General features: G+C 71.1%; 33 protein-coding genes, 1 tRNA gene and 1 pseudogene (1 of these 35 running past the window's edge). 20 read left to right on the top strand and 15 right to left on the bottom strand.

The features are described 5' to 3' along the window. Together EAO73_RS12530 and EAO73_RS12525 are read right to left on the bottom strand one after the other, a co-directional pair. Positions 1 to 480: the 5' end (the start) of a macrolide family glycosyltransferase gene (locus tag EAO73_RS12530; protein WP_224756259.1), read on the bottom strand. 696 nt of this gene lie to the left of the window's left edge; 480 of the gene's 1,176 nt are visible here — the first part of the coding sequence; its start codon is at positions 478 to 480; its stop codon lies beyond the left edge, outside the window. 241 nt (positions 481 to 721) lie between these two features. After that, positions 722 to 2,116, bottom strand: coding sequence for a lipase family protein (locus EAO73_RS12525; protein WP_147971607.1), 1,395 nt, complete (start codon positions 2,114 to 2,116; stop codon positions 722 to 724). A 190-nt stretch (positions 2,117 to 2,306) separates the two neighbouring features. On the opposite strand from EAO73_RS12525, the gene EAO73_RS12520 reads away from it, so the two are divergent. From EAO73_RS12520 to EAO73_RS12470, 11 genes are all read left to right on the top strand, one after another. Further along, positions 2,307 to 3,122 carry an SAM-dependent methyltransferase gene (locus EAO73_RS12520; RefSeq protein WP_147971606.1) on the top strand — a complete coding sequence of 272 codons (816 nt, stop codon included), beginning with the start codon at positions 2,307 to 2,309 and terminating at the stop codon, positions 3,120 to 3,122. A 133-nt stretch (positions 3,123 to 3,255) separates the two neighbouring features. After that, positions 3,256 to 4,302, top strand: coding sequence for a hypothetical protein (locus tag EAO73_RS12515; protein ID WP_147971605.1), 1,047 nt, complete (start codon positions 3,256 to 3,258; stop codon positions 4,300 to 4,302). Between the two features lie 58 nt (positions 4,303 to 4,360). Next, entirely contained in the window at positions 4,361 to 4,810 is a 450-nt protein-coding gene (locus EAO73_RS12510) for a helix-turn-helix transcriptional regulator (RefSeq protein WP_147971604.1), read from the top strand. Positions 4,811 to 4,908: 98 nt separating this feature from the next. After that, positions 4,909 to 7,284 (top strand): ATP-binding cassette domain-containing protein, encoded by a 2,376-nt coding sequence (locus EAO73_RS12505; RefSeq protein WP_147971603.1) that lies wholly within the window; start codon positions 4,909 to 4,911, stop codon positions 7,282 to 7,284. Between the two features lie 74 nt (positions 7,285 to 7,358). After that, positions 7,359 to 8,819 carry a hypothetical protein gene (locus tag EAO73_RS12500; RefSeq protein ID WP_224756258.1) on the top strand — a complete coding sequence of 487 codons (1,461 nt, stop codon included), beginning with the start codon at positions 7,359 to 7,361 and terminating at the stop codon, positions 8,817 to 8,819. Positions 8,820 to 9,371: 552 nt separating this feature from the next. Further along, positions 9,372 to 11,735, top strand: a complete 2,364-nt coding sequence (locus EAO73_RS12495) for a nitrate- and nitrite sensing domain-containing protein (protein WP_147971602.1) — start codon at positions 9,372 to 9,374, stop codon at positions 11,733 to 11,735. Continuing rightward, positions 11,732 to 12,136, top strand: coding sequence for a roadblock/LC7 domain-containing protein (locus tag EAO73_RS12490; RefSeq protein WP_147971601.1), 405 nt, complete (start codon positions 11,732 to 11,734; stop codon positions 12,134 to 12,136). The genes EAO73_RS12495 and EAO73_RS12490 overlap by 4 nt, the downstream gene beginning before the upstream one ends. Positions 12,137 to 12,232: 96 nt before the next feature. Beyond that, positions 12,233 to 13,441 carry an ABC transporter substrate-binding protein gene (locus EAO73_RS12485; RefSeq protein WP_147971669.1) on the top strand — a complete coding sequence of 403 codons (1,209 nt, stop codon included), beginning with the start codon at positions 12,233 to 12,235 and terminating at the stop codon, positions 13,439 to 13,441. A 1-nt stretch (position 13,442) separates the two neighbouring features. Beyond that, positions 13,443 to 15,428 carry an ABC transporter permease subunit gene (locus EAO73_RS12480; RefSeq protein WP_147971600.1) on the top strand — a complete coding sequence of 662 codons (1,986 nt, stop codon included), beginning with the start codon at positions 13,443 to 13,445 and terminating at the stop codon, positions 15,426 to 15,428. After that, positions 15,425 to 16,231, top strand: coding sequence for an ABC transporter ATP-binding protein (locus tag EAO73_RS12475; RefSeq protein ID WP_147971599.1), 807 nt, complete (start codon positions 15,425 to 15,427; stop codon positions 16,229 to 16,231). Before EAO73_RS12480 ends, EAO73_RS12475 begins: the two co-directional genes overlap by 4 nt. Positions 16,232 to 16,241: 10 nt before the next feature. Continuing rightward, on the top strand, positions 16,242 to 16,970 hold the full coding sequence (locus tag EAO73_RS12470; protein WP_147971598.1) for an ABC transporter ATP-binding protein: 729 nt from the start codon (positions 16,242 to 16,244) through the stop codon (positions 16,968 to 16,970). Positions 16,971 to 17,008: 38 nt separating this feature from the next. On the opposite strand, the gene EAO73_RS12465 is transcribed toward EAO73_RS12470, so the two are convergent. Further along, positions 17,009 to 18,226, bottom strand: a complete 1,218-nt coding sequence (locus tag EAO73_RS12465) for an FAD-dependent monooxygenase (protein WP_147971597.1) — start codon at positions 18,224 to 18,226, stop codon at positions 17,009 to 17,011. A gap of 566 nt (positions 18,227 to 18,792) precedes the next feature. On the opposite strand from EAO73_RS12465, the gene EAO73_RS12460 reads away from it, so the two are divergent. The 7 genes and pseudogenes from EAO73_RS12460 to EAO73_RS37295 form a co-directional block, all read left to right on the top strand. Next, complete coding sequence (locus EAO73_RS12460) at positions 18,793 to 20,271, top strand: ATP-binding protein (protein ID WP_147971596.1); 1,479 nt, start codon at positions 18,793 to 18,795, stop codon at positions 20,269 to 20,271. 2 nt (positions 20,272 to 20,273) lie between these two features. Further along, the gene (locus EAO73_RS12455) at positions 20,274 to 20,702 is read left to right on the top strand and encodes a roadblock/LC7 domain-containing protein (RefSeq protein ID WP_147971595.1); all 429 of its coding nucleotides are present in this window, start codon (positions 20,274 to 20,276) and stop codon (positions 20,700 to 20,702) included. Between the two features lie 23 nt (positions 20,703 to 20,725). After that, positions 20,726 to 21,052: a DUF742 domain-containing protein gene (locus tag EAO73_RS12450; protein WP_191134040.1), complete on the top strand. Its 327-nt coding sequence runs from the start codon at positions 20,726 to 20,728 to the stop codon at positions 21,050 to 21,052. Beyond that, positions 21,030 to 21,656, top strand: coding sequence for a GTP-binding protein (locus EAO73_RS12445; RefSeq protein WP_191134037.1), 627 nt, complete (start codon positions 21,030 to 21,032; stop codon positions 21,654 to 21,656). Before EAO73_RS12450 ends, EAO73_RS12445 begins: the two co-directional genes overlap by 23 nt. Continuing rightward, positions 21,653 to 22,864, top strand: coding sequence for a cytochrome P450 (locus EAO73_RS12440; RefSeq protein WP_147971593.1), 1,212 nt, complete (start codon positions 21,653 to 21,655; stop codon positions 22,862 to 22,864). The genes EAO73_RS12445 and EAO73_RS12440 overlap by 4 nt, the downstream gene beginning before the upstream one ends. Positions 22,865 to 22,874: 10 nt before the next feature. After that, positions 22,875 to 24,107: a cytochrome P450 family protein gene (locus EAO73_RS12435; protein WP_147971592.1), complete on the top strand. Its 1,233-nt coding sequence runs from the start codon at positions 22,875 to 22,877 to the stop codon at positions 24,105 to 24,107. Positions 24,108 to 24,291: 184 nt separating this feature from the next. Next, positions 24,292 to 24,747: pseudogene (locus EAO73_RS37295) on the top strand (N-acetyltransferase family protein); the annotation flags it as partial. A 103-nt stretch (positions 24,748 to 24,850) separates the two neighbouring features. Here the strand turns inward: EAO73_RS37295 and EAO73_RS12425 are convergent. Next, positions 24,851 to 24,924: transfer RNA gene (locus tag EAO73_RS12425), tRNA-Ile, on the bottom strand. A 373-nt stretch (positions 24,925 to 25,297) separates the two neighbouring features. Between EAO73_RS12425 and ileS the strand changes: the two genes are divergently transcribed. Next, the gene (ileS, locus tag EAO73_RS12415) at positions 25,298 to 28,471 is read left to right on the top strand and encodes an isoleucine--tRNA ligase (RefSeq protein WP_147971590.1); all 3,174 of its coding nucleotides are present in this window, start codon (positions 25,298 to 25,300) and stop codon (positions 28,469 to 28,471) included. A gap of 55 nt (positions 28,472 to 28,526) precedes the next feature. Here ileS and EAO73_RS12410 read toward each other — a convergent pair whose 3' ends face one another. From EAO73_RS12410 to EAO73_RS12370, 9 genes are read right to left on the bottom strand one after another with little or no spacing between them, the layout of a single operon-like run. Next, the gene (locus EAO73_RS12410; RefSeq protein ID WP_191134036.1) at positions 28,527 to 29,198 is read right to left on the bottom strand and encodes a 4'-phosphopantetheinyl transferase family protein; all 672 of its coding nucleotides are present in this window, start codon (positions 29,196 to 29,198) and stop codon (positions 28,527 to 28,529) included. 31 nt (positions 29,199 to 29,229) lie between these two features. Then, entirely contained in the window at positions 29,230 to 30,237 is a 1,008-nt protein-coding gene (locus EAO73_RS12405) for a sulfotransferase family protein (protein ID WP_147971588.1), read from the bottom strand. After that, positions 30,234 to 31,058, bottom strand: coding sequence for a JmjC domain-containing protein (locus EAO73_RS12400; protein ID WP_147971587.1), 825 nt, complete (start codon positions 31,056 to 31,058; stop codon positions 30,234 to 30,236). Before EAO73_RS12400 ends, EAO73_RS12405 begins: the two co-directional genes overlap by 4 nt. Next, positions 31,055 to 31,849, bottom strand: coding sequence for a CmcI family methyltransferase (locus EAO73_RS12395; RefSeq protein ID WP_147971586.1), 795 nt, complete (start codon positions 31,847 to 31,849; stop codon positions 31,055 to 31,057). The genes EAO73_RS12400 and EAO73_RS12395 overlap by 4 nt, the downstream gene beginning before the upstream one ends. Further along, on the bottom strand, positions 31,846 to 32,892 hold the full coding sequence (locus tag EAO73_RS12390; protein WP_147971585.1) for a DUF2817 domain-containing protein: 1,047 nt from the start codon (positions 32,890 to 32,892) through the stop codon (positions 31,846 to 31,848). The genes EAO73_RS12395 and EAO73_RS12390 overlap by 4 nt, the downstream gene beginning before the upstream one ends. Next, positions 32,889 to 44,594 carry a non-ribosomal peptide synthetase gene (locus EAO73_RS12385; protein WP_191134035.1) on the bottom strand — a complete coding sequence of 3,902 codons (11,706 nt, stop codon included), beginning with the start codon at positions 44,592 to 44,594 and terminating at the stop codon, positions 32,889 to 32,891. The genes EAO73_RS12390 and EAO73_RS12385 overlap by 4 nt, the downstream gene beginning before the upstream one ends. Continuing rightward, the gene (locus EAO73_RS12380) at positions 44,587 to 53,553 is read right to left on the bottom strand and encodes a non-ribosomal peptide synthetase (RefSeq protein ID WP_191134034.1); all 8,967 of its coding nucleotides are present in this window, start codon (positions 53,551 to 53,553) and stop codon (positions 44,587 to 44,589) included. The genes EAO73_RS12385 and EAO73_RS12380 overlap by 8 nt, the downstream gene beginning before the upstream one ends. Next, positions 53,550 to 54,290: a thioesterase II family protein gene (locus EAO73_RS12375; protein WP_147971582.1), complete on the bottom strand. Its 741-nt coding sequence runs from the start codon at positions 54,288 to 54,290 to the stop codon at positions 53,550 to 53,552. The genes EAO73_RS12380 and EAO73_RS12375 overlap by 4 nt, the downstream gene beginning before the upstream one ends. Continuing rightward, positions 54,287 to 55,852 carry a methylaspartate mutase subunit E gene (locus EAO73_RS12370; RefSeq protein WP_191134033.1) on the bottom strand — a complete coding sequence of 522 codons (1,566 nt, stop codon included), beginning with the start codon at positions 55,850 to 55,852 and terminating at the stop codon, positions 54,287 to 54,289. Before EAO73_RS12370 ends, EAO73_RS12375 begins: the two co-directional genes overlap by 4 nt. Positions 55,853 to 55,858: 6 nt before the next feature. On the opposite strand from EAO73_RS12370, the gene EAO73_RS35890 reads away from it, so the two are divergent. Further along, positions 55,859 to 56,296, top strand: coding sequence for a hypothetical protein (locus tag EAO73_RS35890; protein ID WP_191134032.1), 438 nt, complete (start codon positions 55,859 to 55,861; stop codon positions 56,294 to 56,296). 331 nt (positions 56,297 to 56,627) lie between these two features. Here EAO73_RS35890 and EAO73_RS12365 read toward each other — a convergent pair whose 3' ends face one another. Further along, a complete protein-coding gene (locus EAO73_RS12365; RefSeq protein ID WP_147971580.1) occupies positions 56,628 to 56,846 on the bottom strand; it encodes a CDGSH iron-sulfur domain-containing protein in 219 nt (72 codons plus the stop codon). After that, entirely contained in the window at positions 56,830 to 57,516 is a 687-nt protein-coding gene (locus tag EAO73_RS12360) for a HemK2/MTQ2 family protein methyltransferase (RefSeq protein ID WP_147971579.1), read from the bottom strand. The genes EAO73_RS12365 and EAO73_RS12360 overlap by 17 nt, the downstream gene beginning before the upstream one ends. Positions 57,517 to 57,671: the final 155 nt, after the last annotated feature.

Here is a 57,671-nt window from a genome sequence, read left to right as displayed (position 1 = left end):
CCACTCGGTGAACCTCGCGCGGTACGCGTCGGCCCCCGGCAGCGCCCAGAGTTGGGCCGCCACGTCCTTCCCGTAGCTCCGCCAGCCGACGAAGGTCGGCGAGAACTGCATCAGGCGGCGGCCCTGCGACTCGGCCAGCACCCGTGCCGGGTACGCGCCGATGTCGTACAGGTACAGGTCCGCCGGGTCCTCGTCGTAGACGGCGCGCAGCTGGGGCAGGGCCTGGACGGCGTCGTCCAGAAAGAGGCCCATGGCGGCGATGGGGTCGTCCGGCCAGTTGTTGTCCCCGACCGGGAGCACGGAGGTGTACGGCACGAAGGTGGCGCCGGTGGCCTCGATGCGCTCGGCCATCACGGGGTCGTTGGCGTAGGTGACGCGGTGGCCTCGGGCGACGAGTTCGCGGATGACCTCGATGCTCGGCAGGACATGGCTGACAGCGGGGATGCCGACCATGGCGATATGGGCACGGCGACGTGTCATGGGACTTCACTCGTTTCAGTTCTACGGCGGAAGGAGACACGGCAGACCGGCGCGTCGCCACCCCGGCGAGGGCCGGTCGGTGGGCGCGTGGACACGGTGTGCCGGACGGGTCGGGGGCGTGCCCCGGCCGCGTCAGCCGTAGAGCTGGACGATGTTCATGCGGCGACCCTAGCCGCCGGCCGGTCCGCGCGCACAGGGTTTTCCGTGGGCGCGGACCGGCCGACGGGCGCGGACGACGGGGTCAGGGCTGGATCGGCATCGACCAGCAGTTGGAGGTGGCGCGCTTGCCGGCGAGGCGGTCGGTCATCCAGGAGATGGCGTCGCCCTGGTCGGTGATGAGCGGCACCATGTGGTTGGTGAGGATCTTGTCGCCGAGGTTGGGCAGGATGACGGCGTCGTAGGTGACGTCGCCGCCCTTGCGGCACCAGTCGACGGCGAGCTGACGCGCCTGGGCGTGCGGCACGATGTCGTCCTGGATGCCGGTCGCCACCCGTACCGGGCCGGTCGGCTTGAGGGTGCCTATGCGCTGCTTGTCGAGCGCGGCCTGCGCCTTGGGCTCGGCGGCGATGATCTCGCCGAGCGACTTGCCGGTGGTGGTCCACTTGGAGCTCTTGGCGAAGCCGTAGCCGAGGATCGCGTCGCCGACGCACATGGTCGACGCGTTCTTCAGCGCGGTGCGCCCGGCGTCGTTGATGTTGGCCTCCACGACGTCGCGGAGGTCCGCGTCGGCCTGGGCGAAGCCGTTGATCGACCAGGCGAGGGCGCCGGCCAGGGCGCTGCCGTCGATGCCCTTCATCGTCGCGGTCAGGTCGGCGGGCGGCGCCCCGGCGTAGGTGCCGGCGAGCTGGATCTCGGGGGCGTACGAGGGCTGGAGCTCGGCGGCCGAGGCGCTGGCCCCGCCACCCTGGCTGTAGCCGTACAGGCCGGTGCGGGACGCGGCCGTGAGCGAGGTGGCGGGCAGCCGGTGCGCGGCGCGGACCGCGTCCAGCAGCGCGTGGCCCTCGTCGACCCGGTTGACGTAGGTGTGCAGCCGGTCGGTGGTGCCGAGGCCCACGTAGTCGGTGACGACGACCGCGACACCGGCGGACAGGAGCCGGTAGACGGAAAGGGTCTCGTAGCCGATCGACACGGACTCGGGGGTGAGGGCCAGCGGGTGCTGGAGGGCCAGCGAGGGCGCGCACTGGTCGCCCTGGCCCATGGTGCCGGAGGCCAGCGCCACCAGCGGGCGGGCGCCGCCGCCCTTCCAGGCGGCCGAGGGTTCGATGTAGGCGCCGGTCACCGCGGCCGGCTGCCCGTTGGAGTCGGTCGTGCGGTACATGAGGCGGGTCGCGGTGCCCGGCATCGGGCGGCCGTCCAGGCCGGGCAGGCTCAGACCGAGCGGCAGGGGCTCGGTCCGTATCAGCTCCCCGTTGGTGGCGGGCAGTTGGGCGGGCGGGTTGTAGAACGCGGGGATGGTCACGCCCCGGGAGACGACGGGTTCGGTGCCGTCCGTGGCCGACGCGGGCGCCGCCGCGTACGCGGCCACACACGCGGCGGCGGTCACGGCGACGGCGGTGGCGCGCAGGGTGCGGGCGACCGGGCGGCGGGTGGGGGGTGTGAAGAAGGTGGAACGCGAACGGCTGTCCTTGCGGCTCACAGCTCACTCCTCGCTCTGCTTCGAATGGCGGGTGAGCGCAAGCTAACAGCGGGGATTACCGGTGGTAACCCGTCAGTAAGTTACGCATTGGTAACTATCATCGGCGACCGAACTCGTGCTCCCGGCGGCCAAGTTGCTTAGGGTGGGCGCGAGCTGATCATCCGCAGCCTCCCGCACCCTGGAGTTGGCCATGTCCCGACCGGAGAACGACACCACCGCCCCGCTCATCGACACCAGCAAGCCGCATCCCGCGCGGATGTACGACTGGTTCCTGGGCGGCAAGGACAACTACCCGGTGGACGAGGCCATGGGCCGCCAGATGCTGGCCGTCGAGCCGAACGTCCCGGTGATGGCCAAGATCAACCGGGCCTTCATGCACCGCGCCACCCGCTGGCTCTCCGCCCAGGGCGTCCGCCAGTTCCTCGACATCGGCACCGGCATACCCACCGAACCCAACCTGCACCAGGTGGCCCAGGAGGCCGAGCCCAGCACCCGAGTCGTCTACTGCGACAACGACCCCATCGTGCTGGCCCACGCCGAGGCCCTGCTCAAGGGGACGCCCGAGGGCGTCATCGACTACGTGCAGGCCGATGCGCGCAATGTCGACACCATCCTCGAACACGCGGGCAGGACGCTGGACTTCGGCAAGCCGGTGGCCCTGTCGATGATCGCGCTGCTGCACTTCGTGAGCGACGAGGACGGCGCGTACGAGCTGGTGAGCCGGCTGACCGACGTCCTCGCGCCCGGCAGCTACATGGTCATCTCGCAGATCACCGCCGACTTCCACCCGGAGGAGGCGCGCCAGGTGGACGAGATGTACAAGGCCAACACCCTGACGCTGGCGCCGCGCACCCGCGCCCAGTTCGCCTCGTTCTTCGACGGGCTGGAGATCGTGGAGCCCGGCATCGTCGCCGCCGAGGCCTGGCACCCCGAGCTCGGCGAGCCGGTCCCCGGCACCGGCGAGGTCGTCACCCCGGGATACGTGGCGGTCGGCCGCAAGCCGTAACGCGCACACCCCATCAGCACCGGCCCGGTGGGCACTTGGCGCGCGAACCGTTCGCGCCGGGTGTCACCGGGCTGTGTGATGATGCACGGAAAATCGGACCGGCCGGGGGTGCCGGGGGGAGCGGGAGCGCAGCGTGGACAAGGGTGGGTCCTCCATACCTGACGAGGAGTGGGAGCGCTTCCTGCGCGAGGCCGAGGCCGGGACGCCCGGCGCCCCCGAGGAGCCGTCCGCACGAGCCCGGATGGTGACGCGGCGGCTGCGCGAGGAGCCCGGCCCGCCCCAGGGGTGGCGCACCCATGAGCCGCCCCGCCGGCGCCGCGGCAAGGCCTGGTACGTGGTGGGCCTGGTGCTCGTCGTCGCGCTGTTCGTCGTGGCGCTGGACCCCGGCCGGGTGACCGGATGGTTCGGCTTCGACGGAGGGGGCGGGTCCGCGGCGGCGTCCGGACAGCCGACGCTGGACGACCCGTTCAAGGGGTCACCGGCGGAGCACTGGGCGGCGGGGACGGCCGGGATCACGATGCCGTCGGCGCGGGCGACCGGCTGGATGAGCGAGAAGCAGGTGGCCGACGCGCTCGACAGCAGTCTGGCCTTCCTCTCCGACTCCGGACTCGATCCGGCCGTGCTGCGCGGGGAGCGGCCGGTGAAGGCGATCGCGGCCCTCAATCCGAAGCAGGCCGACGTCAGGGAGTACCTGGCGAACGCCTTCGACACCCCGGACCGGAAGAACGACCCGCTGACACTCTTCAGCCGCTTCGATCCGTCGTACGCACGCCTGGCCGGTGATGTGATCAAGACGCGGGGCGGGATCACGTACCGGGAGGGCGAGCGCGGCGCGGTCGAGGTGACCGCCGACGTCACCTTCGTCTACCCCCTGGTGCGGGCGTCCGGTGACAGCGACGAGGTCGCCCGTACGATCGCCCGCCGCGAGATCGTGATGAGCTGGGGCGACCCCGGCAAGGTGCTCACCGAGCCGGGGACCTTCTCGCTGAAGGCGTACCGGGTGGACTCCGCCAACGGCGGCTGCTCGAACACCACCGGCTACTTCCGCCCCGAGTTCGCGAAGGAGCGGGGGCCCTCGGACGACGGCACGAAGGTCGACCCGTACGAGCGGGGCACGTCGATGGACGAGCGGATGCGGGACCGGGACGCCTCGGACTGCGGCACGGCCACCCGTACCTGACGCGGACCGGCCCGCTGATCCCGGGCGTGCCGCTCCCCCGCGTCGTACGCTTCCGAACGTGACGAGCAAACCCGACGCGGCGCAGAACCTGCGCGACCTCGCCCGGCTGCGCCGGGTCCGGGACCGTATCGACCGCGAGTACGCCCAGCCGCTGAACGTCGAGGCCCTGGCACGCGGGGCGCACATGTCGGCGGGCCATCTGAGCCGCGCGTTCAAGCGGGCGTACGGGGAGTCACCGTACGGCTACCTGATGACCCGGCGCATCGAGCGCGCGATGACGCTGCTGCGCCGGGGGGACATGAGCGTGACCGAGGTGTGCTTCGCGGTCGGGTGCTCCTCGCTCGGCACGTTCAGTACGCGTTTCACGGAGCTGGTCGGGATACCGCCGAGCGTCTACCGGCAGGAGGCTGCGCAGGCGACCGCGGGGATGCCGTCGTGCGTGGCCAAGCAGGTGACCCGGCCGGTCAGGAATCGAGAAGCACCACTGCCGGGGACGCCGCTAGCGTGAAAGGTGTCCGGGCGGGCCGTCCGGGCGCACGGGGAAGGCAGCCGGTTCGACCGGCCGCGACGGGGCCGCGCGACGGCTCCGCTGATCCAGGGAGACACATGAGCAGGGCCGGAGACACCCAGCCGCACATCGCCGACAGCCACGATCTGATCCGTGTGCACGGGGCACGCGTGAACAACCTGAAGGACGTCAGCATCGAGATCCCGAAGCGGCGGCTGACCGTGTTCACGGGCGTCTCCGGGTCCGGCAAGAGCTCGCTGGTGTTCAACACCATCGCCGCCGAGTCGCAGCGGCTGATCAACGAGACGTACAGCGCCTTCGTGCAGGGGTTCATGCCCACGCTGGCCCGGCCCGAGGTGGACGTCCTCGAAGGGCTGACCACCGCGATCATCGTCGACCAGCAGCGGATGGGCGGCGACACCCGCTCCACGGTGGGCACCGCCACCGACGCCAACGCCATGCTGCGCATCCTCTTCAGCCGCCTCGGCACCCCGCACATCGGCCCGCCGAGCGCGTACTCGTTCAACACCGCGTCGGTGAAGGCGAGCGGTGCGATCACCGTCGAGCGCGGCAACAAGAAGGCCGTGAAGGCCACCTTCAGCCGCACCGGCGGCATGTGCACCGAGTGCGAGGGCCGGGGCACGGTCTCCGACATCGACCTCACCCAGCTCTACGACGACTCCAAGTCCCTCGCCGAGGGCGCGTTCACCATCCCCGGCTGGAAGTCCGACAGCTTCTGGACCGTACGGGTCTACGCGGAGTCCGGCTTCCTCGACCCGGACAAGCCGATCGCGAAGTTCACCAAGAAGGAGATGCAGGACTTCCTGTACCGGGAGCCGACCAAGGTCAAGGTCGAGGGCGTCAACCTCACGTACGAGGGGCTGATCCCCAAGATCCAGAAGTCGTTCCTGTCCAAGGACAAGGACGCGCTCCAGCCGCACATCCGGGCGTTCGTGGAGCGCGCGGTCACCTTCACCACCTGCCCCGCCTGCGAGGGAACCCGGCTGAGCGAGGGCGCCAGGTCGTCGAAGATCGCGGGCATCAGCATCGCGGACGCCTGCGCGATGCAGACCAGCGACCTGGCGGCCTGGATCGCCGGCCTGGACGAGCCCTCGGTCACGCCGCTGCTCACCGCGCTGGGGCAGACCCTCGACTCGTTCGTGGAGATCGGCCTCGGCTACCTCGCGCTCGACCGGCCCGCGGGCACCCTGTCCGGCGGCGAGGCGCAGCGCGTCAAGATGATCCGCCACCTCGGCTCGTCGCTGACCGACACCACGTACGTCTTCGACGAGCCCACCGCCGGGCTGCACCCGCACGACATCCAGCGGATGAACAACCTGCTGCTGCGCCTGCGCGACAAGGGCAACACGGTCCTGGTGGTGGAGCACAAGCCGGAGACGATCGCGGTGGCCGACCACGTCGTGGACCTCGGCCCCGGCGCCGGTACGGGCGGCGGCACCGTCTGCTTCGAGGGCACCGTCGACGGGCTGCGCGCCTCGGACACCGTCACCGGCCGTCACTTCGACGACCGGTCCACGCTCAAGGCTGAGACCCGCGAGCCCACCGGCGCACTGGAGGTGCGCGGTGCGACGACGAACAACCTGCGCGGGGTCGACGTGGACATCCCGCTCGGCGTGCTGACCGTCGTCACGGGTGTCGCCGGGTCCGGCAAGAGCTCGCTGATCCACGGCTCGGTGGCCGGCCGGGAGGGCGTGGTGACCGTCGACCAGGGCGCGATCCGCGGCTCGCGGCGGAGCAACCCCGCCACGTACACCGGGCTGCTCGACCCGATCCGCAAGGCGTTCGCCAAGGCCAACGACGTGAAGCCGGCCCTGTTCAGCGCCAACTCCGAGGGCGCGTGCCCGACGTGCAACGGCGCGGGCGTCGTCTTCACCGACCTCGCGATGATGGCGGGCGTCGCCACGGTCTGCGAGGAGTGCGAGGGCAAGCGGTTCCAGGCATCGGTGCTGGAATACCGGCTCGGCGGGCGGGACATCAGCGAGGTGCTCGCCATGTCGGTCGCCGAGGCCGAGGAGTTCTTCGGCTCCGGTGACGCCCGTACGCCGGCCGCGCACCGGGTCCTGGAACGGCTGGTGGACGTCGGGCTCGGCTATCTGAGCCTCGGCCAGCCGCTGACCACGCTCTCCGGCGGCGAGCGGCAGCGGCTGAAGCTGGCCACGCACATGGGCGAGAAGGGCGGGGTGTACGTGCTCGACGAGCCGACCACCGGACTGCACCTCGCGGACGTGGAACAGCTCCTCGGGCTGCTCGACCGGCTGGTGGACTCCGGCAAGTCGGTCATCGTCATCGAGCACCACCAGGCCGTGATGGCGCACGCGGACCGGATCATCGACCTGGGCCCCGGCGCCGGCCACGACGGCGGCACGGTCGTCTTCAAGGGCACGCCCGCCGACCTGGTCGCCGCCCGCTCCACCCTCACGGGAGAGCACCTCGCGCAGTACGTGGGCGCCTGAGCGAGGCCGTACGCCCGCCCGCCCCGTGACGGCCGCGGGCGGGCGCCCGCACCGGTCCTGCCTAGGATGCGGCCATGACCGACCGTGTGCTGGAGCTGCTGCGCAGCCGCCCCGAGCTGACCGAACTCGCCGCCTTTCCATTCGACTTCGACGTGGAGCGGGCCTACCACGTCGAGGCGGTGCACCTGGCGTCCGGAGCGGAGCTGGAGCCCATCGCGGGGGACGCCACCGGGGGCACGTACTTCCTGTGCGGGGGTACGGCGGTGCTGTACGCCTCCTCCGAGGGCGACGCGGTCCTGATCGCCGACAGCGTGACCGAGGCGCTGGAGATGCTGGTGCGGCTGCCCGGCTGGTGCGAGGGCCTGAGCGCCGGTCTCGACGAGGAGGGACTGCGGGCCGCCGTGCGCGCCGGGGACGCGGAGGCCCGGGAGGAGTTCGCGCCCGAACTGGACGCCCAGCGCGCCGCGTTGATCGAAGGGCTGGGCCTGCCGGAGCGACCGCTCACCGAACTGTTCGCCCGGTCGGAGTCGGCCGCCCGGCGCACCGAGCCGGACCATCTGCTCCTCAACTCCGCGGAGCTGTGCGCCTACCGGCTGAGCGAGGAGTACCGCGTGTGCCTGCGGGACGTCGTCCTCGGCCCCGGCCGGGCGGCGCTGGGGCGGCTGCGCTCCGGTGACGTCGGGGCCCGGGAGGAGACGGACGCCGATCCGGTGCTGCGGGCGGGGGTGCTGCGGGCCGCGTGGGAGGACCGCCGCGACGACGATCTGCCGCTGCTGCGCCGTCTGCTGGAGCGGGAGGACGCGGAGCGCGGCGAGTCGTACGAGGAGCGTCTGGTCGCGGCGGCACTGGTGGCGGCGCACGGGCGGGACGAGGATGTCGCACTGCTGAGGGCGGCCACCTCGGGGCGGGTCACCGACGCCGTCTCGGCGGTGGAGTGGGCGCGCGAGCGGGAGGCGAAAGGGCCGGACGCGTTCACCTGGGTGGAGCTGGCGCGCCGTCAGGGCCGCTCGGCGCACGCGCGGGTGGAGCTGGTCCGGATGCTGGACGACACCGGGCCGCAGGCGGACCGGCTGCGGGCGCTGAGCCGGGCACTGGAACGCCTCGGCGAACACGCGCAGGCGGCCCGCGCCCAGTTCAACCTGCTCTCGCTCCAGGACACGTCCCGCGACCGCGCGGTGGAGGCGTACGTGCTCGCCCGGGTGGAGCGGGCCAGGGGCGATCTCGTCGCGGCGGGGCGGGCGTTGGAGCGGGCGCGGGCCGCCGTCGGGATCGGTGGCGGTGACGGCGGTGATCGCGGTCGCGGCGTACCCGACGACACGGTCGCGCAGTGGCACCGGCGCGGCCTCGGCCGGCACATCACAGAGCAGCACCTCGAACTCGTCCTGGCGGCAGTGGAGTCGGGGGACGCGGCGCTGGCGCGGGCGACGATAGAGCATGCCCGCGCGCTGCTGGACCGGATCGGCAAGGAGTCGGCCAAGGCGCTCGCCCCGCTGTCCGGGCGGGCCGCGTGGGCGGTGGCCGCCCATAACGTCTGATCCAGGTCAAGGCGGCGTGCCGCGGGCCCCATGCCCCTTTTCAGGATGGCCGGTTCACACCGGGATGGGCCCGTGCGTACGGGGTGACGAATCACTCCAGATCGCCACCAACCCTTCACAGAGGACCTCTTGAAGGCGCACGGTCCACCGGGGCGCTCACCTGTGGCGATGCCCGGGACCGGGCCGGAAGGGGAGCCGACGCGAATCATCGCCTTCGCTAATCGGATGCGGGCTTTCCTCAACTGCGCACTGACCTAAGGTGCTTGATGGGCCGCGCACACAGGGGGCATTCAGGTGCCACACAGCCAGGCTTGACCGATTTCGATCGCTTCCACACGCCTAACTGAACGCAAATTTTCACCGCTGTACGCATCCAGGGTTGTGCACTAGGCATAGGATCAAGCCGCGCAACCTGAGCCCCGTCCACCCCGCCTGTCCCATCCGCAACTGTGCACACGATGTACGAGCGTTCCCACCGACACCCCACAACCCGTTAACAGGTATCTGCGTGTCACCGATACTCAGCACCGGTTCCGGCGATGGAGCCGCGCAGTGAAAATCAATCGTCGCCTCGTCCTGCTGGTCACCGCTCCCCTCACCGTCGCGGTCGCCTTCTCGGCCCTGGCCCTCGCGCCCGCGACCAACCAGGCGCTGCAGGCGAACCGGCTGGCCGACATGGTCGATGTCGCCGCCGGCGCAGCCGATTTAACCCATCAGTTGCAGCGCGAGCGGGCGGCAGCCACCGCGCTGGTGTCCCACCAAGGGGACTCGGCCGCCTTCCAGGAGAGCGCCGAAGCGACCGACAAGAGCATCGCCACCTTCAACGGCCGGATCGGCCGGCTCTCGGAGGTGCCCGGAAGCGCCCAGGAGGCCCTGGACCGGATCGACCGCTTCACCGAGGAACTCCCCGCCCTGCGCGCCCAGGTGCGCTCCGGCTCCACGACCATCTCCGCGCTCGCCTTCGGCTACCGGATCGTGATCGCGGACCTCAACAGCTACCGCGACGGCATCGCGCAGGCCGACGGTGTCGACGCCGACATCGCCGACCGCATCCGCGCCGCCGCCGCCCTCTCGGAGGCCGCCGAGCACACCGCGCAGGAGCAGGTCACCGTCATGAGGGCGCAGGCCGCAGGCGGCTTCACCGTCGCCTCGCAGCGCACCTTCGACGCCAGCCGGCTCGGCTACACGGAGTCGACCGGGGTGATGTTCGGCCTCGGCCCCAGCGAGTGGCGGACCTGGCTGGAGCGCACCCTCTCCGGCCCGAAGGCCCTGGAGTCCCGGAAGCTCGAGGACAGGATCGGGCGCACGGACCCCAGCAAGCCCATCGGCATCACCCCCAAGGCGTGGCAGAAGGCCTCCGACGACCGGCAGACGCTGCTGCACCAGGTGGAGGAGCGGATCGACGAGTCCGTCGCCGCCACCGTCGACCGGGAGCGCACCAGGCTGCTGTGGACCGCCGGCGCCGAGGTCGCCCTCGTGCTGCTGACCCTGGTGGGTGTCGTCCTGGTCGCCGCACGTCTCGGCCGCGTCATGATCCGCCGGCTGCGCGACCTGCGCAACGCCGCGCACGAGGTCGCCCACACCCGGCTGCCCGCCGTCATGAGCGAGCTGTCGCAGCCAGGTGCGCTGAGCGGCTCCACACCCGAGCAGGTCGCGGAGCGCACCGGCAACCCGGTCGAAACCACGGGCGGCGACGAGATCGGTGAGGTCGGTGAGGCGTTCAACGCCGTCCACCACGAGGCCGTACGCCTGGCCGCCGAACAGGCCCGGGTGCACGAGCAGTTCGCCGAGACCCTGGTCCGCGTCGCCCGCCGGGGCGCCCAGCTCACCAGCGTCATGGTGTCCGAGCTGGACACCGTGCAGCGCGACGAGGCGGACCCGGAGCGCATGAAGACGCTCTTCGCCCTCGACCACCTCGCCATCCGCATGGAGCGCAACACCAACAACCTGCTGGTGCTGGGCGGTTACGGCAACGCCCGGGTGCGCTCGGCCGACATCGGCTGCTCCACCGTCATCGTGGCGGCGGCCCAGCAGATCGAACGCTTCGACCGGGTCTCCCTCGGCGCCATCGAGGCGGGCATCGGCATCGCCGCCCGCGCAGTGCACGACGTGGCGCACATCCTGGCGGAGCTGCTCGACAACGCCACCCGCTTCTCGCCGCCCGACGCCCAGGTCGGGGTCGCCGTCTGGCGGCTGTGGGACCGGGCCGTCGTCCAGATCGTCGACGAGGGCGTGGGGATCTCGGCGGACCGCCGCGCCGTGCTCAACGCCGGGCTCCGCGAACCCAAGGCGGGCATCGGGGACGTACGGTCCATGGGCCTGCACGTGGTGGCCCGGCTCGCCGCGCGCCACGGCATCGTTGTCGAGCTGCGCGACTCCTCGGGCCCCGGCACCATCGCCGAGGTCACCCTGCCCAAGGGCGTGCTCGCCGAGGTGTCCGAGCAGCCGGCCCCGCCGAGCGAGAACGGCTTCGAGACGCCCCGTACGGTCGTCACCCGCCGCAAGCAGGACACCGTACGCGGACGGGTCGGCCGCCCGGTCGGCGCGGGCGCCCGCGCCGACGCCCCGGCGGCACCGGGCACGCGCGAGGAGCACGAGGCCCCGGCCCGTACCGAGGTCGCCGACGCGCCCTCCCCGCACCCCGTGCACGACGAGCCCGTCTCGCGCATCGCCGGGGTCAGCGCCTCCGGCCTGCCGGTCCGGAAGCGCAACGCGCCCCAGCAGTGGCCCGCACGGGACAAGCGGGGCGGCACCGAGCAGCGGTCCGGCGCCGGTGCGCCGAGGCCGACCCCCCGCCGCCGGGACTCCCGGCAGGTCTCCGACGTCCTCGCGGCCTACGCCCAGGGCATCAGCCGGAGCACGAACCCCCGCGGGCGTCCCGCCAACAATGACGACACCGAACGGACCAAGAAATGACCTCACCCACCGACCTGAGCTGGATCCTGAGCGACTTCGCCGGCCGCATCCCGGAAGTCACCCAGGCGATAGCCGTGTCCGTGGACGGACTCGCGCTCGCGTACACCGGCGTGGAGCGCGACGACGCCGACCGGCTGGCCGCCATCGCCTCCGGCGTCGTCAACCTGCTGTCCGCGGCGGCCCAGCTGACCGACACCGACCCGGTGGAGCACAGCCTCACCGCCATGGAGGGCGGCTACATGTTCTCCATGGCGGTGTCCAGCGGTGCCTCGCTCCTGGTGACCACCACCAGGGACGCGGACATCGGCGAGGTCAGCTACATGATGTCCGAGCTGATCAACCAGGTCGGCGACTCGCTGTCTCCGCAGGTCCGCAGCTCGCACATCTCCCCCACGCACTGACCCGGCCGTCCCCCCACGGCCGCACCGACCCGTCCGCGGAGCCCGCTCCGCGGTCGGGTCACACCGTTGCCCGACACTCCCCCGATGAGAGTCCTCATGTTCTTCGACATATCCCGCCGCACGCGCCACCGCAGATTCGTCCGGCCCGCCGGCGCCGCCGCCCTCGCCCTCGGCCTGGCCGCCGTCACCGGATGCAGCAGCGACAGCGGGTCCGGCGACAAGACCGTCAAGGTCGGCCTGGTCGCCTCGCTGTCCGGCACCTACAAGCCCGTCGGCACCGACCTGCGGGACGGCTTCCAGTTGTACCTGAAGACGCACGACAACAAGCTGGGCGGGCGCAAGGTCGAGCTCATCGTGGCCGACGAGGGCGACGGTCCGCCCACCGCCGTGCCCGCCGCCACCAAGCTGGTCAAGAAGGACAAGGTCGACGTCCTCACCGGCCTCGTCAGCGGTGGCTCGGTCAACGCGGTCCTGCCGCTGGTCGGCCAGGCCAAGATCCCCTTCCTCGGCTCCAACGCCCGTCCCGAGGTCAAGGACCCGGAGTACGTGTGGACGACGAGCTTCATGTCCGACGAGCCGGGCAAGGCCATCGCCCCGTACGTCAAGGAGAAGGTGAACGGCCCGGTCTACGCGATCGGACCGGACTACCAGGGCGGTTACGACGAACTGCGCGGGTTCACCGACGAGTTCAAGCGCGTCGGCGGCAAGCTGGCCAACCCGGACGGCAAGACCAAGTGGACGCCGTTCCCGAAGACGACCAACTTCATGCCGTACTTCGCGGACATCGCCAAGACCGACGCCAAGGCGGTGTACTGCTTCTACGCCGGCAAGGCCGCGATCGATTTCGCCAAGCAGTACGCGCAGTCCGACATCGCCGACCTGCCGCTGTACACGGCCTTCGTCACCGAGGGCAGCGTGCTCCAGGCCGAGGGCGAGGCCGCCAAGGACATCTACTCCGTCCTGAACTACGCGCCGGACCTCGACAACGCGGCCAACCGCAAGTTCGCCGCCGACTGGACCGCCGAGCACGACACCCAGCCGACCACGTACGCGATGTCGTCCTACGACGCCGCCGCCGTGCTCGACAAGGCGATCGCGGACGCCGCGAAGAAGGGTGACGTGACCTCGGAGACCATCAACAAGGCCATCGCCGCCCTGGGCCAGATCGACAGCCCGCGCGGCAACTGGGAGTTCAGCGAGAAGGCGCACGCGCCGGTGCAGACGTGGTACCTGCGCCAGGTGCGTCCGGACGGCAACCAGCTGTCCAACGTCATGGTCCAGGACCTGGCGACGCTCGGCGGCTGACATGGAGCTTCTCGATGCCCACCTCGTGCCGGCGGTGGACGGCGTGGCCTACGGGCTGCTGCTGTTCGTGGTCGCCGCCGGCCTGAGTCTCGCGTTCGGCACGGCCGGCGTACTGAACCTCTCGCACGGCATGCTGTACGCGATCGGCGCCTACACCGGCGCCGAGCTGAGCGACGGAACCTGGGGCGGTCTCGTCCTCGGGCTCGCGGCGGGGACGGCCGCGGCGGCCCTCGCCGGGGCCGGGCTCTCCGCGGCCACGGTTCCGCTCGCCCGGCGTGGGCATCTCGCTCAGGCCCTGCTGACGTTCGGGATCGCCCTGGCCGGCGGTGATCTGCTCATCCAGTTCTTCGGGGCGGACGAACTGCCGGTGCGCGTCCCCGGCGCGCTCGACTCCTCCGTCCATCTGCTGGGCCACCGCTACCCCGCCTACCGGCTCTGCTTCATCGCCATGGCCGTCGCCCTGGCGGCCTTCGGTACGTGGGTGCTGACCCGGACCCGGGTGGGTGCGGCGGTGCGCGCGTCGGCGGACGATCCCCAGATGCTCGCCGCCACCGGCCACAACCCCCGGGCAGTGCACACCGGTGTGCTCGCGGCGGCGGGCGCGCTGGCCGGTGCGGCGGGCGTGCTCGGGGCGCCGATCATCGGCCCCGGACCCGGCACCTCCGAGAACGTGCTGATGCTGTCCCTCGTGGTGGTCGTCCTCGGCGGGCTGCGCTCGCTGTGGGCGACGTTCGCGGCGGCGGTCGCCGTGGGCGAGGTCCAGACCCTGGGCGTCTCGGTGCTGCCGGACCTGGCGCCGTATCTGCTGTTCGCCGCGATGGCGGCGGTGCTGGTGTTCCGCTCCCGCTTCACGGAGCCGGAGGCGCACGAGGAGCGCGGCCCGTCCTCCGACCCGGTCTCCCGGCTGCGGCGGCTCCTCGCCGCGCGGTGGGAGAACCGGCCGCGCGCGGCGGCGCCCGCACCCGGCCGGGAGGCCGCTGCGGCGGACCCCGGGCGGTTCGGCGCGTGGCTGCGCGGGGCCGGGTGGCGGCAGGCCGTCCCACTGCTCGTGCTGCTCGCCGTCCTGTTCGCGCTGCCGGGGGTGCTCGACCCGTACAGCATCTCGCTGGCCGGGTCCGCCCTGGCACTCGGGCTGCTCGCGGTCAGTGTCACCGTGCTGACCGGATACGCCGGTCTGCCCACGCTCGGGCAGACCGCCCCGTTCGCCGCCGGCGCGTACGCCACCGCGAATCTGGCCGACGCCGGGTGGACCGTGGGCCCGGTCCAGATCGTCCTGTCGGCGCTCGCCGCCGCGGTGTTCTCGGCGGTGACCGGGCCTGCGGTGATCCGGGCGCGGGGTACCACGGTGCTGATGATCACGCTCGCGGTCGGCGAGCTGACGAGCGCCGTGATCAACCAGGTCAAGTCCGTCACCGGCGGCGCCGACGGGCTGGTCGGATTCCCGGCCACCCGGGCGCTGTGGGGCGGCGAGGGCATGACCGAGGAACGCGAGCTGTACGTGTACGCGGTCGTCGTCGCCGTCGTCGCCGTCGCGCTCACGCTGCTGGTGCTGCGCTCCCCGGCCGGGAAGCTGCTGACCGGCACCCGGGGCGCCGAGGCGCGGATGCGCGCGTCCGGCCACCCCGTGGGTCGCTATCTGCTGGTGGCCCACATCTGCGCCGGTGCGCTGGCCGGGGTCGGCGGCTCGCTGATGGTCACCGTGCAGCAGTACCTCTCCCCCGCCGACGTCGGCTTCGAGATCGCCGCGTTCGCGCTGCTGGCGGTCGTCATCGGCGGTACGACGTCGGTCGTCGGCGCGCTGCTGGGCGCCGGGCTGATCGTCTTCACCCGGGACTGGGTCGCCGGCTCCTGGCCCGGCCACGGGCCGCTGCTGCTCGGGGCGTTGTTCATCGCCGCCGTGTACCTGCTGCCGCGCGGTCTGGCCGGTCTGCGCACCGTCGCCGGCCGCCCCTCGCCCGCCGTCTCCCCCGGGAAGGTCGCCCCATGACGCCCGCACCGAACGCCGCGCGGCCGGACTCCGTGCTCGACCTCGACCGCGTCACCCGCAGGTACGGCAGCCTCACCGCCGTCGACGAGGTGTCCCTGAGGCTGCCCGCGGGTGCCCGGCACGCCGTGATCGGCCCCAACGGCGCCGGCAAGACGACCCTGCTCAACCTCATCGCCGGCACCGACCGGCCCGACCACGGCACGATCGCGCTGAACGGTACGGACGTCACCCGCGCGTCCACCGCGAAGCGCAGCCGGCTGGGCATCGCACGCAGCTTCCAGCAGCCGTCCGTCATCGCCGAGCTGACAGTGCTGGACAACATCGTGCTGGCCGGCTGGGCGCACCACCCGAAGCGCAGGGGCGCCTGGCGCAGCCGGTCCCGCTACCGGCTGCACACCGAGTCGGCCGGGCACCACCTGGAGACCGCCGGGCTCGCGGACCTCGCGCACCGGCCGGCCTCCACGCTCTCCCACGGGCAGCGCCGCATGCTCGACCTCGCCGCGGCCCTGGCGGGCGATCCGCGGCTGCTGCTCCTGGACGAGCCGGCGGCCGGGCTGACCGACGGCGACATCGGCCGGCTGCTCGCGATCCTGGGCTCCCTGCCCGCGAGCGTGGCGGTCGTGCTCGTCGAGCACCACGTCGAGGTGGTCGCCCAGGTCGCCACGTCGGTGACGGTGCTGGCGGCCGGGCGGGTGCTGGTGACCGGGCCGACCGGGGAGGCGCTCGCCCACCCCGAGGTCCGCGACGCGTACCAGAACACGGCGCCGGACCTCGTCACCGGCTCCACCGAAGCGAGAGGATGACCGACCCCCGATGCTCGAACTCACGGGCCTGACCGCGGGCTACCACGGCGGCACGGTCCTCCACGGCCTCGATCTGTCCGTGCCCGCCGGCACGGTGCACGCCGTCGTCGGCCACAACGGCGCGGGCAAGACGACGCTCGTGCACACCGTGGCCGGTCTGATGCGCCCGGACGCGGGCACGGTACGGCTGGACGGCCGGGACGTCACGGGGCAGCCCGCGCACCGGATCGCCCGCGCCGGCGTCGGTCTCGTACCGCAGGGCCGCCGGGTGTTCGCCAACCTCAGCGTCGCCGAGCACCTGCGGCTCTCGTACCGGCCGCCGCGCCGGGGCGACGCCTCGCGGCCGAGTGTGTGGACGCCCGAGCGGGTGCTGGAGCTGCTGCCCCGGCTGGGCGAGCGCCGGGGCAACCGGGGCACGGACCTGTCCGGCGGCGAGCAGCAGATGCTGGCCCTGGCCCGCGCGCTGCTCGGTTCGCCGAGCGTGCTGCTGCTCGACGAGCCGACGGAGGGCCTGGCGCCGGCCCTGGTCCGTCAGGTGCACGAGCTGGTGACCACACTGGCCGAGGAGGGCATCGCCGTACTCCTGGTGTCGCCGAGTCCGGCGACGGCGGCCCGGTGCGCGGACACGCTGACGGTGCTGACGTCGGGACGGGTGGGGCTGCGGCTCGACGGGGCCGGGGCCCGCGAGGACCCGACGGCCCTGCACGCCGCGCTGGAACTGGCGCCGACGGGCGTCTGACGTACGCGGGGAGGGAGCGCCCCTCCCCGCGTACGCGGTTACTTGACCTTCAGGCTGTGGCCGCCGAAGCCGCTGCTGCGGTCGGAGCCGCTGTTCTGCTCCTGCCACCAGGCGTCGAACTCGGGCTGGCCCATGGCCGACCAGTCGGGGGTGTTCTCGACCTGGGTGCTGCCCATCCGGCGGGCGAGGCCGACCATCGCGGAGCCGACCGCGCCGCGGCCGGCGTCGTAGCGCTCCAGCACGTCCTTCCAGCCGTCCCCGGCGATCCAGGCGGCCTCCAGCGCGGTGGCGTCCTGGAGGGCCTTCACGCTGCCGGCGCCGACGTGCGGGCGGGCCACGCTGGCGGCGTCTCCGACCAGTGCCATCCGGCCCGAGGTGTAGTGAGGGACGGCGAGGTCGTAGATGGGCTGGATGAAGGTGGTTCCGGCGGGTGTGCCAAGCACCTTGTCCGCCCAGAACGGCGGGAAGTGCTCCGCGACCAGGGCACGCAGCCAGTCGGTCAGCTCGGAGTTGAGGCGGCCGGGCGGCAGCGAGGTCGGGGTGCGCAGGTCCGGGTGGAGGCCGTCGGTCTGCGGGGGCGTGGTGTAGAGCACCCAGTTGAGGCGGTGGCCGCCGGTGCCGTCCGGGATGCGGTAGATCATGCAGTGGCCGCCGGGGAAGACGATGTTGTGGGCGTCGAGCCCGTCCGAGGGAAGGCCCTCGACATCCTCGGAGGCGCCGCGCCAGCCGATGTAGCCGGCGTACTGCGGGCTGATCCCGGGGAACATCGCCTCGCGGACCACGGAGCGGTAGCCGTCGGCGCCGATGACGAGGTCGAAGCGCTCCTCGCGCCCGTCGGCGAGCCGCAGCGTCACCCCGTCGTCCGCCGGGTCCACGGCGGAGACGACGGCGCCGGAGCGGTAGTCGACGTCCGCTGGCACCCGGCGGCGCAACTCGCTCCACAGGGAGCCCCAGTTGTAGGCGCGGAACGGGAACGGCTGCTGCCCGAAGACCCGGCCGTTCGCCGCGTCGCCGTCCCGTACGCTCCACACCCGCCGGGTCAGCGGCGCCCAGGGCATCTCGGGGGCCACATATCCGGCCTCTCTCAGCTCCTCGTAGCGGTCGCTCTGCAGGGCGATCCCGACGCCCCGGTCCCGGAGTTCGGCGTCGGCGCGCTCGAAGACGGTGATCCGGTCCGCCCCTCCGCGCGACGCGGCCAGGGCCGTGGCACACCCCGCTATGCTCCCGCCGACCACGGCGATGCTGCCTCCACGCATGTCTGGATCTCCACTCACTTGAGGTCCCGGCCGTCCACCCGGCCGCTCTCCCGCCGGAGCGCCGGCGGGAAAGTTCCCTTGCATTGGCGCTGGTTGGCCCGTTCCCTGCGGTCGGGGCCCGCAACGAATCCTAGCGAGGGGCCCGGACGGGTTTGAGCCGCAGGTGGTTCCGCTTTTTCGGCCACCGATACATCGTCAGGACAGGTTTACGGTGCGCTCCTTGGTCATTTCGGATTAGGGTTCTGTCATGTCCCCCTCGCCGGTCACCTGCTCAGTCCCCCACCTGGCTGCGGCCGGCTTCGGCACCGGCCGCGACGCGCTGCGAAGACGTCGCGCCGGCCGCGTCCGCCGCTGAACGAGCGGCGCACCACAGCGATTCGTCCCCCCTCATCCGGCGGCCGTCCTGATCGCCGCCAGCCCCCGGACACCCGGGTACTACGGAGTACAGAAACGATGCGACACGCCCCCGGCAGCGGGTGCTCCGGCCGCGACGGTCTGGGAACCGGCACGCCCGCCGGTGCCCGCGCGCCCGGCGGAACCGTCCCCCCGATCCCCGCGAGGACCCGATGACCGAACCGATATTGATCCTGCTCGCGCTGGCGGCGGGAGCCTGCGTCTCGCTCTACTTCCTGCGCCGCGCCCGCGCCGAGAAGCGGCGGGCCGACGAGGTCCGGCAGCAGCACGAGCAGCTCGTCCAGCAACTGCGGGCCGCCGAGCAGTTCGTGGCGTACATCGCCCAGACCGTCGTGCAGGCGGCCGCGTCCGAGGCGCAGACAGGACGCCCCTACCAGCTGGACCTGGCGGTACCGCCGCAGCTGGCCCACACCCAGCTCGCCAACGCGCTCAGCGCCCTGGCCGGGCAGGTGCGCTCCGCGATCACCATGACCGGCCAGCTGGCGCAGAACGCGGCGGAGGAACAGCTCACCCAGGTCTGGGCGGAGACGGAGCGTCAGGTCGCCCAGGCCCGCCAGGAGTCGGTGGACGTGGCACGGGCCGCGGTCCGCGCCTTCGCCTCCAGCACCGTGCAGCGCGCGGCGAAGCTGAGCAGCACGATCAGCGCCGGGGTCCGGCGCCATGTCTCGGACGAGGCATACGCGACGCTGGTCGAGATGGACCACCTGGCCCAGCAGATGCTGCTCACGGCGTCCGGCTACGGCGTCCTGGCGGGTGACAAGCTGTCGCGGCGCTGGCCGGCGACCACACTGACCGATGTCGTCCGCACCGCGATGGGCCGCGTCGAGGGCTACCAGCGCGTCCAGCACACGGACCTGGAGTCCTTCGCGGTGCAGAGCCGGGCGGTGGAGGCGGTCGTCCACACCCTGTCGGTGCTGCTGGACAACGCCCTGCGCTACTCGCCGCCCAACGCCCGGGTGCACGTCTCCCTGGAGCACGGGGCGAACGCGGCGTTCCTCGTCGTCGACGACGCCGGTCTGCGGATGGAGGACGAGCGGCTGACCTGGGCCCGCGAGGTGATGTCCGGCGAGCAGCGGGACGACATCACGCGGCTGGGCGCCTACCCGCAGACGGGGCTGCGAGTCGCCTCGGTGCTGGCCCACCAGTACGGCTTCCGCGTCGAGCTGACCGCCCCGAACCTGTACGGCGGCACGCGCGCGATCATCGTGCTGCCGCAGGCGCTGCTGACGACACCGGGCCCGTCGCGGCCGGTGCCCGCGCAGGCGCTGCCGGCGCCCCGGCCGGCCGCCGTCCCGCCGGCTCCGCCGGTATCCCAGCCGTCCCCGCTGCCGGAGGTCCCGCCCATGTCCCGGCCGACCCCGGAGCCCGTTCCCGTGTCAGCGCCGACGTCGGCCCCGGAGCCGGAGCGGGCCCCGGAAGCGGATGCCGCGCCCGTGTCGGCGCCGGCCCCGGCCACCACGGCCAGCGGGCTCACCGTGCGCCGGCGCGGCACGCGGCCCGCCGCCGAGTCGCGGCCGGGTCCCGAACCGGTGGTCGAGCCGGGCAGGCCCGCGGTGGCCGCCGCGTGGATGGCGGGCAGCCGCAGCAGCCGGGAAAACCAGAACACCCCTCGTACGGACGAAGGACGTTGATCATGTCGGACACGCACGCGAACACCCTGGGCTGGCTGCTCGACGAGCAGCTCGGATCGGTGGAGGGCGTCCGGTACGCCGTACTCATGAGCGGCGACGGACTGCTCAAGGCCCGGACCCGCACCATCAGCCAGGAGGACGGCGAGAAGCTGGCCGCCCTGACCGCCTCACTGCGCGCCTCGGGCCGTGCCTGGGACGAGTTCACCGGCGGGCAGGGCGTACGCCAGCAGCTGATCGAGTCCGTGTCGACGATCGGGCTGACGACCGCGGCCGGGCAGCACACGATGCTCTCGGTCGTCACCACGGGCCCGCACGCCGATGTCGGCCTGATCAGCCACCACATGGGCCTGCTGGTGGTCCGCCTGGGCGAGCAGCTGGGCACGAGGGAGCGCATGCCGGTACTCCAGCCGGACGGGGGCTCCGCCGCATGAGCGGACCACGGCACGACCCGGACATGGTCAGGCCCTACGTCCGCACGGGCGGGCGGGTCCGCCCGGACCGGGACGTGCGCCTGGAGAGCGTGGTCGTGGCCGCGTCGGGGCCGGTCGGTGCGCTGGGGCCCGACGCGCGGCGGGTGATGAGCCTGTTCGCGGTGGGCCGGGGCGGTCTGGCCGTCGCCGACATCGCCGCCGCGTTACAGCTGCCGCCCTCCACCGTCCGGATCATCGTGTCCTCCCTCATGGACAGCGGCCATCTGACCAGCCCGGCGCCCGCCGTCGAGGACCAGCCCCGAAACGACCTCCTGCAGAAGGTGCTTGATGGACTCCGAGAACTGGTCTGACGCCCCGAACGGCGTCTCGTACGTACCGGCCACGGTGACCCAGTCCGCCAAGATCGTGGTCGCCGGCGGATTCGGCGTCGGCAAGACGACCTTCATCGGCAGCGTCTCGGAGGTCAGGCCGCTGCGGATGGAGGAACCGATCACGGAGGACAGCGTCGGGGTCGACGACCTGCGCGGGGTGCCGAACAAGACGACGACCACCGTGGGCATGGACTTCGGCCGCATCCACCTGGCCGGCGGGGCCCTCGCCCTCTATCTGTTCGGACTGCCCGGTCAGGTCCGCTTCCAGCCCCTCTGGGAGGACCTGGCCCACGGGGCGCTCGGCTGCCTGGTGCTGGCCGACACCCGTGACCTGGACGCCAGCCACGAGGCGCTGGGGCTCCTGGAGGACCAGGGCATCCCGTACGCGGTCGCGATCAACGTCTTCCCCGACGCGCCCGACTACGGCCTGGAGGAGATCCGCGAGGCCCTCGCGCTGGACCCGGCCACCCCGCTGACCACCTGCGACGCGCGGGACCGCAGGTCCTGCGTGTACGCCCTCATCACGCTCACGGAATACCTCGCCTCACACCGCTCGGCCCTCTCCCTGGAGCCCACTCCATGACGTCCCCCAGCACCACCCTGCCGTCGGCCCCCTCGGGCCGGGTCGCCCTGTACGACCCGGGGTTCGCCGCCGACCCGCACTCCGCGTACGAGCGGATGCGGGCGTCGTACGGGGCCCTGGTGCCCGTCGAGCTGTCCCCGGGCATCCCGGCCACCCTGGTGATCGGCTACTTCCAGGCGCGGCGCATCCTCAACGACCCGCTGTACTTCCCGCACGACCCGCGTGTGTGGCAGGAGCAGGTCCCGGCGTCGTGCCCGGTGCGGCCGATGATGGAGTGGCGGCCCAACGCCCTGCGCAGCAGCGGCACCGCGCACGCCCGTTACCGGGCCGCCAACACCACCGCGATCGACGCCGTCGACCAGCACGAGCTGCGGGCCCGGGTGGAGAAGCTCGCCGAGAGCGCCATCGGGGACTTCATCACGGCGGGCAGCGCGGACGTGCTCACCCAGTACGCGTGGCCGATCGCGTTCCGGATCCTCAGCTCCCTGCTCGGCTGCCCCGACGAGATCGGGGCGCGCATCGCCGACGGGATGTCCCGGATCTTCGAGGCCACGGACGCCCAGCGGGGCAACGAGATCCTCGGCCAGGCGGTCGCCGACCTCGTCGAACTGCGCCGGCGCCACCCCGCGGACGACATCACCTCCCGGCTCCTCGCCCACGCGGCGCAGCTGACCGACGAGGAGATGGGTCACCAGCTGGTCACGCTGTACGGGGCCGGCATCGAACCGCTGACCAATCTCATCGCCAACACCCAGCTGAAGATCCTCACGGACGACGAGTTCTCCGCCGGACTGCACGCCGGGCACTCCACCGTGCGGGACGCCCTGGACACCGTCCTCTACACGGACCCGCCGATGGCGAACTACTGCATCACCTACCCGCCCTACCCGGCGGACATCGACGGTGTGGTGCTCCCGGCCCATCAGCCGGTGCTCATCTCGATGGCCGCCTGCAACAACGACCCGGCGATCGCCCAGGCCCCGGGCGGCATCGCGGGCAACCGGGCTCACCTGGCGTGGAGCATCGGCCCGCACAACTGCCCGGCCCGGTCCCACGCGTACCTGATCGCGGAGACCGCGGTCACCTATCTGCTCGACGCCCTGCCCGAGATGGACCTCGCGGTCCCGGCCGCCGAACTGCGGTGGCGGCCCGGCCCGTTCCACCGGGCGCTGGAATCCCTCCCCATCGTCTTCCATGCCTCCCACTGAAGGAGACCCCATGCCCGAGCAGCCGATCCTCGTCCTCGACCCCGCCGGCACCGACCGCCACGCGGAGTACCGGACGCTGCGCGAGCGCGGCCCCGCGACCCGCGTCGACGTCCTCGGGGTGACCGCGTGGTCCGTCAGCGACCCGGTCCTCCTCAAGGAGCTCCTGACCAGCTCGCAGGTCTCCAAGGACGCCCGCGCCCACTGGCCGGCCTTCGCGGAGACCGTGGCCACCTGGCCGCTCGCCCTCTGGGTCGCGGTGAACAACATGTTCACCGCGTACGGTGCCGACCACCGGCGGTTGCGCCGGATGATCGCCCCCGCGTTCAGCGCCCGCCGCATCCAGGACCTGCGCGTCTCCGTCGAGAAGGTCGTCACCGAACTCCTCGACGGCCTCGCCGACCGGCCCGCGGGCGAGCCCGTCGACCTCCGCAAGGAGCTCGCCTACCCGCTCCCCATCGCGGTGATCGGCCGCCTCATGGGCGTCCCGGAGGACCAGCTCGACGGCTTCCGGTCCGTCGTCGACGGCGTCTTCGACACGACCCTGACCGTGGAGGAGGCCACCACGAACACGGCCTCCCTCTACGGCGCGCTCGACCAGCTCATCGCCTCCAAGCGCGCCGCGCCCGGCGACGACATGACCTCGCTCCTGCTCGCCACCCGCGACGAGGAGGGCGACGGCGGCCGGCTCGACGACGAGGAGCTGCGCGACACGCTCCTCCTCATGATCTCCGCCGGGTACGACACCACGGTCAACGTCATCGACCAGGCCATCACCGCCCTGCTGACCCGCCCGGAACAGCTCGCCCACCTCCGCGAGGGCCGCGCCGACTGGAACGACGTCGTCGAGGAGACCCTGCGCCACGAGCCCGCGGTCAAGCACATCCCGATGCGCTACGCCCTCTCGGACATCCCCCTGCCCGACGGGCAGAAGATCGCGCAGGGCGAGGCGATACTCGTCTCCTTCGCGCCCGCCAACCGCCACCCCGACTGGCACGGCGAGACCGCCGACGACTTCGACGTCACCCGCCCCACCAAGGAGCACCTGGCCTTCGGCCACGGCGTCCACTTCTGCCTCGGTGCCCCCCTCGCCCGCCTGGAGATCGCCACCGCCCTCCAGCAGCTCTTCGACCGCTTCCCCGAAGCCCGTCTCGCCGTCCCCGCCACGGACCTCCTCCCCCTCCCGTCGCTGATCAGCAACGGCCACCAGAGCCTGCCGGTCGTTCTCCGGCCGACCGCAGGCTGACGGCCTACGCCCGCACAGCTGTTTCCGCCCCGCCGGACCTCGTCCGGCGGGGCGGAACGCGTTGCGAAGGCGTTGGCGGTGATCCATTTGAGAAGAACCCGTTGCGGCGGGAAAATAGGCAGGCACATGCAATCCGGCGCGGAAAGGAATCCCGGAAAAGGTCGCAGAAAGGAGCGGCGCCGGTATGAACACCCGCAGCCAGAATCTGACGACAGGCCCACCGGCGCCCGAGGACGCGGAAGCACTCAGCCGGGTACACCTCCGGGCATGGCACCAGACCTATCCGAATACCGCGGCGGGAATCGACGCCGCCTGGATTCAGGAAAACGTGGGATGGGTCGTCACTCCGGCAGGGGTCGACGGGTGGCGACAGGGGATCGAGGACTCCCGCAACCTTCCGGAACAGCACTTCTGCCGTATTGCGCGATCGGGCGACGAAGCCGTCGGCTTTCTGTGCGGCCATCGCGGAGTCACGGCCACCATCGGCCCCATGTACCTGCTGCGCGAATTCTCCGGCTGCGGTGTCGGCAGTCGCCTCATGGACGAATACCTGCGCTGGTCGGAAAACGCTCCGGTGCGCCTCTGGGTCACGGCCTACAACACGGGGGCCATTCGCTTCTACACCCGGCACGGATTCGTCGAGTCCGGCGAGCTGCACATGTGGCGGGGCCGACTCCCCAACCTTCGGATGATTCGCCGTCCGGAACGGGCCGCAGCCGATGCGTGCCTCAATCGTGCTGAAGTGGGCCTAAGTGGATTTGAACCACTGACCTCTTCCTTATCAGGGAAGCGCTCTAACCAACTGAGCTATAGGCCCTCGGTGCGTGGGAAGAATATCAGACCGCGGGAGCGGTTCCGGCGGGCCTTCTCGACGCGGTACGCCGGGGGGGCGCGGTTCCCCAACTCCTCCTCATCGCGCTGCCGCAGGCCGCAATCGGCTTGTACATGTGCGAGGCCGTTGCGGTAACCTCGGACCACAGGCGTGGATCCGGCCATCACCGGGGAGCCTCCGGAAGAAACGGACTGCCCCGGCGGCATCCGGAGTAGAACCGGACGGGAGGGGCCCGTCACAGCCCATGACGAGCGGTCGTCCGTGTGCGGGCGGCAAGCGGGGTGGTACCGCGGCGTCCTGGAAACGGGGTTGTCGTCCCCGTAAGCAGGAGCCCATTCCGCCGCACGAGGAGTACCGCATGGCTGACCGCCGGCCCGATCCAGCCTCCTACCCCCACGTCCCCTCCCAGCCGTCGTTCCCCGAGCTGGAGCAGGAAGTCCTGGACTTCTGGCAGGCGGACAACACCTTCCGGGCCTCTGTCGAGGCCCGCCCCGCAGGCGCGCACGGGAGCAACGAGTACGTCGTCTACGACGGTCCTCCGTTCGCGAATGGCCTCCCCCACTACGGGCACCTGTTGACGGGGTACGTCAAGGACGCCGTTCCGCGCTACCAGACCATGCGCGGACAGCGCGTGGAGCGTCAGTTCGGCTGGGACACCCATGGCCTCCCCGCCGAGGTCGAGGCCGAGAGGCAGCTCGGTATCGGGCACAAGTCCGAGATCGAGAAGATGGGTGTGGCCGCCTTCAACGAGGCCTGCCGCGCCTCTGTCCTGCGCTACACCGCCGAGTGGCGGGACTACGTCACCCGGCAGGCGCGCTGGGTGGACTTCGACGACGGCTACATGACCTCGGACCTCTCCTTCATGGAATCGGTCATGTGGGCCTTCAAGCAGCTGTGGGAGAAGGGCCTCGTCTACTCCGGGTTCCGGGTCCTGTGGTATTGCTGGCGCTGCGAGACGCCCCTGTCCAGCACCGAGACGAAGATGGACGACGTCTATCTCGACCGGCAGGACCCCGCGGTCACTGTCGGCCTGCGGTTCTCGGTACCGGAAGGGGACGCCACCGATCTGGACGGCGCTCTGGCGCTCATCTGGACGACGACCCCGTGGACGCTGCCGTCGAACCTCGCTGTCGCGGTGCACCCGGACATCGACTACGTACTCCTGGAGACCGACGCCGAACACGGCGGCGAGCGGTACGTCATCGCCGAAGGCCGCGTGCAGCACTACGCACGGGAACTGGGTGACGAGCCCACCGTCCTTCGGCGGCTGAAGGGTGCGGAACTCCTGGGCCTCTCCTACACACCGCCGTTCGACTTCTTCGTCGGGCACGAGAACGCGCACCGGGTGCTGGCCGCCGACTACGTGACCGTCGAGGACGGCACCGGTCTCGTCCACATCGCGCCGGCCTTCGGTGAGGAGGACAAGGCCGTCACCGACGCGGCGGGCATCGAGGTCGTCGTCCCGGTCGACAGCCGCGGTGAGTTCACCACGGAGGTCCCGCCCTACGCCGGCATGCAGGTGTTCGAGGCGAACCGCGCCATCATCAAGGACCTCCGCGACCGTGCCGCGCACACCCGGGGTGTCCTGCTCCGGCACGAGACGTACGACCACCCCTACCCGCACTGCTGGCGCTGCAGCAACCCGCTCATCCAGCGTGCGGTCGACTCGTGGTTCGTCCAGGTCACGGCGTTCCGCGACCGGATGGTGGAACTCAACCAGGACATCAACTGGGTGCCTTCCAACATCGGTGACGGCCAGTTCGCCAAGTGGCTCGAGGGCGCGCGCGACTGGAACATCTCCCGTAACCGGTACTGGGGTTCGCCGATCCCGGTCTGGGTCTCCGACGACCCGCGCTATCCGCGGGTCGATGTGTACGGTTCGCTGGACGAGATGGAGCGGGACTTCGGGGTGCGCCCGACCGACCTGCACCGCCCGTACGTCGACGAGCTCACGCGCCCCAACCCGGACGACCCGACCGGGGAGTCCACCATGCGCCGGGTGCCCGAGGTACTCGACTGCTGGTTCGAGTCGGGGTCGATGCCGTTCGCGCAGGTGCACTACCCCTTCGAGAACTCCGACTGGTTCGAGCACCACTACCCCGGCGACTTCATCGTCGAGTACAACGGGCAGACCCGCGGCTGGTTCTACACCCTGCATGTGCTCGGCACGGCGCTGTTCGACCGGCCGGCGTTCCGCTCGGCGCTCGTGCACGGCATCGTGCTGGGCGACGACGGCCAGAAGATGTCCAAGTCGCTGCGCAACTACCCGGACGTCCGGGAGGTGTTCGACCGGGACGGTTCCGACGCGATGCGCTGGTTCCTGTTCTCCTCGCCGATCCTGCGGGGCGGCAACCTGGTCGTCACCGAACAGGGCATCCGGGAGGGCGTCCGCCAGGCGATCCTCCCGTTGTGGAACACCTGGTACTTCCAGTCGCTCTACGCGAGGGCTGCCGGACACCGCGGCACCTGGCGGACCGACAGTCAGCACGTGCTGGACCGGTACGTGCTCGCCCGGACCGCAGCCCTGGTCGACAGCGTCACGGCGGCCATGGATGCCCTGGACATCGCTTCGGCGTGCGAGCGGATCCGGGACCACGCCGAGGTGCTGACCAACTGGTACGTGCGACGCTCCCGCAAGCGGTTCTGGGACGGTGACCCGGACGCCCTGGACACCCTTCACACCGTGCTCGAGGTGACCATGCGTGTCGCCGCGCCGCTGTTGCCGTTCACCACCGAGCGGATCTGGCAGGGGCTGACCGGGGAGCGCTCGGTGCACCTCACGGACTGGCCGTCGGCCGGTGACCTGCCCCACGACGACGAGCTCGTCGCCGGCATGGACCGTGTACGTCAGGTGGCTTCGGCCGCGCTGTCGCTGCGCAAGGCCCAGGGGCTGCGCGTACGGCTGCCCCTGGCCGAGCTCGTGGTGGCCGCGCCCGACGCCGCCTCGCTCGCGCCGTTCACGGACATCCTGCGCGACGAGGTCAACGTCAAGGACGTCGTGCTCACCACCGATGTCACGGCGCACGGACGATTCGAGGTTGTCATCAACCCCTCCGCGTGCGGGCCTCGCCTGGGACCGGACACCCAGAAGGTGATCCGTGCCGTGAAGGCCGGTGAATACGTCCAGGGTGAGCATGGGCTCACCGCCGCGGGCATCGACCTGCTGCCGGGCGAGTACACGGAGCGTCTCGTCGCCGTCGACCCCAGCGAGACCGCCGCGTTGCCCGGCAACAGCGGCCTCGTCGTACTGGACACGGCTCTGACTCCCGAGTTGACGGCCGAGGGCCTTGCCAAGGACGTGGTCAGGCTGGTGCAGAAGGCGCGTCGTGACGCCGGCTTCGACATCTCCGAACGTATCGCCCTGACGCTGGAGGCGCCGGCGAACGTGCTCGATGCCGTGCGTGCTCACGAGCCGCATCTGGTCGCCGAGGTACTGGCCTCGGCCGTGGCCTATGCGGACGTCTTCGAGCCGACGCTCGTCGAAGCGGTGGCCGAGGGCGACCACGTGAAGGTCCGGGTGGAACGGGCGTAGCACCGCCGGTGGGCCGCGTCGCGGGAAGGGGATCCCGCGGCGCGGCCCACCTGTTTCAGTGGTCGTGCCCGATGACGACGGCGTGGGTGATGTAGCCACCCGCCGTCGAACTGCGCCCGCTGAAGAGGGCGCCCTTCGGGAAGGGCGGCGCGGCACACCGCAGCTCGGAGGTGAAGCCGTCCGGGCTCCAGAACACCTCGAGGTGGGCGAACTCCAGCACTCTACGGGTCAGCGGATACATGGCCTTGTAGGTCGCTTCCTTGGCGGAGAACACCCACCGGCTCCGCAGCCTCCGTTCCTCATCGTTCCCCGCCTCCCGCCGCCGTGCTTCCTCGGCGTTCAGAATGAGCGGGTCGAGGTCGGCGGGGAGCGGCACACACGGTTCCACGTCGATCCCGAGCCCCCGGACGTCGGCCGACCGGCCGACGGCCACCGCGACCCGGGTCGCACAATGAGTGATCGAGCCGACCACTCCTTCGGGCCACCGCGGTGACCGGTCGGGATGCGGCAGCAACGACTCCCGTGCGTGGCCGAGTTCGGCCATCAGCCGGTGGGCCAGCTGCCTTCCGACCGCGAACTCCCGCTGCCGGCTCGGAATCGCGTCTTCCACCACCCTCAGTTCGGCGGCGTCGAGCAAACCGATGCTTTCGTGTGCCGGCTCGGCCTCCGCCACCCCGACGTACGCCGGAAGCAGCGGAGCGAGCAGCGACGAAGCAGGCCCGGTCATGGCTCGCCATGACCGTTGAGCGGGTCGGGTGTCACTCGTAGCGATGGAATCCCGCCCGGCTCGCGAGCGGCACCACATCCCGTTCGATGCGTCGGACGTCCTCATCGCTCAATTCTGTTCGGTGGCGACCGATGTTGTGCTTGGAGAGGTCCGCATCCCACATGGCCGCCTCCGGCTCCACCCCCAGCCTGCCGCACAGGTAGGTCAGGGTCTTCGCGGGGTCGTCGATGAAGTCTTCGAAGAAGATCTCGATGTAGCGCTCGTCGCCCCGGTACTGATCGGCGATGTCCAGCCACTTCTTGTAGAACCCCTCGGCCCACTTGGTGGCCATTCGGGCGTCCGGGCCGCCCCAGTTGTGTTTGCCCGACCCGATGGATGCCACGACGTCCCGGGGATCCCGGATCATGTGCACGATGTAGGAGTCCGGGAAGAGGAGCTTCGGATACGGCGACAATATGTTGTGCGGCGTCTTCTCACACCAATGCTGCTTGCCCTGGGCGCGCCCGGCACCGCCGAAGAGGCGATCGACGAATTCTCCCGCGTACTGTGCCGCCTTCTCCCTCTCCAGATACTGAGGGAGGATCCGGCTCCGCTCACCCGTACGCACCTCGATGGTGACGTCCTCGCCGTCCTGCTGGGTGACGATACTGAGGCTGCGGCGGCTCTGGATCGAGAAGGCCGGCCACTCGGCGTCCACCAGGCCGTCCAGGAAGGTGCGCACGGTGGTGTCGTAGTGCTCGGGATCGAAATAGTCGTACATGCTGTAGCCCTCGTAAGGAGCCACATCGCGTTCGACGAGGTCCCTCGTCATCATGCGCCGGAAACGCCTGACCTTCTCGCCTCCGGTGACCGGGCCCGCCCAGTTCACCGACAGCCCGTCGACGAGCTCGCCGAGACCGTCGATGTCCACAATGAAGCGGGTCTCCCAGCCCAGGCCGAAGATGTCATTGTGCTGCCCCAGCAACTGAGCCATGATCGTGGTCCCTGACCGGCCGAGCCCGCCCACGAAGATCTTCTTGTGCTGCGCGTCTTCACTCATCGCTGTTCTCCCCTTGCGTGTTCCGGTTCGTTCGCCCCTGCCGTCTGCAGTTCGTCAGGAAGGCGGATGGCGGGCGGGACGACCGCGGACTCCCCCTCCGTGGCCGAGAAGGCACAGGCCAGATGGAGAGTCGGTACCCCCACCGGCGTCACTTCGTGGAACCAGCCGGGCGGTACGTAAAGGGCGTCTCCCGCGGAGAGCTCTCCCTCCCAGAAGAGCCCGGAGCGCACCCGGCGCAGTTCCTCGGCGTCGCCACCGGCCTCTCCTCGCGCGGCAGCCTGGATTCCCTCCTTATAGGCGGACGATGCCGGTCCGGGCACCGCCTCACGTGTAGGGCGGTAGATCTTCCAGTGCTTGCGCCCGGACAGCTGGAGGACCAGGTTGTCCGTGTAGTCGTAATGGAGGGCGAGGCCCTTCTGGTTGCCCCAGGCCGCATACGCGTTGATGTAGACGGGGGCCCCGGGCCGTGACAGCGTGGCGGCGATTCCGGCCAGGGGCGGATGCACCTCTTCCAGGGCTTCCACGCGCAGGGTCGACCCGCCGAGACGCCGTCGCAGCTCCTCGGTGGATGTCGTGCGGGGAGCCCGCCAGATCGCCTCGCCATTCGTCAGGACACAGACCCGGCTCATGCCGGGGTCGGGCAGGGACAGGAACTTCTGGATGGTGGCGCTGCCCGGCCCGTCGAAGCACGAGGTGGCAAGGATATGTTCCAGGTCGCCCCAGGTGAGCAGCTGCTCCAGACCGGGAACGGTCAACCGTCGGGGCTCGTCCCCCGGGGCCGCGGAGCCCTTCGGGAACACAGTGTCCAGCAGGCTGCTCACGCCATCCTCCGGAGGATCGAGTCGACACAACTCGTCGCGTTGCGGCCGAAGTAGTCGGTGTAATGGGTGTCCACGGCATACTGGCCGGGATGGGCGGCGTTGAATTCCCGCAGTTGGGCGCCCTTCCCCACGCTGTCCTCCACGATGATGTAGTCCCCTTCCCGCAGCTGTTCGTGCACGTACTCGAGCACACCCCGCACGCCTACATGGGCGTCCTCGACAACAAGGCGAGGGCCGCGCGCCAGCGTGTCCTCGGGCAGGAACTCGCCGATCCGCCGGGCATCCCCGGTGATGAATTCGACCGAGGAACGCGTGACGGGAACGGTCTGCAGATCGAGTGACACCGTCCGGCAGTCGAACCCGTGGAGCTCCGCCAGGTCCGCCATCCAGAGCGCGCTGGCACCGTTGCCGGAACCCACTTCCAGAATGACCTCCGGGCGGAGCTCGGCCAGGAGCATGGTCACAATGGCGAAGTCGAACGTGCTCTTGAACAGGTCTCGTCCGCGCCACTGCATGGGCCGGGCCGTGCCCTGGCTCATGATCAGCACCTCGTCCGGGATCTCGCTCCTGCGGTGCGGATCAAGACCTTCGAGGTCCACGGACTCCCGCTCGTCCCAAGGAACGAATCGTCCTGCCTTCAGCGCGGTGGCATGGCGGCCGATGCGAGCGCGCCAGTTGGGGTCGTGTTCTTCTCCCTGTCGCAGCACCCGCCGGTCGTAGTAGGTCGGGACCCCGTGCTGCTCCTTCTCCACCCGGTCGCGTGTCGCGTCAATCAGTTCATCGATCGTCATCGTGTCTCCGTTGCTTGGTCGATCAGGTGAAGGCCCCTCTTCAGCACCCGTTCCCGCCAGACCGGTGATGTCGGGGCGAAGGCATGGGCAAGACGTGTGCGAGCCCAGACGGAGGAGGAATCCTCCCGGTGTCCGTGGAACCAGGCCCGGTTCTCCTGGTGAAGGGCGGCAATGACTTCCAGGGCTGACACCGTGCCGAACTCTGCTCCGCAGAGCGTGTAGCTCTTCTCCGGCAGCAGTTCCTCGCACCAGCTGCCCAGGCCGCCCTGCACCCTGTAGTGCCGGGGCTTCTCCAGGGCAGGCCTGGCGTCGGGGCCGAATCGCCGCACCAGTTCGTCCGCCTCCTGCGTCCCCTCACGCCGCGGCAGAAGGAGTTGCAGGCCACCGCTTCGCCCCAGGCCCGTGTGAATGTCGAGGTGCAGCACGTGCCGGGCGCCACTCGTCCAACGGGGCAGCCCCTCCCGCAGCACCTCCTGAAGCGTGGCGGGACCCGAGCCCCCGTAGAAGAGTCCCTCCGGCGTCTCGTACTGACCGCCGCTGATCGCCTGGAAGACCGCCTTGCGCCCCATGCGCGCCGCCGCGGTGAGCGCCTTCGGCAGCAGCGGGTCCCAGCGGCCGGCCGGACGTCGAGGCACCAGCCACGGTACGACGTCCGGCCAGCCCGGAGGAGAGCCGGCGAACTTCTCGTCGACGAGGAGGAAGTTGCGGTTGAGGTCGATGTTGTCGCCGTCGACCCGGCGCTGCCATGCGAACCCGAAGGGATTGAGCAGGTGGATCATGACGATCCGTGTGGAGCTCTCATGTGCCCCTGCGAGCCAGGCCCGCTGGATGGCGGATCCGGCAACACCCTCCACACCATGGAGCCCGCTCGAAACGATCACACAGCGTTCGGCGTCGGAAGGACCCAGAAGTGCTACGTCGAGGGTGAGCCGGTCCCCGTCCGGGCTCTCGCCCCCGTGCGGGATCCGTTCCACCTCGCCGTGCCGCTGGGCCAGCTCTCGAAAGGCTTCACTCGCCTCAGCCCATGTGTAGTACCAGTTCATATGAGTTCCTGAAGTATCGACTGGGGGTCGGTGCCCGGCGTGACGCCCACCTCGGCGAGGACGCGCCAGGTGTCCCGGCCGTCCAGCTGCGCGCCTCGCGGTCCGGCGTCACCGAGCGTGCCTTCGGCACGGGATGTCCGGAGGAAGCCGAGGAAGGGAGCCAGGGGATGGTTCGACGGATCACGGCTGACGGCGGCTTCCACCAGACTCAGCCAACGGTCGGGAGGCAGGATGTCCAGGCCCCCGGCCGCTTCGGCGATCTGCTGGAGAGTGGGCGCCACCGGCTCCTGGAGGTGCCAGGTCCGCGGCGACAGGTTCATGGAGGCCACCATGGCCGCCGCAGCCACCCGGCGCCGGATCAGCGGGAGGTCGATGTCCACATCGGGGAAGCCCCCGCTCATCACGCACCCTCGCACCAGCGCGCTCACGTAGTCGTCCGACTCCGTGTGCCGGTCGACGACGAGTGCGACACGGTGCACATGTGCCTGGCCTCCCTGCGCCACGAAGGACCGCACGAGGTTCTCCGAGGCCCACTTGCTCTGTGCGTAGCCTCCCCGGCGCGGAGGATTCGGCGGCGGCGCGGTGTCCTCGGTCACCGCCTCCGTTCCGTGGCCGTTGAAGACCGACAGGCTGGAGACGTAGTGCAGAACCGCGCCTTCGGCGCACAGGTCGAGAATGCGGCGTGTGCCCTCGACGTTCGTCGCAGCAAGTGCCGAGTAGTCCTTGGCGAAGGAGACGTCGGCCGCCGCATGGACGACCGTACCGAAGCGCGCGGGTGCGTTCGCCATGTCGACGGTGTTGAGATCGCCGGCCCACGCGAAGGCCCGCTCGGCATGGTGCTCCACGCCCTCCGCCCGTAGCACATCGGCAAGCCGCCGCTCGGCGTCTCCTCGCAGGAGGCAGTACACCTCGTGCCCCTGTTCGAGAAGCCCCGCGAGTACCGCCGAGCCGAGCACTCCGGCCGCGCCGGTGAGCAGTACGGGACCGGAACGCGGCTCACCGACGGAACCCGACCAGACCGCGTCGGACCGGATCCGGGAGGCCAGCGGGCGCCCTCCGATCAAGGCGTGCACGACCTTGCGGCGGGGGCCGAGGTCCAGCGCCTCATCGAGCCGGGCCTCGTCGACCGTGTCCAGCGGGCGGAGCGTCAGGTCGAGAGCATGAGCCTCGCCCGTGAGCAACTGGCCCATGTATCCGGCTTCCAGAGCCGCCAGACGCATGCACTCCTTTCCGTGGAGCGGTTCCAGGGTGTCGAGATCGGCAACGAGGACGACAGCGAAGGCCGCGTGCCGCGAAGGGTCCGCACCCTCGTGCGCCCCGTCGGGGGCCCAGGGCGACGCGGACACCCGGACGAGCCGGCCCGCTCGGGCGTCGACGTACCAGCTGCCCGCCAGGCCGTCGACCCTTCCCTCTGCCACCTGGAGGTAGGCCTGCACACCGCATGCCTCGCCGACGGCACCGTAGAGGCGTCGTCCGTCCTGTTCCGCGAGAAGGGCCAGAAGTCCCTCGACCGAGTCGGCGGAAAGCGGGTCGGGCGTGAAGGCGTGATGGCTGCCTCCATGGCGCCGCGCTTCCGGCCGCGCGGCCGGGAGTGCCCGCTCCGGTCCGTCGAGTTCCCGGTGCCCTCGGCGGTTCCTCGCCCGCTCGCGGGACTCCGGGTCCGCCTTTCCGTCATCGGCGTCCAGCAGGGCCGACAGGCCCCGGACAGTGGGGCCGGCGAACATGTCGCGCACGGCCAGACGCTTGCCCCAGCCCTTCTCGATGAACGCCAGCAGCCGGATGGCGAGCACGCTGTCTCCGCCGAGCGCGAAGAAGTCGTCGTCCACACCGGCGTCCGGCTGTCCCAGAGTGTCGCGGAACAGAGCCAGGAGCTTGTCGGAAACAGGCTCCGACGCAACAGTGCCGGGTACTTCGAGGGCGCTGCGGTCGATCTTGCCGTTCGCGGTCAGGGCGAGCGCGTCGACGATCACGATCTGCCGGGGCACATGTGCCTCGGGCAGGCGCTCTGCCAGGTGGTCCCGGAGGGATGCCTCGTCGCTCGGACCTACGACATGGGCCACGAGCCGACGCTGCCCCGAGCGGCCCCTGGGCGCGGTGACGGCCACCTGACGCACTTCCGGGTGCTCCAGAACGGCGGCCTCGATCTCGCCCAGTTCGATCCGGTGCCCCCGGATCTTCACCTGTCCGTCCCGGCGCCCCAGGAATTCGATCAGCCCACCGGGCCGGAACCGCCCGATGTCACCTGTCGCGTAGAACGGCTCCCCTGTCCGGGGATCGGTCCAGAACGCCCGGGACGTGCGGGTGGCATCGCCCCGGTAGCCACGGGCCACGCCGCGGCCCGAGATGTGGATCTCCCCGATGACCCAGTCCGGCCGTGGGTTGCGGCCGGCGTCGAGGACGTGCATGCCCTGGTTCCGCAGCGGACGCCCGTACGGCACGCTCGGCCATGCCGGATCGTGCTTCTCGATCTCGTGCGCGATCGACCAGATCGATCCCTCCGTAGCACCCCCCAGGCTGATGACCCGGCAGTGCGGTGCGACCGCCCTGAGCCGGTCGGCCAGCGTGACGGGGATCCAGTCGCCGGACAGCAGCGCGAGACGCAGGTCCGGCAGTTGCCGGCTGCTCGCCTCAAGGTGCTCGACCAGCATTTCGGCGAGGGCGGGCACGCTGTTCCACACGCTCACGCCCTCACGGGCCATGGCGTCGGCCCAGGCCGCGGGATCCCGGATCACCTCCGGATGAACCACGGCCCCACCGTTGAGCCAGCTTCCGAACAGGTCGAAGACGGAGAGGTCGAAATGGAGCCCGGAGACACCGAGCACCCGTTCGCCGTCGAGGGCGAAGCGGTCGGTCATATCGCTGAGCGTGTTCATGACCGCACCGTGGGGGATCTCGACCCCCTTGGGCGTTCCCGTCGAGCCGGATGTGAAGAGCACATAGGCCAGATCCTCCGGACCGACGAGATCCGGGAGATCGACCCTCGGGGCGTGGCGGTCCTCATCGTCGAGGGGAATCCGCGGCAGGTCCTTCGCCCACTCGGCCGGCTCGACGGCCCGGCGGGCGCCCGCTGTCTCCAGGACGGCTTCGATCCTGCGCTGCGGCCAGGCAGGATCGATCGGCACGAAGGTCCCGCCCGCGGCCATCGCTCCGAGGGCGGCGGCTGCCTGGCGCCAGCCGTGTCGTGACTCGACGGCCACGACATCGCCGACCTGGAGCCCGCTCTCCAGCAGCCGCCCCGCGACCGCGACCGCCGCCGCGGCCAGCTCGCCTCGCGTGACGCTCTCGCCCTCGGGGGTGACCAGCGCCGTCGCTTCGGGCATGTCGTCGTTCAGCAGTGTCCGGTGCAGCAGCTCCGGGCCCGGTGCCGCCCATCCGGTGGCACCGTAGGCACGTCGCTCCCGCTGCTGGTCGCGGGGGAGCCCGGGATACGCGGCCGACCAGTCACCCCGTGCGAGCAGCCGCAGCGTCGCCTCGAAGCGTTCCATCATGGCCTCGACGACTCCGGGGCGGAACAACCCCTCCACGAAGTCCCATGTGGAGACCAGCCCCTCGTCCTCCTCCCGGACCTGGTGTACGAGCCAGGCCTGCGAGGTCTGTGTCAGGGCGTACGCGACCTCTCCGAGGCTGCCGCGGCCGGGTGTGTCGAGTCCGATGGTGCTGGTGAACACGACAGGGAAGGTGTGCGCCCGGCCGAGCCGCCGCAACGTGCGTACACAGCGGACCGCGTCGAACGCGCTGCTGTCGAGCGCTTGCCAGAGGTGCCCCTGCACAGTGGAGGCGAATTGGCCCAGGTCGTCGGCCGGCTCGACCCGGACGAGACGGGCACTGGTGAAGTCCCCCACCACTCGGTCCACGTCGGGGTGGAGCGGCGGCCTGTCGAAGAAAGTGACTCCCAGAGCGAAGTCGGGTTCTTCGGCCCAGATGCCGAGGACCCACGCATAGGCCGCGAGCAGGGTGCCGGCCGGTGTCAGCCCCTGGGCCGCGCCGGCCTCCCGCACCGAACGCCAGGTCGCGGAGTCGAGCCGCACCTCACGCCTGCGGAACCGCACGGACTCGAGCTCGTCGGGATCGACGGCCAGCGGCAGCTGAGGGCCGGCCGGGAACGTCGGAGCCAGGGCGGCGAACTCCTCCTCGTCACGCGCGCGGTCACGCTGGGCCAGGGCCACGGCGAGATCCCTGAAAGCGGGACCGGTGGGCGGCAGCTCCCGCCCTTCGAGCAGGCTCACCAGCTCCCGGGCGAGAAGGTAGATGCTGTGCGCGTCCGCGATGAGCGCCGGCACGCTGATGTGGACGCGTACGCGGTCGCCGAGCTCGGAAAGCCACACCCGCACCAGCGGCCAGACCGCCGGATCCAGCCGGTGGTGGGACCTCTCCTCCCGCCGTGCGAGGAGTTCGGACTCGGGGGCGCCCCGAAGGTCCTCCACCTCGACCGGGAACTCGCCGGGGTCACCGAGGACACGCTGGTGGCCGTCGGCGTCGAACACCGCGCGCAGCATGTCGTGGCGTCGGACCAGGAAGCGGAAGGCCTCGACCAGACGTCCGGAGGGAACCTTCGTGTCGATCTCGATGTACCCCTGTGTACCGACGCTGCCCAGAGCCATGTCGTCGCGGCCACCGACCCAATAGGCCTGCTGGAGTTCGGTGAGGGGGAACGGCTCCTCGGCGGCGGACGGGTCCTCCACGAATACCGGGGCGTTCTCCGCCACCGGCTCCGCGGTACGCAGCGCCGCGTCCAGGGCGGCGACCGTGGGGTGGTCGAAGAGGGTGCGGAGCGGTACACGGACCTTGAGCCGGTCCTCGATCCTGCGGCACAGCGTGATCGCCAGCAACGAGTGGCCACCCAGCGCGAAGAAGTCGGCGTCGGCGCTCGGTACCGGCACGCCCAGCACGTCTTCCCAGACAGCGGCCAGGGCCGCCTGCTCCGGGTGGGCGAACGTCGCCGCCTCGCCGGCCGTCCACTCGATGGTGCCGAGGGCCTTGCGGTCGAGCTTCCCGTTCGTGCTGAGCGGAAGGCCCGGCGCGACGATCCACCTGGACGGCAGGAAGTAGACCGGCAGCGACTCCGCCAGCTCCGCCGCCCAGCGCTCGGCCTGGTCCGGCGCGGCCTGGGCGGGTGCGTCGCAGGTGCCGACGGGCACGAGCCACGCCTCGATGAGGTCGCCGTCGAGACGGCAGGCACCCACCTCGACTCCGCTCAGCCCGGAAAGCTGGGCGTCGATCTCCAAGAGTTGCACGCGGTGCCCGCGCACCTTGACCTGGTCGTCGAGGCGCCCGAGATAGACGAACCGTCCGTCGGGCATGAGCCGTGCCCGGTCGCCGGTGCGGTACCCCTCCGGGGTGAACGCCGGGTGGTCCGGATGCCCCAGGTACCCACGGGCCAGACCGGCACCGGTGAGCACGAGCTCTCCGGCCTCCCCCGGCTCGGCGCAGGTCCCGTCGGAGACCCGGCGGATCCACGCGCCGGTTCCGGTGATCGGACGCCCGATCGTGGGCTCGACCGGCTCGGTGTAGTCCTCGAAGAAGGCGTTGGACGTGGACTCGGTGGGGCCGTAGAGGTTGCACACGCGGTCCACGTCGACGAGCAGCCCGGCCACCAGGTCGCGCGGGAGCGCCTCGCCACCGAGGTTCACCGTGTGCACTGTCTCCGGCAGCGCTCCGGCGGCAAGTACCTCGCGCAGGGCGGACGGAACGGTGTACACGAGGCTCACGGGCGCGGGAGGAGGCCCTTCCACGAGTGCCGCGATGTCGCGGATCACGACGATGGAACCCGGGCCGGCCAGCGGCACGTAGAGCCCGAACACCGACATGTCGAACCGGATGGGAGCGGTCAGCAGGGTTCCGGCCAGCTCTTCGGGGGAGAACGCGGTCCGGGCCCAGCCGATGAGCGCACGCACACTGTCGTGGCCGACCGCCACCGTCTTGGGGACGCCGGTGGAACCCGAGGTGAAGACGAGGTAGGCGAGTTCCGAGCCCGAAGGCTCCTCTTCCCACTCCGGGCCGTCCTGGGCAGGGTCCAGCCGCGGTACTTCGAGGTCGGAGTCGCAGACCGCGAGCACCACATCCGCCAGTTGCAGCTCCAGACGGCGCCGGGCAGCGGGGGTGCGGGGGTCGAGGGGCACGAGAGTGCAGTCCGCGAGCAGCACCCCGTACACCGCGACGAGCATGTCGCAGCCCGGGGAGACCTGGACGCCGATCCGCGAACCGGCCGGGACTCGCGCGCGGATGGCTGCGGCCAGTCGCCTGGCCGCCGCGAGGAGTTCGGCGCGGCTGAGGCTTCCCTCGGGGCCCACGACCGCGGTCTCGTCCGGGTGCCGACGGGCGTGGTCGACGAACTCGGCGAGCAGATGGGGTCCCGCCGCGAAGAGGGCGGTTCCCGGTTCCACGCGGGCCTGAGCGGGTGCGGCGATTCCGAGCAGGCCGTGGAGGCTGTCACGCATCATGGCGCTCAGCCGCTCGGCCTCGTCACCGGTGAACAGCCCCTCGTCGAAGTCGAACTGCAGCGTGAGGCCCTCGCGGGACTCCGTCGCGACCAAGGTGACCGGGAACCGCGCCTGGCCGCCCTCCAGCTCCAGCCGGCTCCACCGCAGGGGGCCGTCGGAACTCACGTCGGGCAGGTTCTGGTACAGCAGGGCCGCGTCGACGAGCGGGTCGACGCCCGCGCGGTGGTCCGTGGCGTGCCGGGCCACGAGACGCGCGTACGGCACCTCGTGGCGCTCCAGTGCCGCGCGTACCTGGTCACGGAGGGCACCGAGTGTGTCCTGCGCGGTCAGGCGCGCACGGAACGGCAACAGGTTCACCAGGGGCCCGACGGTCCCCTCCAGCTCCTGGCGGTCGCGGTTCGCGTGATGGAGCCCGACGATCAGGTCGTCCTGGCCGGTGAACCGCCCGAGGGCCTGGGTGAACGCCGCGAGAGTGATCTCGAACCGGGTCGCGCCCGATGTCCGGCCGACCGACCGCAACGCGTTCTCCACGTCCGGCGCCAGCGTGATCCGCCGGACCGACCGGCGGCCGTTCGGCACACCGCTGCCGAGTCGCAGCCGCGGTGGCAGGTCCCGCAGCGTGTCGTCCCACCAGCGTTCCTGCGGCTCCAGCTCGCCCTTGCTTATGCGCTCCTCCATCCAGGCGGCCCAGTCAGCGAGCTGAACCGAACGCTCGCCCGGCGCGCCGTCGAGCAGTTCGCGGGCGAGGGCCACGGTGGAGCTTCCGTCGGCGATGGCGTGGTGGCAGGCCAGAAGCAGCACATGGTGCGTCTCGTCCACCGCGTACAACACCGCCCGCACCAGAGGTGCCTTGCGCAGGTCGAGCCCTTCATCGAGGACCTCCCGGGCGTGTCGCAGGGCTTCTGCCTCGCTCGGGACCGACCGCGTCTCCAGCCGGATGGTGCGCTTGTCCCACACCACCTGTACGACCCGCCCGTCCCGTTCCTCCAGGGAGGTGCGCAGGGCCTCGTGGCGCTCGCTCAGCGTGTGGAGCCGAGCTGCCAGTTCCTCCGGGTCGAGGGCACCTTCGAGCCTGACGAGCGTGGGGATCATCCATGTGCCGGGTGCGTCCGACAAGCTGTCGAGGATCCAGAGCTGCGCCTGGAGAGGTGCGGCCGGCAGCACGGCGTACTTGCGCGTGACCGGTGGCGCCGAGGAGTGCTCGACGAGCTCGCCCAGCAGCTCCACTCCTTCGAGCATCTGGTCCCCGGGGACTCCGAAGTCGATCAGACAGGCCACCTCGTCCGCTCCGGCGGCGCGCAGCTCCGTGAGCCGTTCGCGGCAACGGTCGAGGTCCCCGACGAGTCCGCCGTGCCGCACCATGCGCTCGGCCGACCTGACGGCGAGGGCACGGGCGTCCGCGTCGGAGGGCCGCAAGGCCGTGTCCTCACCACGTGCGTGTGCCTTCTGCAGCACGAGGTTGTTCATCGCGTAGTCGGCGTAGGCGTCCACGGCCGCGGCACGCGCGCGGGCGTCGTCCGTTCCGACGAGCGTGTGCGTCATCACCGTGATCCGCCCACCGGGCTGATCGCCGCGCGCACGGCGGTACAGGGCGGCCCGCTCCGCGAGCTCGTCGATGGACTTGTAGTTGAGGTTGGTCAGGACGTTGAGGCCATGCCGTGCGGCGAGCTCGAAGGATTCGGGCGACTGCGAGGTCAGCCACAGAGGAAGGTGCTCCTGGACCGGCCTCGGCCAGGTCCGGACACCCACCTGTTCTCCCTCGGCATCGAGCAGCTGGACCTCTTCGCCCTCCCACAGCCTGCGCAGCACCTCGATCTGGCCGATCAGCCCCGTCTTGCGATCGGCGTAGGCGCCCTTGGCCAGGACGAAATCGCGCCGATGCCAGCCGGACGCGATGGCGAGGTCCACCCGGCCGCCCGAGAGCTGGTCCACGACAGCCCATTCCTCGGCGACTCGGATCGGGTCGTGCAGAGGCAGGACGACGCTGCCGGCCCGCAGCCTCAGCCGCTTCGTCCGGGCGGCGATGTGCGCGGCGATCACGGACGGGTTCGGGAAGGTGCCGCCGAATGCGTCGAAGTGGCGCTCCGGTGTCCACACCGCTTCCAGACCGAGCGCGTCGGCGCGGATCGCCGCCTCGGTGAGCAGACGGTAGCTCTCCGCCGGATCGTCGGCCTGACCGGAGAAGAAGAACAGGCTGATCCGAGGTGTGCTGCCGGACGGGCGGGCGGCGATGGACCCCTCATGGGCCTGCCAGCGGCGCTCGGCGCGCGGGATGGGCTCCGTGGCCCGGCTCTCGGGTGCCCCGGCCAGCGCCTCGACCAGGGATGCGGGGGTGGGGTGGTCGAACAGCGCCTGGAGGGGTACCCGCCGGGAAAGGCGGCTCTCCAGCCGGCCGGCGACCCTGAGCGCGTCGAGCGAGTTCGCTCCGAGGTCGAACAGGCTCTGGTCGTGCGCAACGTCCCTTCCGACGACCTCCGCGAAGGTCGCGACGACCGTGTCGAGCACGCTGTCCGCCGCCGCGGTGACCGGTGCGGGAGCCGCCGCGGTGACCGGTGCGGGAGCGGCCGCGCGCTGATCCTGGGGGTCTGCGACCGCTCGCAGGGCGCCGCGGTCGACCTTGCCGTTACCGAGGAGCGGCAGCTCGCTCAGCACATGCACACGCGAGGGAACGAAGGCGTGAGGCAGGCGCGTGCGCAGCTCACTCAGCAGCTTCTCGCCGTCCAGCGTGGCAGGTCCGGCAAAGGCGTGCAGGCGGACACCCTCCGCCGTCCGTACCGCGATGACCTCGGACTCGGCCACGCCGGGCAGTGCGGCAAGCACCGCACGGGCCTCCCCCGGTTCGACCCGGACGCCCCCGATCTGCACCTGGTCGTCGACCCGCCCGATGATCTCGATGCACCCGGAGGGCCGTCGACGGCCTCGGTCACCGGTGCGGTAGGTGCGGCGGCCGCCCTCGCGAGCGAAGCGGCCCCCGCCTTCGGGGTCGTTGTGGTAACCGAGCGCCACGGCATCGCTCGCCAGAACGATCTCGCCCCGGGCCCACGGCCCGTCGGCACGTTCCCCCTCGGCGTCGCAGAGCCAGGCCTCCGTGTCCGCCACCGGCAGACCGACGGGGACGTGCGCCTTCTTTGTGCCCTTCTCGCTGAACCACTGGAGCCCGGTCGTGGACTCGCTGGGCCCGAAGCCGTTGACGAGCAGACAGCCCTCGGGCGCCGCCCGGTCGAAGAGCGCCAGGTCCGAGGGGAGTACCGCTTCTCCGCCCAGCACCACGGCACGAAGCGGGGCCGGCAGCGGCTCGGCCGCCAGAAGCCGGAACAGGCTGGGAGTGGTGTGCAGGACGGTGGCCCGGGGCAGCACGACCTCACGCAGTTCCCGGAGCCCCCGGTGCTTGGGATCGCCGATGATCAGCGTCGCGCCGACGACGGACGCCGCGTAGATGTCCATGACCGCCGCGTCGAAGGCGAAGGACGCAGTCATGCAGATGCGGTCCGAGGAGTTCAGCCCGATGGACGAGGCGAAACGGCGGGCGTGGGCGAGGACGCCGGCATGTGTCTGGACGACTGCCTTCGGCCTGCCGGTCGTACCCGAGGTGTGGAGCAGGTAGGCGGCGGTGTCGCCGTCCGGTACCCGGAGTTCCTCGTCGCCCTGCGCTGCGGAAGCCCGCAGGGTGTGCGCGCCGGCATGCTCCAGGCGCTCCGGGTGCCGTGGGTCCGCCTCGTCGAGAGGCACGTAGGGGCGCCCCGCACGAATGCAGCCGAGCATCTGCGCGATGGTCCGGGCACGGGTGCCGGCCACGATGGCGATCGGGCCGGGAGGCGCAGCAACGGCCATGCGCGCGAAGCGTTCGGACTCGGCGAGCACGCGCTGCGCGGGCCAGTGCTCGTCGCCGTCGGCAACGGCCGGGCCGGCCGCGAGGATCGCCTCGACCAGTGTGCCGGGCGTCTCCGCGCTCGCGCCGAAACGCGTGCGCAGGGACTGCTGTTCCGCCGCCTCCTGCCTGCCGAGGAGGCCCGCCATGTCCTCTTCCATGCAGTCTGCCAAGGCCAGCAGCCAGTGCGCGAGACGGCCACCGAGCCGGTCCAGAGCGGCCGCGGTGAATCCGCCGGGGGGCGTCGCCAACCGCAGTTCGACGTCGTCGCCGGGGACGACCGCGACCACCAACGGCACATCGGCCTGCTCGTGCACCGACACAGCACGCACGTCCAGGGGCGAGCCGCTGAGCACAGCCCTGTCCAGCGGGTAGTTCTCGACGACGAGGACGGAATCGGGTGACGTCAGGCCGGCCGTACGGGCCACTCCGTCGAGCGCGGTCCAGCTGTGCAGCCGGTCGGTGACAAGTTCGTCCTGGACGCGTTCCAGCAGCGCCCTCACGGTCTCGCCGGGCTCGAAGCGCACCCGGGTCGCGGCGGTGTTGACGAACATGCCGATCATGTCGTTCACGCCCGGCAGGTCGGCCGGACGGCCGGAGAGCAGCGAGGTGAACGTGACGTCCTGCGTACCGTCGGGCTCCGCCAGACATGCGGCCCAGGCGACCGTCGTGAGGGTGCCGAGAGTGACCGCATGGGCGCGGCACGCGGCACGTATGCGCTCCGATCCGGGCGTCCCCAGCCTGACCGTGCGTTCGCCACCCGGCCCGCCGGTCTCCCCGCCGAAGCGGGTGATCGTGGCGCCGGACAACCGGTTGCCCCAGTGCTCCAGGGCCGCGTCCTGGTCGGTGGCACGGAGCCACTTGATGAAGTCCCGAAAAGGCGGCGCGGGGCGGGGATCGCGGGCGTCACCCGTCAGGGCGGCGCGGTAGCCCCCGTCGACCTCGAGAAGGACCCGGCCCAGGCTCCATCCGTCGAGCAGCAGGTGATGGAACGTCCAGATGAGCACCGCCCGGTCGGCCAGGAGGACGAGCACGAGCCGGAACAGCGGCGGACGTACGAGGTCGAAGCCCCGCTCACGTTCGGCGCGGGCGAGTTCCTCGATGTCCGTGTCGGGGTGCGCCCGCCGGTCCTCGACCCGCCAGGGCAGCGGGAGTTCACGGTGCACGACCTGTTGCGGCTCGGACAGCCCTGCGTGGTGGAAGGTGCTCCGCAGCGCCGGATGGCGACGGAACAGCCCCTCCCATGCCTCTCGCAGCGCGTCCGGGGCGGGGTCGGGACCCAGTTCGATGCGCAACTGCTCGACGTAGGCGGAGGAATCGGGCTCCAGCACCGCGCGCACCAGCATGGCCTGCTGCAGAGGCGTGAGGCCGTGGATATCTTCGATCTTAGTCATTCGTGGCCTCCAGACCAGCAAGGAGTGCGCGGAGCTCGTCATCGGGAAGCCCGCTCTCGGGAAAGTCGACCGCGCTCGCCGCGGCGGAGTGCGGTGCCCGGACAAGCTGGTGCAACGCATCCTCGAGAGCGGAGAGCCAGCCGTCCGACCCATCGCGGTGGTTCAGTTCGACGCAGAGCTTTCCCGAGGCGGTGTACAAGGTCAGCCGCCGCTCGTTGGGCCGGGGAAGCCGTGGGTCGCGCAGCGGGAGAGTGTCTTCCCTGACCAGTTCGAACCGGGACGAGGGCTCGTCGTCGAGTATTCCCAGGGGGTTGACCACGAGCGAGGCCGAACGGCCTGTCCGGGCGTACGCCGCCGCCAGAGCGGTCCCTCCGTCCGGAAGCCCGCGCAACTGCCTTTTCACCTGGACCAGGACGCCCGTGGGTGAGTCCTGCAGCAGGCCCAGGGGGATCAGCGCGGTCAGCCAGCCCGTGGTACGGCTGAGGTCGAGGTCACCGAGCATGCGCCCGTGGCGTTCCAGCTCGGTCTCCCAACGCCCGGTCACCGTGCCGTTGGCCCAGGCGGCGGCCGCGACGAAGAGCTCCTCCTCGGTGCAGCGCAGGTGCTCCAGTGCGGCCTTCACCTCGGACGCGCCGAGGGACAGGACCTGGGCGGTCACGCGTCCGTCGCCTTCCGCTCCGGCGGCTTCCGGGGCCGCCCAGTCCGGGATCTCGGGTGCCGGCAGTCCGGCAACCGCGTGACACCATGCCGCGTAGTCGGTGGGTTCGGACAGGAGTACCGGTTCCGTGCCCGATTCGAGTGCGTCGAGGGCCTCCTCCAGGTCTCCGACGATCACCCGCCAGGATTGCGCGTCGACCACGGTGTGATGGGCGCACAGCACGAGTTGACCGGGCAGCAGGGTCGCCCGCAGGAGCGGGCCGTCGGCCGTGAAGCCCCGGCAGGCGTGGCCCGCGTCCTGGCCCTCTTCGACCGTGTGTCCACCGGCTCCGCCGTTCAGCGTGGACGCGAGCACCGGATGCACGGCCACCACGGCGGCGAGCGCCTTGTCGAGCGCTTCCCGCCCGAGCGGACGGAGCAGGCGCAGTACGACGGCCTGATTGAAGTGGAGCGGCAGCCCCTTCGCCTCGAGCCAGTTCCGCATGGGAGCCGGCGGGGTGGGGCCCACGGGTGCGGGCGCGGGCTCCGTCGGCGCGCTGAGGTGCGTGGACAGCGCGGCGAAGGTCGCGTCGGACGCGATCGCGGCGGCAGGGAGTCGCCACCCGGTACGTGAGACGCGTGCGCACACGCGCAGCCAGCTCACGGAGTCTCCCCCGGCCCCGAAGAAGTTGGCGTCCGGGCCGGCGGGCGGGGCCCCCAGCACCTCCGTCCATGCCTGGGCGAGGACGTCCGCGTCCGTGGGCACGGCCTCGGGCACGGAGGCCGGCGCCGCAGGCACACGCGTCACCAGGGCGGCGCGGTCCACCTTGCCATTGGCGCTCAGGGGCAGTGCGTCGAGGAAGACCACCACGTGCGGAACCATGTGGTCGGGCAGTCGGTGCGAGAGACTGCCGCGCAGCTCCGCCGCCGAGGTCTCGGCACCGGCGCGCGGGACGACGAATCCCACGAGCCTCCGGTCCCCGCGCGGATCGCCCGTGACCAGCACGGCCGCGCGGTCGACCTCGGCCAGCGCTTCCAGCGCGTGCTCGATCTCCCCGAGCTCGACCCGGTATCCGCGGATCTTCACCTGGTTGTCGACACGTCCCAGGATCTCGATGGTGCCGTCGGGCAGCCAGCGGCCGAGGTCGCCGGTGTCGTAGAGCCGACGGCCCCCGTGGTCCAGGAACCGCTCCTGTGTACGTTCCGGGTCTCGCCAGTAGCCGTCCGCGAGGCCCCGTCCCCCGATGAAGAGACGGCCCGCGACGTGCACCGGGCACTCCTGCATCCGGTCGTCGAGTACGTGCACGGTCTGGTTGGAGAGCGGACGGCCGTACGGGATGCTCGCCCAGTCCTCATCCACCGCGTCGATCCGGTAGGCGACGGACCAGATGGATGCCTCGGTCGCCCCTCCGAGTGACCAGACGGCCGCCTGCGGGGCGATGGACCGGAGCCGGGACGGCAGCCTCAGCGGTATCCAGTCGCCGGAGAGCATGAAGGTGCGCAGAGCGGGCACCGGGAGGTTCGGGTCGGCCTCCAGCGCGTCGGTGAGCATCTGCGCGAGAGCGGGGACGGAGTTCCAGACCCGTACTCCGTGTGCGTCGGCGGCACGTGCCCAGGACGCCGGGTCGCTGCGGTCGGCCGGATAGACGACCGCGGCGCCCTGCCGCCAGCTTCCGAACAGGTCCCACACGGACAGGTCGAAGGCGAGGGCCGAGAGCGCCAGCACGCGGTCCGCCGGTCCCAGGGACATGCGCCGGCCGATGTCGACCAGCGTGTTCACCGCGGCCTCGTGCCGGATCACCACGCCCTTGGGCCGCCCGGTGGAACCGGACGTGTAGATGACGTACGCCAGATCCTCCGGCCTCGGCGGCCTCACCTGCCGGTTGGCCCGGCAGTCCTCCATGTCGACGCCGTCGACCCCTGTGCCGGAGGTCGTCAGCACGCAGGCCGGGTCCGCCTCGGCGAGGATCTGCCGGATGCGCTCCACCGGCTGGGCGGGATCGACGGGTACGTATCCGGCGCCCGCCAGCAGGACACCCAGCACGGCGACGGACTGTTGCCAGCCGTGAGGTACCACGACGGCGACCAGTGCGCCCTGCGGAATGCCGCGCTCCATGAGGCCGCCGGCCACCGACTCGGCCTCGGCGACGAGCTGGGCGTACGAGAGACTGCGGGCGTCGTCGATGACGGCGAGCGCGTCGGGGGTGCGCGCCGCGGAGGCCAGCACCCCGTCGACGAGGGTTTCCCGGACGAGGGGGGCTTCCGTGCTGTTGGTGGACGCCTGCAGCTCCCTCTGGTCCTGCGGGAGCAACTCGGGCGCCGGGCCGTCCCAGGACCGCTCCACGAGCGAGCCGAGGAGGCCGGTCCAGGCCGTGAAGAGCGCATCGAGCACGCCGGGCTCGAACATCTCCTCGACACAGTCCCAGTTGAAGTGCAGTCGGCCGCGGTGCTCGTACACCTGCAGGTCGATCCACACCTGCGGAGTCTGCGAGATCCCGTGAACGATCTCGCCCAGCCACGCCCAGTCGAACTCCCGGCCGAGTTCCGGCGTGGTGAGAGCGCTGGTGAAGACAACGGGCATTCCTACGGCGTCGAGCCGGCCCGTACGACGTGCCAGTTCACGCGCCAGGTGCACTCCCGACACGGACCCGTGCGTCAGCTCCTGCCAGAGGCGGGCCTGCACATCGCGCGCGTGCCGGTGGAAGGTGTCCCACTGAGCATGCATGGCGTGCGGGAGCACGGACGTGAAGTCGCCCAGCAACTCGTTCACGTCGGGGTGCACCGGCAGTCGCCGGAAGATGGTGACGTTGAGCGCGAGCCTGTCCTCGGCGCTCCAGCGCGCCAGTACCCAGCCGAAGGCCGCGAGCAGGGCCGCCGATGGCGTGACGCCGTACCGGCTCGCCTGCTGCTGGAACTGCGCCCATGCCTCCTCCGGGAGTTGACCGTCCCTGCGGGTGAACTCCGATCCGGTGCGCCGAGCGAGAGGCAGCCGGGGAGCGACCGGGAACTCGTCGAGTTCCGCCCTCCACCACTCCAGGTCCTCCTCCGCGGGTTCTCCGTTCGCGCTGAGCACGTAGTCGCGGAAGGTGAGCCGGAGCTCGGGAGCGTCTCGCGTCGGGTCGTTGTAGAAGTCCCTGAGTTCGTCCAGCAGCAATACGCGTGACCAGGCGTCACACACCCAGGCGTCCAGGCCGAAGTGCAGCCGGACCTCAGCTGGGAGGATGCTCGCCCGGACCTCGACGAGGGGCCATTCCTCGAGCGGGCGGACGCGGTGTCCCATCTCCTGCCGCCACTCGCCCAGAGCCGCCTCGGGGTCGTGCGAGCCCCGCAGATCCTGGACGGCGATCCTGAACGGCGGGACCTCGCGCAGCACCCGCTGGCGTCCGTCCTCCGTGGCCACCGTACGGAGCGAGGGGTGCTTCCGGATCAGCAGCTGGAAGGCCTGTTCCAGGCGCGGCAGATCCAGGTCCGAGGGACAGCTGAGCTCCCGGTACGTCTGCGCGGCCGCACCGCCCATTTCGAGGAAGTCCCGCCGGCCGACCCAGTAGGCCTCCTGAACCGGCGTCATGGGAAACGGGTCATGCGCCCGTTCGGGGTCGTGCACGACCTCGGGCAGGGTGCTGCCGGACTGTTCGGACGAGGAGAGCCCCCGACGCGCCAGTTCGCGCGGCGTCCGTGCCTGGAGGATCTGCGCGAGGGGGATGTCCCGGCCGAGAGCGCGCTTGATCGCGGCCGCGAGTTCGAGCGCCTTCAACGAGTGGCCGCCGTGGGCGAAGAAGTCCGCGTTCATGTCCAGCTCGGGGTTTCCGAGCGTGGCGCGCCATGCCTCCAGTACAGCTGCTTCCAGGGCGTCGACAGGCAGCTCGGCTTCGGCGGGCCCCTCATCGACCAGTTCGGGAAGGGCCCGCAGGTCGACCTTTCCGTTCGCATGCACGGGAAGCGCCTCGCACGCCATGGCGCGCTCCGGTACCAACGCCGCGGGAAGGCTGTCGGCCATCTCGTCGCGCAACGCGCTCCAGGGCCTGCTCGCGACGAACCAGGCCACCAGGCGGTGGTCGCCGTCGGGCAACGGCTCGGCCCGCACGGCTGCCTGGCGCACGCCAGGGAGACCGGAAAGGACATCCGCGACCTCGGCGGGGTCCACCGCTACCCCGCGGACCTTCACCTGACGGTCCCCCCGGCCGAGGATCTCGATGGCACCGTCGAGACGCAGCCGTCCGAGGTCACCGGAACGATAGGTGTCCTGGCCGCTTCCGAACGGGTCAGGGATGAATCGTTCCGTCTGGGCTTCCCGGTTGTTGATGTAGCCCTTGGTGCCGAAGGGGGTCCTGATCAGGATCTCCCCCGGTTCGCCGACGCCGCAGGGCACACCGGCCGCGTTGACGAGGGTGATGGCGGTCTCCGGGAGGGGGCGGCCAATGGGCTGCACCCCGGGCTCCGGCCGGCCGGGAACCCGGTAGAAGATCTTGGTCTGAGTGGTTTCCGAGGGGCCGTAGAAGTTCAGTACGTCGTACTCGCCGGGGAAGTGCCTGCGGAACCGCTCGACCAGAGTGTCGCTCAGTGGCTCACCCGCGAAGAAGACGCTGCGGAGTCCGGGCAGGGGTGTCGGTTCCGTGGTGGCGAGCCAGCTCTTCGCGAGGGTGGGGACGAGGTGGAGCCGGGTCACCTTGCGCGCTCTCAGAAGCGGCACGACGTGGTCACCACGCACCTCGGCGGGGTCGTCGAGAAGGTGCAGCGTGCCACCGGAGGTCAGTGGCAGCCACACATCGCGCAGCGACATGTCGAAGGCGAGGTTGGTCAGCAGGACGAACCGGTCCTCGCCTGCCACGTCGAACGTCCGGCGCTGCCAGCCCAGGAAGTGCGCCAGGCCGCGGTGGGTGCCGAGGATCGCCTTGGGCGTACTGGTCGAACCGGTACTGAAAACCACATAGGCGGGGGCGGCCGGGTCGACGGAGACCGCCTCGCCGAAAGCCTCGCCGATCTCGGACGGGGCTCCGAGTTCGGCGTCACGCTCCCCGTCTCCGTCCGCGCGAAGGATCAGCCGGGCAGACGCCTCACGCGCCATGGTCGCGAGCCGGCCCGGAGGAAGGCGACGGTCGAGGTGGAGTACGACGCCGCCCGCGAGCATGGTGCCCAGCGCGGCCGCGACCGTGTCGAAGGCGGCACTGCCCAGGATGCCGACGACATCGCCGGGACGCACACCACGGTCCTGAAGGGTGCCCGTGACCTGGAGCGCTCGTGCTTGCAGCTGTCCGTACGTCCAGACGGTGTCACCGCGTCGCACGGCCTCCCGCTCCGGGGCCACCGCCATGACGGCATCGGGTATCAAGAGCGTCTCCGCGACCGGCAGCGGGTCGGCCAGTACCGGCAGGGCGCTGTCGGCACGGGCGGTGCGGAGCGACCAGTCCATACATCGGGCACCGGGCGTGCGGATCAGCTCGCCGAGGGCGAGTTCCAGCTGATCGGCGAACTCCTCCGCGGCCTCGTCGTCCATGTAGGAACGTTGGCGCAGCAGCACCAGGCGCAGACCCTCGTCCTCGACGGCCGTGATGGTGAGAGGCGCCTTCGCCTCCGGCGGGCACTGGTCGAGAGAGGTGCCGAGGATGCTGAGCGTGCCCACCTGCGGCGGCACCACGAGGTGGTCGAAGACGACGTCCACCTGGGTGGACTCCCGTGCCAGTCCGAGGCGGGACTGCAACGCGTCGAGGGGCAGCGAGGTGTGCCCCTGGACGTCCTGCAGCTCCCGGCCGATCCGGTGCACCAGTTCGATACCGGTCGACCCCTCCGAGACATGGGTGACGGTGCGTTGCACGGAGACCAGGCAGCCGACCGTGCGTGTCCACGGAGGAGTGCGGTTGGCGAAGGGCACGCCTATCGCGACGTCGCTGCGGCCACTGAGCCGGCACAGCACCACGGAGACCGCCGTCAGGAGGAGGGCCGCCACCGTGGTGTCGAGCTCGCGTGCCCGTCGCTTCAGCGCGTCTGCGTCGGCGACCCGTCGCGACGTGAGTCCCGCTGCGTCGGCGCCGGGCCGCGACCACGGCATCTCGACGCTTCCGTCCACCGACCGCGCCCGCCAGAACGCGGCGTCCTCGCGGTCGTCACCGGCCGCCAGTGCCTTGCGCTGTTCCACCGCCCAGGCCAGGGCCGAGGGCGGAGCCGGCGGAAGGGTCCGGCCCGCCAGCAGTGCCTCGAGCTCTTCCATGAGAACCCGCACGGACCAGCCGTCGATCACCTGGTGGTCCCAGGCGAGTTCCAGTGCGTCCCCGGAACGGCGCACGGTGAACGGCCGGCCTGCGGTGAAGTCGGGCCGTCCTTCCACGGACGTCCACGGCATCCGCCGCTGGAGCCCTTCGGCATCGGGACCGATGGTCGCCAACACGGGGTGACGGCGCACCAGTTCGGCCACGGCCGCTTCGGCGTCGGCTCCCGGTGGCAGTCCGACGGTCACCGAGACCGGTGGCAGCCCCGAGGGAGACAGCTGGGACAGCAGCCACAGCCCCTCCTGTTGCAGGGAGAGCGGTGCCTGATCGGGCTCGGTCACCGGCTCTGCCGGACGCGGCGCGCGCACGATGGCCTCGGCCTGCGCCTCCAGCGTCCCCGCGGCAAGCAACTCGACGGGCGATACATGGACCCCGAGCCGCTGCGCGACGCGTGCGGACAGTTCGACGGCCAGGACGCTGGCGCCGCCCGTCGCGAAGAAGCTCGCCTCGGCGGAGACGACACGCACGCCCAGCAGCTCGTGCCAGAGGTCGGCGAGCAGCTCTTCCTCCGGGCCCGTCGGGGCACGCCCCTCCGTGCCAGCCACCCAGGTGTGGGCCAACGGGAGTTCCCCGGCCTCCCACGCCGCACGGCAGGCGCTGCGCTGCAGCTTTCCACTCGTCGTGCGGGGCAGCGAGCGACCGCGGAGAATCAGCACCTCGTCCGGCTCGAACGCCAGTTCCTCACGGAAGGCGCGGCGGACCTGCGTGACGATGTCCGCGGCGGGACCGCGGGCCTCGAGCGCGAGGATCAGGCGCTCCGGCTCGCCGGGCCCCGAGAAGGCACACGCCGTCAGGACACCGTCGGCCTGCTTCGCGATCTGTTCGAGATCGTGGGGGTGGTGGTTCTCCCCGCGCAGAATCACCAGGTCCTTGGACCGGCCACGGATGTAGAGCTCGCCGTCACTGATGACGCCGAGGTCTCCGGTGCGCAGCCAGCCGTCGCGGCCATCGGCCGTACGAAGGTCGCAGTTCTCGCTCGAGGGCAGCCCGTGGTAGCCGTCGGCGACGCTCGCCCCGCGCACCCAGATCTCTCCGACACCGTCGACCGCGGAACCGGCCTCGTCCACGATGACGACGTCCTCCAGCGGGCGGCCACAGCTCACGCCGTGGGCGGTCACGCGGGGCTTCGCACCGACCTCGTAGGAGGAGACGAGAAGCGTCGACTCGGCCAGGCCGTAGCAGGGGGTGAACGCCTCGGCCCGGAAGCCCTTGCCCGCGAACGCCGAGGAGAACCGCTCCATGGTCCGCGCGGCGATCGGCTCGGACCCCGTGAAGGCGACGCGCCACCGGCTGAGGTCGATGTCGCCGAGACGTGCGGGGTCGATGCGGTCCGCACACCAGGAGTACCCGAAGTCGGGTCCACCGCTCGTGGTGACCCCGAAATCGCTGATCGCACGCAGCCAGGCGCTGGGGTCGCGCACGAAGTGCTCCGGTGCCATCAGCACCACGTGGAGACCCATGCGCAGCGGATGCAGGAAGTTGCCGACCAGGCCCATGTCGTGGAAGAGCGGGAGCCAGCCCGCTATGACGTCGCTCTCGCTCTGCTCGAAGGCCCGTTCCATCAGAGCGAGGTTCGCGTCGATGTTGGCCGTCCGCACCCGCACGCCCTTGGGCGCGGAAGTGGAACCCGACGTGTACTGCAGTACGGCGAGATCACCGGATTCGACGCGCAGATCCGTGGCGTCGCTCCCGACATCAGGAAGCACTGCTCCGGGTACAGCGACACTGCTGAAGGCGAGAGCGCATCCGGCGTCCTTCACGATCTGCCGCAGACGTGCTTCGTTGCGCGGGCCGGGAGCGGCCGGAGCGGGCACCACGACCCGGCCGGCCATGAGAACCCCGAGCAGTGCGGCGACCAGTTCGACTCCGGTGGGCAGAGCTACAAGGACCCGGTCTCCGGGCGCCGTTGTCGCTCGCACCTGTTCCGCCACGCTCCCGGCGCGGCGGAACAGTTCGGCCCGGCTCAGTGTGTACGGCTCGGCATCGGCGGTGACCAAGGTGATGGCGGGTGCCTGCGGGCGCTCCTGGCGATGTGCCAGAGCCTGGTCCAAAAACGTCACGACAGCCCCCCGAGGCATGTGCTGACTACCTGTTCGGTGACGGCTGGATCCTCCAGCACCGCCATGTGCGCTCCGGGATGCCGGAACAACTGCGTCCGGGCCTCGGTGTGGAGTTCCCACCGGTGGACTCCCCCGGCATCGAGATCGTCCTCGACGCCCGCGAAGACCGAGAGCGGTATGCCGATCGGTCCACCGGGCCGCTCCGGAAAGCTGTCGACCAGCGCCAAGTCTCCACGGAGCGCGGGCAGGAAGAGGGACAGGAACTCCGGAGCATCCAGAATCTCGGCCGGTACCGCGCCCCAGCGCCGGTTCGCCTCCAGCGCCAGTTCGCGGTCGGAGAGCCCCAGGAGGTCCGCGTGCGACCGGTCACAGCTGCCCGGAGCCACTTCGCCCGAGACCACAAGGGCGCGAATGGTGCCCGGACACCCCACGCACAGTCCGTACGCCAGGAGCGCGCCGAGGCTGTGTCCGAACACCACGGTCGGCATCGGTGGCAGTGCCCGATACGCATGGGTCAGCTCGGTGAGAGCTTCCGCCGCCGAGGTCAGCGGCTTCTCACCGAGACGCGACTCGCGTCCGGGCAGACGGGCGACACGCAGCTCCACATCGTCCGGCAGGCGGGAACGCCAGGGGAACCAGGCCCCCGTGCCGCTTCCCGCGTGGGGCAGGATCAACAGCCGCCGCTGGGCCGGTGTGCCCGTCGAAGGTGCGGCAGGCAACCAGACATCCGGGTTCATCCCACCGCCCGCTCGGAACGAGCCGCCCGGTCGAGCGGCCAGGAAGTACGTCGGCGGTTGGTGCGCAGGACATCGTCCGCGACCAGGCGCCAAGCCTCGGAACGGCTCACGCCGGCAACGGCGAGACGCTCGTTCAGCCGATCGGCCTCAAAGGCCAGGACGTCCTGCGGAAGGGGCATGTCACCCGGCTCAAGGATACGGACCGCACCGGTGAGGTCCCTCGCCGCGACCATCCGGCCGGCATTGAACCTGCTCGGCGAGAACGGTATGTCCAGGTACCCGAGCGCGAAGGCCTGCTCGACGCACGCGCCGGTGTCCCCCGGTGCGAGGGCCAGTACCGCCTGAAGAAGGGAGCGCACGGACGCCTCTATGCGCGCCGCTTCCTCGGTGTCCCAGAGGTGAGCGGCACGCGCGGCACCGTCGACCCCTCGGCCGGCCAGGGCGAGCGCACGCATGTTGTCCTCGACGCCGGGGATGCGCAGCGCCTCGCAGGCAGTCTTGACGACGATCCGGTCCGCGCCCGCGAGGGCCGCAGTCTCGGCGGACGCCAGGATGAGCTGTTCGGCGTCGTCGGGGTGCCTGGGGAAAGCCCCCATGTACTGGTGGAACACCGTGGCGACGTGTACGTCTCTGCCCGTAGCGAGTAATTCCCGCGCCAGCGCGCCCATGACGCGTACAGCGGCAACGTCCTGGGACCTGCAGCCCTGCTCGGCGTAGGCCAGTGACACGGAACGCACACCGGCCTCGACGGCGAGCATGCCTTCCAGCAGATTGGTGGTGATGGCGACGCACGGAGGCAGGAGCGTCGCGGTGAGCGTGCCGAAGAACTCACGGTCCAGGACGACGCCGAGGTCGGCGTACCGCCCGGTGAGCCGGTCGACATACCGCCACCGGTCGATGGAGACGGCCAGGGGGAGTTCCGCGTAGTAGGGGATGTTGTAGCAGATCGGACCGCCTTCGAAGGCGGTCACGCCCCCGGCGTAGCTCAGTTCGGCCAGCAGGCGCGGATCACGTGCGCTGTGCCGTGTCTGGAGGGGTACGGGGCACGCGGCGCTGATCTGTCGCAGTGCGTCGACGCCATGGTTCACCACGGGGAATCCATTGAGATCCCCGCGGTCCGACATGGCCCGCTGTGCCTCGGCGTACCTGCCGTCCCTGGTGAGCGAGTCGACCTGGAAGGACAGGACATCGGCTCCGGCACCGTGCAGTTCGGCGAAGAGACGCTGCTGGTCTCCCTGCCCGCGCACGCCCGACCTGGGCTGCAGCAGCGGACGCGGCGAAGCGCCGTGCAGCTCGGCGAGCGACGGCCGCTGGGCGAGTACGGCCGCGTTCTCCTCGATGCTGCGCGCCGCCTCGCCGGTTGGCCATTGACCGAGAACGGCGTCCCGCCCTTCGATCTTGGGCTCGGCGCGGCGACCGGGCAGGGTCATCCGCCCCGTGAGCCGGGGGCGGTGTCCGACAAGGTCTTCACGCAGCGCGGCGACGACCGTGTCGACCTCGACGAAGTCGCCGTAGACGCGTGTGAAGCCGAGCCCTTCGAGGGCGGTGGTGTCTCCGTCCATCGTCGGATGTCCGCCCAGGTACCAGAGGCAGTCGCCCGGCAGATCCGTGACATCACGCAGGTAGTGCCCGGCGTGCCCATCCATGTTCGATACGAGCACAGCGTCGCAGTAGGGTGCGGCGGCGGCGAACCGTTCGAAGTCGTTCTGGATCCCGAGATCGTGAACCCGGAAACCCGCTGCGACCAGAGCGCGTTGGAGGACGAACAGCCCGACGGAATGGCTGTCGGCACCCAGCCCACCGACAGCCAGCGCCGCCCCCGCGCGGCGTACATCAACCACCTGAAAACTCCCATCGATGATCTTCCGGCCGAGCGCCGGGAAGGTTCGTGGCCACCGGGCCGAGAACGGTATCGATCTGATCACCGCAGGCATCGACGCGCCAGATCGAGCCGAGTGTTCAAAAACACATCTGGAGTTGACGTCTACTCAAAGTTGCATCAGTGAACCTCGGTTGAGTCAAGCACTTCACGCCGCCCCCTGCAACGCCCCTCGGCTGCGCACGCGTTGCCAGTGGCAAGTGTCTCCGAACGCCCATTCCTGGTCAACGGTATTCCTGGAAAGGGCCACCCGGAGGCCCCAACCAGGCACATTGCGCCACGAACGATGCAAGTGGGACTGACGGGGCGTCAACCATACAGCTCGGATCCGGTCCCGCCGACAATGCATGGGAGACGCCTCGTCACCGGCCATACCCGAGCAGCCGAAAGCCCTCCTCGGTTGGGCATCCACCCGTCGACCATCGCCCGAGCAAAGGGCAGCCGGTCCGGCACGGAGCTCAGTTCCGCCCAGCCCCCGGTGGCTTCGTCCGGCGCCGGTGACTGGTGTCGCACCAGGGGTACGCGCGGCTGCGGCGGCAGGTGCAGACGGCCACGAGGAAGCGGTCGGAGGTGACGGTCGTGCCGTCCTCCCGGACGATCTCGACCGGGCCCTCGATCAGCACGGGGCCGTTCGGCTCGACGGTCAGGCGGCGGGGGGTGTCAGGGGCGTTCGGCACGGATGACCACCAGTTCCTCTGTGTCGTCGTCGGCCCCGATCAGACCCCGTGCCCGGAGCCAGGGCAGCCGCTCCGTCATCACCGGGCCGAACGGTACGGAGGACCGGCCCGTCACCGCGCAGCGCAGGCCGCTCGCGGTCAGCCGGTCCAGGGTCTCCTCCGCTCCGCACAGCCCGGAGTGGACGAGGAGCAGCACACCGCGCGGGCGCAGGACGTCGGGGGCGCGGGCGCAGATGCGGTCCAGGTCCCGGCGGCCGCTCGGCCCGGCGTCCCACGCGCGCTCGGAGCCGTGGCCCCGGGGGCGGCGGACGTCCGGGGCGGGGACGTACGGCGGGTTGCTCAGGATCAGGTCGAAGCGCTGCGCGGCGACGGGGCCGGTGAGGTCGCCGCGCAGCACCCTGACCCGGTGGCCGGCGCGGGCGGCGTTCATCCGGGCGGTCAGCACGGCCCGCATCGATATGTCGATCGCGCAGACCCTGGCTCCGCAGCGCGCGGCCAGCAGGGCGAGGGCGCCGCTGCCGGTGCAGACGTCGAGGACGTCCATGTCAGCGGTGGGGCCCTCGGCCCGCAGCGCCCGCGCCAGTAGGTGGGTGTCGGCCTGGGGCGCGTAGACCCCTGGCAGCGTCCACAGCCTTCCCAGGTCGACGGGTGGTGCGGCGGCAGTCGTCATCCGAATCCTCCAGGAGGGGGGAAGGCGGGTCTCGTCTCTCACCGGCACGGAATCGTCCCGTCCAGAGTGAACGGGCCCGCCGCCCGCCGCGACTCGAACGGCGGTCCCCGGCCTCTGCCACGCACCCGCCACCCCCTGCGGGACCGGCCCCGGCC

Source organism: Streptomyces sp. col6, from assembly GCF_008042035.1.
Classification (GTDB): Bacteria; Actinomycetota; Actinomycetes; order Streptomycetales; family Streptomycetaceae; genus Streptomyces.
Note: the sequence above shows the minus strand (reverse complement) of the source record. Positions and strands in the feature narration are given on the sequence as shown.

Excerpts from the sequence above, each read along its gene's own strand:
- EAO73_RS12460 (WP_147971596.1), top strand. The coding sequence starts at position 18,793 with ATGACCGAACCGATATTGATCCTGCTCGCGCTGGCGGCGGGAGCCTGC.
- EAO73_RS12485 (WP_147971669.1), top strand. The coding sequence starts at position 12,233 with ATGTTCTTCGACATATCCCGCCGCACGCGCCACCGCAGATTCGTCCGG.
- EAO73_RS12405 (WP_147971588.1), bottom strand. The coding sequence starts at position 30,237 with ATGAGTGAAGACGCGCAGCACAAGAAGATCTTCGTGGGCGGGCTCGGC.
- EAO73_RS12480 (WP_147971600.1), top strand. The coding sequence starts at position 13,443 with ATGGAGCTTCTCGATGCCCACCTCGTGCCGGCGGTGGACGGCGTGGCC.
- EAO73_RS12360 (WP_147971579.1), bottom strand. The coding sequence starts at position 57,516 with ATGACGACTGCCGCCGCACCACCCGTCGACCTGGGAAGGCTGTGGACG.
- EAO73_RS12490 (WP_147971601.1), top strand. The coding sequence starts at position 11,732 with ATGACCTCACCCACCGACCTGAGCTGGATCCTGAGCGACTTCGCCGGC.
- ileS (WP_147971590.1), top strand. The coding sequence starts at position 25,298 with ATGGCTGACCGCCGGCCCGATCCAGCCTCCTACCCCCACGTCCCCTCC.
- EAO73_RS12385 (WP_191134035.1), bottom strand. The coding sequence starts at position 44,594 with ATGACTAAGATCGAAGATATCCACGGCCTCACGCCTCTGCAGCAGGCC.
- EAO73_RS12395 (WP_147971586.1), bottom strand. The coding sequence starts at position 31,849 with ATGACGATCGATGAACTGATTGACGCGACACGCGACCGGGTGGAGAAG.
- EAO73_RS35890 (WP_191134032.1), top strand. The coding sequence starts at position 55,859 with ATGTCCGCCCAGGTACCAGAGGCAGTCGCCCGGCAGATCCGTGACATC.
- EAO73_RS12410 (WP_191134036.1), bottom strand. The coding sequence starts at position 29,198 with ATGACCGGGCCTGCTTCGTCGCTGCTCGCTCCGCTGCTTCCGGCGTAC.
- EAO73_RS12375 (WP_147971582.1), bottom strand. The coding sequence starts at position 54,290 with ATGAACCCGGATGTCTGGTTGCCTGCCGCACCTTCGACGGGCACACCG.
- EAO73_RS12390 (WP_147971585.1), bottom strand. The coding sequence starts at position 32,892 with ATGAACTGGTACTACACATGGGCTGAGGCGAGTGAAGCCTTTCGAGAG.
- EAO73_RS12475 (WP_147971599.1), top strand. The coding sequence starts at position 15,425 with ATGACGCCCGCACCGAACGCCGCGCGGCCGGACTCCGTGCTCGACCTC.
- EAO73_RS12505 (WP_147971603.1), top strand. The coding sequence starts at position 4,909 with ATGAGCAGGGCCGGAGACACCCAGCCGCACATCGCCGACAGCCACGAT.
- EAO73_RS12440 (WP_147971593.1), top strand. The coding sequence starts at position 21,653 with ATGACGTCCCCCAGCACCACCCTGCCGTCGGCCCCCTCGGGCCGGGTC.
- EAO73_RS12455 (WP_147971595.1), top strand. The coding sequence starts at position 20,274 with ATGTCGGACACGCACGCGAACACCCTGGGCTGGCTGCTCGACGAGCAG.
- EAO73_RS12370 (WP_191134033.1), bottom strand. The coding sequence starts at position 55,852 with ATGGACGGAGACACCACCGCCCTCGAAGGGCTCGGCTTCACACGCGTC.
- EAO73_RS12470 (WP_147971598.1), top strand. The coding sequence starts at position 16,242 with ATGCTCGAACTCACGGGCCTGACCGCGGGCTACCACGGCGGCACGGTC.
- EAO73_RS12450 (WP_191134040.1), top strand. The coding sequence starts at position 20,726 with ATGGTCAGGCCCTACGTCCGCACGGGCGGGCGGGTCCGCCCGGACCGG.
- EAO73_RS12520 (WP_147971606.1), top strand. The coding sequence starts at position 2,307 with ATGTCCCGACCGGAGAACGACACCACCGCCCCGCTCATCGACACCAGC.
- EAO73_RS12465 (WP_147971597.1), bottom strand. The coding sequence starts at position 18,226 with ATGCGTGGAGGCAGCATCGCCGTGGTCGGCGGGAGCATAGCGGGGTGT.
- EAO73_RS12445 (WP_191134037.1), top strand. The coding sequence starts at position 21,030 with ATGGACTCCGAGAACTGGTCTGACGCCCCGAACGGCGTCTCGTACGTA.
- EAO73_RS12435 (WP_147971592.1), top strand. The coding sequence starts at position 22,875 with ATGCCCGAGCAGCCGATCCTCGTCCTCGACCCCGCCGGCACCGACCGC.
- EAO73_RS12500 (WP_224756258.1), top strand. The coding sequence starts at position 7,359 with ATGACCGACCGTGTGCTGGAGCTGCTGCGCAGCCGCCCCGAGCTGACC.